The organism is Azotobacter chroococcum (assembly GCF_002220155.1).
Lineage (GTDB): Bacteria > Pseudomonadota > Gammaproteobacteria > Pseudomonadales > Pseudomonadaceae > Azotobacter > Azotobacter chroococcum.
In genome coordinates, this window is record NZ_CP011835.1 from 2,041,571 (window position 1) to 2,099,035 (window position 57,465).

At 64.7% G+C, this 57,465-nt stretch carries 44 protein-coding genes, 2 tRNA genes, 3 rRNA genes, 1 pseudogene and 1 riboswitch (2 of these 51 only partly in view); of the genes and pseudogenes, 31 read left to right on the plus strand and 19 right to left on the minus strand.

The window, feature by feature from the left end:
* The 10 genes from ACG10_RS09495 to ACG10_RS09540 all read left to right on the plus strand — a co-directional run.
* Positions 1-785, plus strand: partial view of a methyl-accepting chemotaxis protein gene (locus ACG10_RS09495; protein ID WP_089168029.1) — the end only. It extends 943 nt beyond the left edge of the window; 785 of the gene's 1,728 nt are visible here — the last part of the coding sequence; the start codon falls outside the window, past its left edge; its stop codon occupies positions 783-785.
* 126 nt (positions 786-911) lie between these two features.
* The gene (cheY, locus tag ACG10_RS09500) at positions 912-1,286 is read left to right on the plus strand and encodes a chemotaxis response regulator CheY (RefSeq protein ID WP_269768822.1); all 375 of its coding nucleotides are present in this window, start codon (positions 912-914) and stop codon (positions 1,284-1,286) included.
* Positions 1,287-1,308: 22 nt separating this feature from the next.
* Positions 1,309-1,992 (plus strand): protein phosphatase CheZ, encoded by a 684-nt coding sequence (cheZ, locus tag ACG10_RS09505; RefSeq protein WP_089168031.1) that lies wholly within the window; start codon positions 1,309-1,311, stop codon positions 1,990-1,992.
* 461 nt (positions 1,993-2,453) lie between these two features.
* Positions 2,454-3,626 carry a flagellar biosynthesis protein FlhB gene (gene flhB / locus ACG10_RS09510; RefSeq protein WP_198319041.1) on the plus strand — a complete coding sequence of 391 codons (1,173 nt, stop codon included), beginning with the start codon at positions 2,454-2,456 and terminating at the stop codon, positions 3,624-3,626.
* A complete protein-coding gene (gene flhA / locus ACG10_RS09515) occupies positions 3,623-5,704 on the plus strand; it encodes a flagellar biosynthesis protein FlhA (protein WP_089168033.1) in 2,082 nt (693 codons plus the stop codon). Before flhB ends, flhA begins: the two co-directional genes overlap by 4 nt.
* 3 nt (positions 5,705-5,707) lie before the next feature.
* On the plus strand, positions 5,708-7,987 hold the full coding sequence (gene flhF / locus ACG10_RS09520) for a flagellar biosynthesis protein FlhF (protein WP_089168034.1): 2,280 nt from the start codon (positions 5,708-5,710) through the stop codon (positions 7,985-7,987).
* Positions 7,987-8,532, plus strand: a complete 546-nt coding sequence (locus ACG10_RS09525; protein WP_089168035.1) for a hypothetical protein — start codon at positions 7,987-7,989, stop codon at positions 8,530-8,532. Before flhF ends, ACG10_RS09525 begins: the two co-directional genes overlap by 1 nt.
* The gene (locus ACG10_RS09530) at positions 8,529-8,963 is read left to right on the plus strand and encodes a flagellar protein FlhE (RefSeq protein ID WP_089168036.1); all 435 of its coding nucleotides are present in this window, start codon (positions 8,529-8,531) and stop codon (positions 8,961-8,963) included. The genes ACG10_RS09525 and ACG10_RS09530 overlap by 4 nt, the downstream gene beginning before the upstream one ends.
* Before the next feature lie 183 nt (positions 8,964-9,146).
* Positions 9,147-9,842 (plus strand): RNA polymerase sigma factor FliA, encoded by a 696-nt coding sequence (locus ACG10_RS09535; RefSeq protein WP_089168037.1) that lies wholly within the window; start codon positions 9,147-9,149, stop codon positions 9,840-9,842.
* 76 nt (positions 9,843-9,918) lie between these two features.
* Entirely contained in the window at positions 9,919-11,616 is a 1,698-nt protein-coding gene (locus tag ACG10_RS09540) for a PilZ domain-containing protein (protein WP_232487225.1), read from the plus strand.
* A gap of 34 nt (positions 11,617-11,650) precedes the next feature.
* On the opposite strand, the gene ACG10_RS09545 is transcribed toward ACG10_RS09540, so the two are convergent.
* From ACG10_RS09545 to ACG10_RS24735, 3 genes are all read right to left on the minus strand, one after another.
* Complete coding sequence (locus ACG10_RS09545) at positions 11,651-12,022, minus strand: flagellar protein FlaG (RefSeq protein WP_089169839.1); 372 nt, start codon at positions 12,020-12,022, stop codon at positions 11,651-11,653.
* 94 nt (positions 12,023-12,116) lie between these two features.
* On the minus strand, positions 12,117-12,362 hold the full coding sequence (locus ACG10_RS09550; protein WP_089168038.1) for a hypothetical protein: 246 nt from the start codon (positions 12,360-12,362) through the stop codon (positions 12,117-12,119).
* A gap of 82 nt (positions 12,363-12,444) precedes the next feature.
* On the minus strand, positions 12,445-13,956 hold the full coding sequence (locus ACG10_RS24735; protein WP_089168039.1) for a FliC/FljB family flagellin: 1,512 nt from the start codon (positions 13,954-13,956) through the stop codon (positions 12,445-12,447).
* 378 nt (positions 13,957-14,334) lie between these two features.
* Here ACG10_RS24735 and ACG10_RS09560 point away from each other — a divergent pair, with 378 nt between their 5' ends.
* The 9 genes from ACG10_RS09560 to nudC all read left to right on the plus strand — a co-directional run bounded on the left by ACG10_RS09560 (position 14,335) and on the right by nudC (position 24,578).
* On the plus strand, positions 14,335-15,156 hold the full coding sequence (locus ACG10_RS09560; protein ID WP_089168040.1) for a motility protein A: 822 nt from the start codon (positions 14,335-14,337) through the stop codon (positions 15,154-15,156).
* Positions 15,153-15,980 (plus strand): OmpA/MotB family protein, encoded by an 828-nt coding sequence (locus tag ACG10_RS09565; protein ID WP_089168041.1) that lies wholly within the window; start codon positions 15,153-15,155, stop codon positions 15,978-15,980. Before ACG10_RS09560 ends, ACG10_RS09565 begins: the two co-directional genes overlap by 4 nt.
* 403 nt (positions 15,981-16,383) lie before the next feature.
* Positions 16,384-17,919 (plus strand): 16S ribosomal RNA (locus ACG10_RS09570).
* Between the two features lie 92 nt (positions 17,920-18,011).
* Positions 18,012-18,088 (plus strand) — tRNA-Ile (locus ACG10_RS09575).
* 44 nt (positions 18,089-18,132) lie between these two features.
* Positions 18,133-18,208, plus strand: a tRNA-Ala gene (locus tag ACG10_RS09580).
* Between the two features lie 257 nt (positions 18,209-18,465).
* Positions 18,466-21,357, plus strand: a 23S ribosomal RNA gene (locus ACG10_RS09585).
* A gap of 159 nt (positions 21,358-21,516) precedes the next feature.
* A 5S ribosomal RNA gene (gene rrf, locus ACG10_RS09590) occupies positions 21,517-21,632 on the plus strand.
* Together the 16S, 23S and 5S rRNA genes with 2 tRNA genes alongside form the textbook arrangement of a ribosomal RNA operon.
* Before the next feature lie 318 nt (positions 21,633-21,950).
* Positions 21,951-23,597 carry a ferrous iron transporter B gene (locus ACG10_RS09600; RefSeq protein WP_089168042.1) on the plus strand — a complete coding sequence of 549 codons (1,647 nt, stop codon included), beginning with the start codon at positions 21,951-21,953 and terminating at the stop codon, positions 23,595-23,597.
* 150 nt (positions 23,598-23,747) lie between these two features.
* Complete coding sequence (gene nudC, locus ACG10_RS09605; RefSeq protein WP_232487265.1) at positions 23,748-24,578, plus strand: NAD(+) diphosphatase; 831 nt, start codon at positions 23,748-23,750, stop codon at positions 24,576-24,578.
* 108 nt (positions 24,579-24,686) lie between these two features.
* Here nudC and ACG10_RS09610 read toward each other — a convergent pair whose 3' ends face one another.
* Positions 24,687-25,001 (minus strand): SCP2 sterol-binding domain-containing protein, encoded by a 315-nt coding sequence (locus ACG10_RS09610; RefSeq protein WP_039804396.1) that lies wholly within the window; start codon positions 24,999-25,001, stop codon positions 24,687-24,689.
* Between the two features lie 53 nt (positions 25,002-25,054).
* Positions 25,055-25,765, minus strand: coding sequence for a histidine phosphatase family protein (locus ACG10_RS09615; RefSeq protein WP_089168044.1), 711 nt, complete (start codon positions 25,763-25,765; stop codon positions 25,055-25,057).
* Between the two features lie 204 nt (positions 25,766-25,969).
* Here ACG10_RS09615 and sohB point away from each other — a divergent pair, with 204 nt between their 5' ends.
* Entirely contained in the window at positions 25,970-26,992 is a 1,023-nt protein-coding gene (gene sohB, locus ACG10_RS09620; protein ID WP_198319042.1) for a protease SohB, read from the plus strand.
* Positions 26,993-27,044: 52 nt separating this feature from the next.
* Here the strand turns inward: sohB and ACG10_RS09625 are convergent, their stop codons facing one another.
* From ACG10_RS09625 to cfa, 4 genes are all read right to left on the minus strand, one after another.
* The gene (locus ACG10_RS09625; RefSeq protein WP_089168046.1) at positions 27,045-27,542 is read right to left on the minus strand and encodes a DUF934 domain-containing protein; all 498 of its coding nucleotides are present in this window, start codon (positions 27,540-27,542) and stop codon (positions 27,045-27,047) included.
* The gene (locus ACG10_RS09630; RefSeq protein ID WP_089168047.1) at positions 27,526-29,184 is read right to left on the minus strand and encodes a nitrite/sulfite reductase; all 1,659 of its coding nucleotides are present in this window, start codon (positions 29,182-29,184) and stop codon (positions 27,526-27,528) included. The genes ACG10_RS09625 and ACG10_RS09630 overlap by 17 nt, the downstream gene beginning before the upstream one ends.
* 220 nt (positions 29,185-29,404) lie before the next feature.
* Positions 29,405-29,626: a DUF2970 domain-containing protein gene (locus ACG10_RS09635; protein WP_089168048.1), complete on the minus strand. Its 222-nt coding sequence runs from the start codon at positions 29,624-29,626 to the stop codon at positions 29,405-29,407.
* A gap of 12 nt (positions 29,627-29,638) precedes the next feature.
* Positions 29,639-30,802, minus strand: a complete 1,164-nt coding sequence (cfa, locus tag ACG10_RS09640) for a cyclopropane fatty acyl phospholipid synthase (RefSeq protein WP_089168049.1) — start codon at positions 30,800-30,802, stop codon at positions 29,639-29,641.
* 241 nt (positions 30,803-31,043) lie between these two features.
* Positions 31,044-31,176: riboswitch (cobalamin riboswitch) on the plus strand.
* 106 nt (positions 31,177-31,282) lie between these two features.
* Between cfa and ACG10_RS09645 the strand changes: the two genes are divergently transcribed.
* Genes ACG10_RS09645 through ACG10_RS09655 form a run of 3 tightly spaced genes read left to right on the plus strand, consistent with a single transcriptional unit; the run spans position 31,283 to position 36,329 of the window.
* Positions 31,283-35,581, plus strand: a complete 4,299-nt coding sequence (locus ACG10_RS09645) for a cobaltochelatase subunit CobN (RefSeq protein ID WP_232487226.1) — start codon at positions 31,283-31,285, stop codon at positions 35,579-35,581.
* Positions 35,582-35,583: 2 nt separating this feature from the next.
* Positions 35,584-36,036 (plus strand): MotA/TolQ/ExbB proton channel family protein, encoded by a 453-nt coding sequence (locus tag ACG10_RS09650; RefSeq protein WP_089168050.1) that lies wholly within the window; start codon positions 35,584-35,586, stop codon positions 36,034-36,036.
* The gene (locus ACG10_RS09655) at positions 36,033-36,329 is read left to right on the plus strand and encodes a DUF2149 domain-containing protein (RefSeq protein ID WP_089168051.1); all 297 of its coding nucleotides are present in this window, start codon (positions 36,033-36,035) and stop codon (positions 36,327-36,329) included. The genes ACG10_RS09650 and ACG10_RS09655 overlap by 4 nt, the downstream gene beginning before the upstream one ends.
* Before the next feature lies 1 nt (position 36,330).
* Here the strand turns inward: ACG10_RS09655 and ACG10_RS09660 are convergent, their stop codons facing one another.
* The 9 genes and pseudogenes from ACG10_RS09660 to ACG10_RS09695 form a co-directional block, all read right to left on the minus strand.
* Positions 36,331-37,188: an aldose 1-epimerase gene (locus ACG10_RS09660; protein ID WP_232487227.1), complete on the minus strand. Its 858-nt coding sequence runs from the start codon at positions 37,186-37,188 to the stop codon at positions 36,331-36,333.
* A gap of 318 nt (positions 37,189-37,506) precedes the next feature.
* Entirely contained in the window at positions 37,507-38,541 is a 1,035-nt protein-coding gene (locus ACG10_RS09665) for an IS630 family transposase (protein WP_089168053.1), read from the minus strand.
* A 77-nt stretch (positions 38,542-38,618) separates the two neighbouring features.
* Entirely contained in the window at positions 38,619-39,452 is an 834-nt protein-coding gene (locus tag ACG10_RS24370) for an MFS transporter (protein WP_232487266.1), read from the minus strand.
* Positions 39,337-40,017 carry an MFS transporter gene (locus tag ACG10_RS24375; RefSeq protein ID WP_232487228.1) on the minus strand — a complete coding sequence of 227 codons (681 nt, stop codon included), beginning with the start codon at positions 40,015-40,017 and terminating at the stop codon, positions 39,337-39,339. Before ACG10_RS24375 ends, ACG10_RS24370 begins: the two co-directional genes overlap by 116 nt.
* 209 nt (positions 40,018-40,226) lie before the next feature.
* Positions 40,227-41,115, minus strand: a pseudogene (locus tag ACG10_RS09675) (SMP-30/gluconolactonase/LRE family protein).
* A gap of 44 nt (positions 41,116-41,159) precedes the next feature.
* A complete protein-coding gene (locus ACG10_RS09680; RefSeq protein ID WP_089168054.1) occupies positions 41,160-41,981 on the minus strand; it encodes an NAD-dependent epimerase/dehydratase family protein in 822 nt (273 codons plus the stop codon).
* A 384-nt stretch (positions 41,982-42,365) separates the two neighbouring features.
* Entirely contained in the window at positions 42,366-43,508 is a 1,143-nt protein-coding gene (locus tag ACG10_RS09685) for a lactonase family protein (protein ID WP_232487229.1), read from the minus strand.
* Between the two features lie 226 nt (positions 43,509-43,734).
* Positions 43,735-45,267 carry a 2,3-bisphosphoglycerate-independent phosphoglycerate mutase gene (gene gpmI / locus ACG10_RS09690; RefSeq protein WP_089168055.1) on the minus strand — a complete coding sequence of 511 codons (1,533 nt, stop codon included), beginning with the start codon at positions 45,265-45,267 and terminating at the stop codon, positions 43,735-43,737.
* A 528-nt stretch (positions 45,268-45,795) separates the two neighbouring features.
* Complete coding sequence (locus tag ACG10_RS09695; RefSeq protein WP_089168056.1) at positions 45,796-46,320, minus strand: gluconokinase; 525 nt, start codon at positions 46,318-46,320, stop codon at positions 45,796-45,798.
* 337 nt (positions 46,321-46,657) lie between these two features.
* Between ACG10_RS09695 and gntR the strand changes: the two genes are divergently transcribed.
* Positions 46,658-47,689, plus strand: coding sequence for an HTH-type transcriptional regulator GntR (gene gntR, locus ACG10_RS09700; RefSeq protein ID WP_089168057.1), 1,032 nt, complete (start codon positions 46,658-46,660; stop codon positions 47,687-47,689).
* Between the two features lie 213 nt (positions 47,690-47,902).
* Positions 47,903-49,729 (plus strand): phosphogluconate dehydratase, encoded by a 1,827-nt coding sequence (gene edd / locus ACG10_RS09705; protein WP_089168058.1) that lies wholly within the window; start codon positions 47,903-47,905, stop codon positions 49,727-49,729.
* A 4-nt stretch (positions 49,730-49,733) separates the two neighbouring features.
* On the opposite strand, the gene ACG10_RS09710 is transcribed toward edd, so the two are convergent.
* A complete protein-coding gene (locus ACG10_RS09710; RefSeq protein ID WP_089168059.1) occupies positions 49,734-50,603 on the minus strand; it encodes a MurR/RpiR family transcriptional regulator in 870 nt (289 codons plus the stop codon).
* Between the two features lie 174 nt (positions 50,604-50,777).
* On the opposite strand from ACG10_RS09710, the gene zwf reads away from it, so the two are divergent.
* The 6 genes from zwf to ACG10_RS09735 form a co-directional block, all read left to right on the plus strand.
* Complete coding sequence (gene zwf, locus ACG10_RS09715) at positions 50,778-52,247, plus strand: glucose-6-phosphate dehydrogenase (protein ID WP_089168060.1); 1,470 nt, start codon at positions 50,778-50,780, stop codon at positions 52,245-52,247.
* A 143-nt stretch (positions 52,248-52,390) separates the two neighbouring features.
* Positions 52,391-53,080 (plus strand): bifunctional 4-hydroxy-2-oxoglutarate aldolase/2-dehydro-3-deoxy-phosphogluconate aldolase, encoded by a 690-nt coding sequence (locus ACG10_RS09720; protein ID WP_169531353.1) that lies wholly within the window; start codon positions 52,391-52,393, stop codon positions 53,078-53,080.
* Positions 53,081-53,153: 73 nt separating this feature from the next.
* The gene (gene pyk / locus ACG10_RS09725; protein WP_089168061.1) at positions 53,154-54,599 is read left to right on the plus strand and encodes a pyruvate kinase; all 1,446 of its coding nucleotides are present in this window, start codon (positions 53,154-53,156) and stop codon (positions 54,597-54,599) included.
* 14 nt (positions 54,600-54,613) lie between these two features.
* Positions 54,614-54,763 (plus strand): hypothetical protein, encoded by a 150-nt coding sequence (locus tag ACG10_RS24110; protein ID WP_165493858.1) that lies wholly within the window; start codon positions 54,614-54,616, stop codon positions 54,761-54,763.
* The gene (gene eno, locus ACG10_RS09730) at positions 54,756-56,069 is read left to right on the plus strand and encodes a phosphopyruvate hydratase (RefSeq protein ID WP_089168062.1); all 1,314 of its coding nucleotides are present in this window, start codon (positions 54,756-54,758) and stop codon (positions 56,067-56,069) included. The genes ACG10_RS24110 and eno overlap by 8 nt, the downstream gene beginning before the upstream one ends.
* Before the next feature lie 73 nt (positions 56,070-56,142).
* A protein-coding gene (locus tag ACG10_RS09735; protein WP_089168063.1) for an NADP-dependent glyceraldehyde-3-phosphate dehydrogenase crosses the window boundary here: on the plus strand, positions 56,143-57,465 show its 5' portion. The gene runs 303 nt beyond the window's last position; only the first 1,323 of its 1,626 coding nucleotides appear in the window; its start codon is at positions 56,143-56,145; its stop codon lies beyond the right edge, outside the window.

Genomic DNA, 57,465 nt, shown 5'->3' on the forward strand with positions numbered 1-57,465 from the left:
AGCTGACCGCGACGGTGAAGCAGAATGCCGACAACGCCCGCCAGGCCAGCGCGCTGGCCAACGACGCATCGGGCACCGCCGGGCAGGGCCGCGAAGTGGTCGGCCGGGTGGTGGAGACGATGCGCGAGATCAGCGACAGCTCGCAGCAGATCGCGCGGATCGTCGGGGTGATCGATTCGATCGCCTTCCAGACCAACATCCTGGCGCTGAACGCCTCGGTGGAGGCGGCGCGTGCCGGCGAGCAGGGCCGCGGCTTCGCGGTGGTGGCCGGCGAGGTGCGCAACCTGGCGGGGCGCTCGGCGGAGGCGGCGCGGGAGATCAAGGCGCTGATCGAGGCCTCGACCAAGCGGGTCGGCGACGGCTCGCAACTGGTGGAGCAGGCGGGCAAGACCATGGAGGAAGTGGTCAGGTCGGTGCACCGGGTGACCGACATCATCGACGAGATCTCGGCGGCCTCGCACGAGCAGAGCGAGGGCATCGGCCAGGTGAACACGGCGATCGCGCAGATGGACGAGGTGACGCAGCAGAACGCGGCGCTGGTGCAGGAGGCGTCGGCGGCGTCGGCCTCGCTGGCCGAGCAGGCGCGGCATCTGGAGGAGGCGGTGGCAGTGTTCCGGCTGAGTGCGGAACAGCAGCGTGAGCAGCCGCAGGAGGTTCGCGGGGAACGGCGCGCCGCTCCGCAGCCGGCGCAGGCCCGCAGGGCAGAGAAGCACCCGCTTTCGCCGGCGAAGGAGCGCGCCAGGCCGGCTGCGACCGTCGCCGAGGAGCAGTGGGAAGAGTTTTGAGTGGGGCGACCGCCCGACAGGTCGATGACGCAGGGGCGCTTTCCGCGCCCCGTTTTGCATGCCACGGCGGGTTTCGACGAACTGCCCGCCCTTGATCGCGAGAGGACCATAATGGCCGACAAGAACATGAGCATCCTGGTGGTGGACGACTTTCCGACCATGCGCCGGATCGTCCGCAGCCTGCTCAAGGAGCTGGGCTTCAACAACGTGGAGGAGGCCGAGGACGGCCAGGACGCGCTGAACAAGCTGCGCGGCGGCGGTTTCGAATTCGTGGTGTCGGACTGGAACATGCCCAACCTGGACGGCCTGGAGATGCTCAAGCAGATCCGCTCCGACGACGGGCTCAAGCACCTGCCGGTGCTGATGGTGACCGCCGAGGCGAAGAAGGAGAACATCATCGCCGCGGCGCAGGCGGGCGCCAATGGCTATGTGGTCAAGCCTTTCACCGCCGCGACCCTGGAGGAAAAACTGAACAAGATCTTCGAAAAACTGGGCAAATGAACGCGGGGGAGGAGGCAGGTCCATGAGCGCCAACGAGCTGAACGGGGCGGGTTGCACCGCCAACCCCGAGGATTTGATCCAGCGTATCGGCCAGCTGACCCGGATGTTGCGCGACAGCATGCGCGAACTGGGGCTGGACAAGGAGATCGAGAAGGCGGCCCAGGCGATCCCGGATGCGCGCGACCGTCTCGGCTACATCGCCGCGATGACCGAGCAGGCTGCCGACCGGGCGCTCAACGCCGTCGATCGTGCCCAGCCGATCCAGGACGAACTGGCCGAGGGCGCGAAGGCGCTGGACGAGCGCTGGCAGGCCTGGTTCGCCGATCCGCTGGAACTGGATCAGGCCAAGGCGCTGGTCAGCGACACCCGTGCCTATCTGGGCGCCGTGCCGCAACTGACCCAGGCGACCCAGAGCCAGTTGCTGGAAATCCTGATGGCCCAGGACTTCCAGGACCTGACCGGCCAGGTCATCAAGAAGATGATGGAAGTGATCCAGGAGATCGAGCACCAGCTGGTCCAGGTGCTGATCGACAGCGTGCCCGACGGCGACGAGCAGGCGGTCCTGAGGCGCCTGGCCGAGGCCGAGTGGGAGCCGGTCGACGATCACAAGAAGCTGCTCAACGGGCCGCAGATCAAGCCCACGCCGGGCGATGCGGTGGCCAACCAGGATCAGGTCGACGACCTGCTCGCGCAGCTCGGCTTCTGAGGCTCAGTCCTTTCAAGGTCGTTGCGTGAACTCCCCCGATAATCGATCGGGAGAAAGGCGCCGAAGCGTCCCCTGCAACGTGCCCACGCAGGAGCGTGGGCACGATCATCCCCGTCGTTTGATGGCTCCCACGCTTTTGCGTGGGAGCCCAGGGCCGGGCGCTCCGGCGCCGCAGGGGCCCCAGTGCCCCTGTGGCGCGCCCACGCGGAAGCGCGGGCAGATCAAAGTCTCGAAAAGCAAAAGACCTTGAAAGGATTGCTTCTGAGGTCCGCTGTCCCTGCCGCCGGGCGGTCTGCGCCTTTCGGCGCGGGCCGCACGCTTTCGCGGTACGCCGCTTGCCCGTGCCAATCGCCACATAAGCACGGCATTCGTCGTGCTGTTCGGGTGATGGCTATTCGGCATGGCCATGCAGAATGGCCGCCGTTCATCTGCACGAGTCGCCAGCGGCGCACCGGTGGGCCATGGCTGACGAGAGCAGCGATCAGGAAAAGACCGAAGCGGCGAGCCCGCGACGCCTGGAAAAAGCCCGGGAAGAGGGGCAGATCGCCCGTTCGCGCGAACTGACCACCTTCCTGCTGCTGCTGAGCGGCGTGGCGGCGCTCTGGGGGATGGGGGAGCTGCTCCATGAGCGGCTTTCACAGGTCATGGAGCAGGCCCTGCTGTTCGAGCGCGCCCAGGCCTTCGATGCGGCCCGCATGCTGGCGCGTTTCTGGGAACTCGGCGAGAGCACACTGTTCACGCTGCTGCCGCTGTTCCTGCTGATGGCGGTGATGGCCCTGGTCGCGCCCTCGCTGCTCGGCGGTCTGCTGGTTTCGGCCAAGGCGCTGCAGCCGCAGCTGGCCCGGCTCAATCCGCTCAAGGGCCTCAAGCGGATCTTCTCGACCCAGGCGCTGGCCGAACTCGGCAAGGCAATCGCCAAGACCGTCCTGGTTGGCTGGGTGGCGGTGTTCCTTCTGAGGAAATACATCGACGAGCTGATGGCGCTGTCCGGCATGCCGATCCAGCAGGCGCTGGCCGATGCCATGCGCCTGATCGCCCTGTCCTGTGGGTTGATCGTGCTGGCGCTGATCCTGGTGATCGTCCTGGACGTGCCCTACCAGCTGTGGAGCCATGCCAGGAAGCTGCGGATGAGCAAGGAGGAGCTGCGCCAGGAGCACAAGGAGTCGGAGGGCGATCCCCACGTCAAGGGGCGCATCCGCTCGCAACAGCAGGCCATGGCCCGCTCACGGATGATGAGCAAGGTGCCGACGGCCGACGTGATCGTCACCAACCCCACCCGTTTCGCCGTCGCGCTGAGCTACCAGGACGGGCAGATGAGCGCGCCGCGGGTGGTCGCCAAGGGCACCGACGCGGTGGCCGCGCGCATCCGCGAACTGGGCGGCGAGCACGGCGTGCCGCTGCTGGAGGCTGCGCCCCTGGCGCGGGCGCTCTACTACCACGTCGATCTCGACCGGGAAATCCCGGTCGAGCTGTACACCGCCGTGGCCGAGGTGCTGGCCTGGGCCTACCGCCTGCGGCGGATGCGCGAGGAGGGCGGCGAGATGCCGGAAACCCCGCGCGACCTGCCGGTGCCGGAAGGCATGGACGAGCGCACCCGGCGCGGCAAAGAATCCGAGGAATCGCAGACCCGATGAAAGCACTGACCGATCTACTGGGCCAAGGCTCCTGGCAGGGGCGGGCGGACCTCAAGCTGCTGGCCGGGCCGGTGCTGATCATCCTCATCCTGTCGATGATGATCCTGCCGCTGCCGCCCTTCGTCCTCGACCTGTTCTTCACCTTCAACATCGCCCTGGCGATCATGGTCCTGCTGGTGAGCATGCTCACCGAGAAGCCGCTGGACTTCGCCGCCTTCCCGGCAATTCTGCTGTTCACCACCCTGCTGCGCCTGTCGCTGAACGTCGCCTCCACCCGCGTGGTGCTGATGGAGGGCCACCAGGGCACCGGCGCCGCCGGCAAGGTGATCGAGGCCTTCGGCGAGTTCCTGGTCGGCGGCAATTTCGCCGTGGGCCTGGCGGTGTTCCTGATCCTGGTGATCATCAACTTCATGGTCATCACCAAGGGCGCCGGGCGCATCGCCGAGGTGGGTGCGCGCTTCACTCTCGACTCCATGCCCGGCAAGCAGATGGCCATCGACGCCGACCTGAATGCCGGCCTGATCGGCGAGACCGAGGCTCGCCAGCGGCGCCGCGAGGTGGCCCAGGAGGCGGAGTTCTACGGTTCGATGGACGGCGCCAGCAAGTTCGTCCGCGGCGACGCCATGGCCGGCATGGTGATCATGGCGGTGAACATCGTCGGCGGCCTGCTGATCGGCATGCTGCAGCACGACATGGCCTTCGCCGACGCCGCCCATACCTACGTCATGCTGACCATCGGCGACGGTCTGGTGGCGCAGATCCCGGCGCTGGTCATCTCCATCGCCGCCGGCGTCACCGTCTCGCGGGTGAATACCGAGCAGGACGTCGGCCAGCAGATGCTCGGCCAGCTGTTCAGCCGGCCGCAGGTGCTGATGCTGACCGCCGCGGTGATCGGCCTGCTCGGCCTGGTGCCGGGGATGCCCAACGTCGTCTTCCTGCTGTTCACCGCGCTGCTCGCCGGCCTCGGCTGGTGGCTGGGCAGGCGCGAGCAGGAGCGGCTGGTCGAGCAGGTGGTCAACGAGGTGCCGGTGGCCAGGATGGAGGCCCCGGAGGCCAGCTGGGACGACGTGCAGCTGGTCGATACCCTGGGGCTGGAAGTCGGCCACCGGCTGATTCCGCTGGTGGACAACCGCCAGCAGGGCGAGCTGCTGGCGCGGATCAAGAGCGTGCGCAAGAAGTTCGCCCAGGACATCGGCTTCCTGCCGCCGGTGGTGCACATCCGCGACAACCTGGAGCTGGGTCCGAACGCCTACCTGATCACCCTCAAGGGCGTGGAGATCGGCCGCGGCGAGATCCATCCGGGCAAGTGGCTGGCGATCGATCCCGGCCAGGTCAGCGGGCGCCTCGAGGGCGTCGCCACCACCGACCCGGCCTTCAACCTGCCGGCGACCTGGATCGATGCGAACCTGCGCGAGCACGGGCAGATCTACGGCTACACCGTGGTCGACGCCGGCACGGTCACCGCCACCCACCTCAACCACCTGCTGCACCGGCATGCCGGCGACCTGCTCGGACGCAGCGAGGTGCAACGCCTGCTGGACAAGCTCGGCGAGGAGAACAAGGCCCTGGTCGAGGAGGTGGTGCCCAAGCTGGTCCCGCTCAGCACCCTGCAGCGCATCCTGCAGGCCCTGCTGGAGGAGGACGTGTCGATCCGCGACATGCGGACCATCCTCGATGCCCTGGCCGAGCACGCCGCCGCCCATCCGGGCGATGTCCAGGAGCTGACCGCCCTGGTGCGCGTGGCGCTGGGCCGGGCCATCACCCAGCAGTGCTTCGGCAGCCGCAACGAACTGCACGTCATCGGTCTCGACCTGCAGCTGGAGCAGGTGCTCCTGCAGGCGGTGAACAACGGCGCCCTGGAGCCGGGGCTGGCCGACAACCTGATGCAGCAGACGGAAACCGCCCTGGCCCGTCAGGAGGCCAACGGCGAACCGCCGGTGCTGGTGGTGCCGCACCGGCTGCGCGCGCTGCTCTCGCGCTTCCTGCGCCGGCGCCTGCGCCACCTGGTGGTGATGTCCCTGGTGGAGCTGCCCGACGACCGCTCCCTGCGCGTGACCAGCCTGATCGGAGGGAAATGATCCATGAGCGTCAGACGTTTCGTCGCGGCCAGCAGCCGCGAGGCCATGCGCCAGGTGCGCGAGATTCTCGGCGAGGACGCCCTGATCCTGTCCAGCCGTCCCGTCGCCGAAGGCGTGGAAATCCTCGCCCTGGCCGAGGAGGAGCAGCAGGCCGTCCAGGCGGCCGCCGCCGTTCCCGCCGCGCCGGCAAGGCCGGCCGCCCCCGCGGACTATCGTCAGGTAGCCACTGCCGCCCAGACCGGGCGACCCGCCGCGCCTCTGCCTACAGCGGTGGACCTCGACTTCGCCGCCCTCGGTCAGCGTCTGCTCGGCGAGATGCAGGACATGCGCGCCTTGCTCGACCGGCGGATGCAGGCCCCGGCGGCGAGCGGCGGCTGTCGCGGGCCGCTGCGCCAGCGCCTGCTCGGCGCCGGTTTCGGGCCCTGCCTGAGCGACGAGATCCTCGCCGGCCTGCCGGGCGAGCTGGCCACCGGCTCCGCTGCGGCGCCCGCCCTGCAGGCCTGGCTGGAACGCCAGCTGGAGGCGCGCCTGCCGGTGCTCGAGGACGAGGCCGGCCTGCTCGACGAAGGCGGGGTGATCGCCCTGGTCGGTCCCACCGGGGTGGGCAAGACCACCACCGCCGCCAAGCTCGCGGCGCGCTACGTGATGCGCCATGGCCCCGGCCAGGTGGCGCTGATCAGCACCGACAGCTTCCGCATCGGCGCCCACGAACAACTGCGCATCTACGCCCGCCTGCTCGACGTCGAGGTGCACACGCTGGCCGCCGTCGCGCCGCTCGAGCCGCTGCTCGCCGGCCTGGCCGGCAAGCGCCTGATCATCATCGACACGGTCGGCATGAGCCAGCGCGACCGGCGGCTGCTGACCCAGATCAACCAGCTCGGCGCCGCCGGGCGCCCGGTGCGGCTGATGCTGCTGCTCAATGCCGCCTGCCACGGCGATACCCTGGAGGAGGTGGTCGGCACCTACCAGCGCGCCGCCCTGGCCGCCGGCACCCGGCTGCGCGACTGCATCGTCAGCAAGTGCGACGAGGCCGCGCGGCTCGGCCCGGTGCTGGACATCCTGATGCGCCACGGTCTGCGCCTGAACTACCTGTCCAGCGGCCAGCAGGTGCCGGAGGACCTGCAGGTGGCTGAGGCCAGGCCGCTGCTGCAGCAGGCACTGGCGGTCAGCCAGCCGTCGCCGTTCGTTTCCGACGGCGAGGCCGAGGGCACCGGACGGCGACTCGACAGCTGGGCCCGCGGCCTGTTCGGCCGTGGCCGCAGCCTGGCCGCCGCGTTCGAGACGCTGCGCCGCGAGCTGGACGGCTTCGCCCTGCTGGAGCGCGCCTGGCGCCTGGCCGCCCTGCCGGCCGGCGTGCAGGGAGAGCGGCTGGCCCGGCTGCTGGAGGCGTGCGACGGCGAATCCGTCGACGCCGGCGCACCACGACAACTGCTCTGGGGCGGCGGCAAGCCGGTGCCCGGCGCCACCTGGAACATGCCGCTGCTGAGCCTGGACCCGGAGGGCCGCCTGCAGCTGCGTCCCTGGCTGGCCCATCGGCTGCCGAGCGGGCACGAGCAGCGTCTGGACTGGGCCTTCGAGCGCCTCCGGGCGCGCCGGCATTTGCTGCCGGCGGCGCCGGAGAGCGGACTCCTGCAGGCTCTGGCGCGGCTGCGCAGCCCCTGGATCGGCGCCGCCAGGCCCGGCAACCGGGTCGAGTTCCAAGGCGAGCGTCACAGCCTGGCCCGGCTGGCCGCCGTCGCCGAAGCCCACGACAGCCTGCAGTTGCGGCACCGCGGCCGGCCGCTGTGGCTGGAGCTGCGCCATCTGCCGGTCCGCCTGCGTGCCGCCGGCGAACGCGCCGGAGAAGCGATGCCCTGGCCGGTCGAGGCCTGGTTCGGCACCCTGCGCGATGGCGACAGCGGCCAGCCGCTCGGCCAGCGCCACTGGCTGGCCTGGTCGCCGGAGCCGGGCCGCCGGGCGCTCGCCGAACAGGCCGACGGGGTGCGCCTGCTGCTGGCCTGCGACGATCTGCCGGCGCTGACCCTGCGTGCCTGGCAGGCCCTCGGCGAGGTCCAGGGAGCCTTGCAGACGGAGCTGCGGCTATTCCTCGCCGCCGCGCTGGCCGCCGGCGCCAGCCGCCTGGACCGCTCCGCCGAAGACTGGGCGATGGACCTGCGTGCCCGGCTGGCCGGCCTGGGCGGCGGGCGGCGTCTGCGCGGCCCGGCCCAGCAGCTCGATGCCCTGCTGCATCTGCTGGCGGCCGGCGATGCCTTCCGCCAGCTCGGCGGCGAGTTCGAGCCCTGATGGCTGCTGCAGAGGATGGCGACGGCTTCGGCCCGCTCGACCAGGCCGCCGGGCTGCGCCGCTGGGCGGAGCAGCAGGGGGCGGGCGGCGGGGAGCCGTCCGTCGCCGCGCTGTCCTCAGGGATTCCCGAGGCGCCGCGCCCGACCCTGATGGTGGTCGGCCTGCCGAGCGGTGCGCAGCGCCAGCGTCTGGAGCGGGTGCGCCAAACCCTGCAACGCTGGCAGGCCAACGGCCATGCCTGGGTCGGCGATCCGGCCCGCTGGCAGCTGGTCGCCCTGGACGAGGACAGTCCGCACCTGCACACCCTGGCCTGCCAGCAGCCGCGCTGGGCCCTCTGGGTCGAAGGCGATCCGGACGGCTTCCGCCGCGCCTATCGGTGCCTGCGCCGCCTGCGCGAGGGCGGCGGGCCGACCCGGCTGCTGGTGCTGCATCCGGGCTTCGCCTCGCACGCGGGGCTGCTCGACAACCTGCGTCAGGCTGCGGGCGCCTTCCTCGAGATCGAGTTGCTGCTGCTGGCCGAGCGGCCGGAAGGCCATCCGGTATGACACCGGGCAGCCGCGCAAGGGCATTCGGTTCATGCCTTCCGGGCGGGCTGCTGGTCATCCTGTCGCTGCTCCTGCCGCTCTCTTTGCCCGCTGCGGAGGCCGCACCGGGCAGCTGGCAGGCGCGGATTCCCGGCCTGCGCCTCGCGGTGCCCGGCCGGGAGCGCGCGTCCGTCCCCCTGCAGCCGCCGGACCTTGCCCGGCAGCGGCGCCTTGCCGGGGTGCGCTGGCGTTTCGAGCTTCCGGCCGGCGCGGCGGTCCGCGCCTGGCTCTGCCATCCGGAACGCTGCATCGAGCTGCCCCGCAGCCGGGGGCGCAGTTCCGCGCTGGCCGGGCTGGATGCCGGGCAGCCGCTGCAGTTCCGCTTTCGCCTGGCGCCGCGTGGCGAAGCGCAGCAGGTCGGGGCAATCGAGCTGCTCGTCGAATACCGCTGAGAGGAGCATCCGCCGGCCATTTCGCAAAGCCCGGAATAGCCCGTTTCCCCGGCGACTGTTCGGAGCTTTCAGGGCTCTTCCGCGAGGCGAAAATGCCAAGCGGAGAGCCTCCGTTCGGCCAGGACCGGCCCCGGCAGCGCCGGATGGGGACAGGCCGTCTTTCGTCAGCTCCAGGTCAGTGGAATGTATACGGCACAGGGCAAAATCAGACAGCGCGACCTGCTCGAGCAGCACCTGCCGCTGGTGCGCCGGCAGGCCCTGAACCTGCAGACCAGGCTTCCGCCCAGCGTCGAGCTGGACGACCTGATCCAGGCCGGCACCATCGGTCTGCTCGACGCCATGTCGCGCTACGATGCCGGGCAGGGCGCGAGTTTCGCCACTTTCGCCAGCCAGCGCATCCGCGGCGCGATGCTCGACGAGCTGCGCAGCCGCGACTGGGTGCCGCGCAGCGTGCGGCGCAATGCCCGGGCCCTGGAAGACGCCCTGCGTCAGCTCGAGCAGCGCCTCGGCCGGCCCGCCGAGGAGCGCGAGATCGCCGCGGCCATGGGGCTGGAGCTGGCCGAGTACCGGCAACTGCTGCTGGACAGCAACGGCAGCCAGCTGCTGGCCATCGACGAGCTGGGTGAGGACGAGGTGGACGCGATGAGCGTCGGTCACTACGCCTCGCCCTTCGCCGAGCTGGCCGAGGGGCGCGACATGGAGCGGCTGGTCAAGGCCATCGAGGCGCTTCCGGAGCGGGAGAAGCTGGTGCTCGGCCTGTATTACCAGGAAGACCTCAACCTCAAGGAAATCGGCGCCGTGCTGGGCGTCAGCGAATCGCGCGTCTGCCAGCTGCACAGCCAGGCGGTGGCCCGCCTGCGCAAGGGGCTGGCCGGATAGCCGCCGTATGCCGGCTCGTGGTGGCCGGCGCAAGGGCACAAGAACAGGGCGCCGAAGGGAGGACGCCGGGCAGATCATGAAAATGGCACAGACCGACGATGCCTATGCACGCATCGACAATCCAGACGAATGTCGCGCGTTGCTCGAGCAGTTGTGCGAGCGGGGTGGCGCCCAGCTGGAGGGGCTCGCGCCGGACAATTCGTCCGTGCCCGTCCTGCTGATGGAGGTCGTCGCCGGGAGGCGGCTGATCCTGGACCTGACCACGGTGCCCGCCGTGGCTGCCCATCTGGAGGCGGGACAGGCGTGGCGGCTCGCCGGCTGGGTGGCCGGAACCCAGTTGCGCAGCGCACCGCTGGGCATGTGGCAGCGGCTGGCCGTGGCGGGCCGCGTTCAACTGGCCTGTGCCTGGCCGGAATGGCTGGAGACCCGGCATCGGCGGAGTACTTTCCGCGCCAGGCTCAACACCCACATGGTGGTGGATGTGGAGGTGCAGATGGGCGCCGGCGACCGTCCCTTCCACGGGCGCCTGCGGGACCTGTCGCTGGGCGGCTGCCAGGTCGAGCTGCCGGCCAGCGCCGCCCCCGACCTGCAGGTCGGACAGGATCTGCAGCGGCTCGGTTTGCGCTTTCCCAATGGCCAGCAACTGGAGCTGCGGGGCCAGATCCGCCATCGGCGGCTCAATGCCGGCTGGCAGACGCTCCGCTTCGGCTGTGCCTTCGCCGCTCTGGGGGCCGCGGATGAGCGGCGGCTCTGGTTCTATGTGCGGGAGATCGAGCGGGAAAGCGCCCGCAGCGGCATGGATGGCGATCCTTCGCGCATGCCCTCGCCGCTGTTCGTGCCCGCGGGCGAGGCGGCGCCCGGCGTCCAGCGTCCGCACGGGCTGGATTACGCGACGCCGATGGCCCGGCGTCTGGCGCGCCTGGCGGTGTACCTCAACGGTCTGCTGGTGCAGTTGCAGCAGGGGAGCGAGATCGACCCGGCGCAGCTGTCCTGGCATTGCGACTTTCTGCTCGGTCTGCTGCACGAGGAGCGCGAGGCCGTGCTGTTCGCGGTGAATTGCCTGGTGGACGACCCGCCGCTGATCCAGCACTGCATCGCCGTGGCCACGCGCCTGAGCGACCTGGCCCGCAGTCGCGGCCTGCCGCCCGATCTGGTCAAGAGCATCTGCGCCTGCGCCCTGGTCCACGACCTGGGCAAGGGACTGCTGCCGCCGTCGCTGGTGCGCAGCGACTCCTTCGACGACGGGCAGCGTACGGCCTTCGCGCAGCATGTGCCGTTGCTGCGCGAGCGGCTGGTGCGCTGCAAGTGGCTGGCCGAGGCGGTGATCAGGGGCGTCGTCGAAGAGATCAACGAGCGTCTCGACGGCAGCGGATACCCGCGGGGCCTGGGCGCCGGGCAACTCGGCGAGCTGGCGCGGATCGCCGCCGTCGTCGATGTGATCGACGCCATGGGACGGGTCCGCCCGGATCGCGCGGAGCAGACCATTAGCAGCGTCTACCGCCAGTTGATCGGCCGCGAGGGGCAACTCGACAAGCACTGGTGCCAGTATTACGCACGGCATTTCGGGCTGGTCCCGATCGGCTCGCTGGTGCGCTTCAGCGCGGGTGGCCTGGGCTGGGTCGAGCGCCTCGACCGCAAGGGCGCCATCCTCCAGGTCCGCTTGACCGATCAGCCCTCCCTGCGCGGCGCGACCCTCAGCGCGCCGATTTCGGGAAGCGAACTGGCCGCCCTGGGCCCCATCGAGGGCATCGTCCTGCCGGAGGCGAGCGACTGAGAAAGCCTGAGCGCAGTCCCAGGCAGGACTGCGCTCAGGCTTGTTCCCGCAGCAGAACCCCGCGCAGCTGTTCGAGGCTTTCGGCGATCCGCAGCACCTCCTCGCTGGGAATCTGCCGGATCAGCTCGCCGCTCTCGCGGTCGACGATCGCGGTGACCACCCGCGGCCCGGGCTCCTTCAGGTGGAACTCCACCCCGTAGTTGCCCAGCACCTCGTTGATGCGCTGCACCGGCTCGACCAGCTCCTCGCGGGCGACCAGCCCCGGCTGCGCGCCCTCGGCCTGCGCCGCGGCGCTGCCGGCGGCCGGCGGCAGCTCGTCCAAGGCGTTTTCCAGACGCTGGCGCGGCGTCAGATTGGTCAGGGGCGAATGGGGAAGGGTAGCGGCATCGTTCATGGGGGAACTCATGATCATATCCTCCGTAGCAAGCAGATAGGGCTATATGACCTCTCTATCGGATGCGGAAATGAAGTCTTGAGGCTCTGTCTGCACTCAATCTGGATCAATTCGTGTTTTTCCATGCAATCCCGTTCAACGGGTCGGAAAGGGTGGGCACGGTTCCAGGCGCTTCGTCGATATGGCGTTGCCGCTCCATAAGGGTGCGGCCCTGCAGTGCATGCAGGGCGATGTAATCCTCTTTCAGCGTCACAGTGCAGCCGGAAGCCTCGAACTGGTTCAGCAAATTCTGGATATCGGCGAGCAGGGCATCCAGTTCGCCGATGATGTGTAAACAGTCTTCCTCGCGCATGGGCATCGTTCCGCCTGTAAGGTTGCAAACAACAAAAAGGGCCGGCTTTCGCCGACCCTCTTTGGTACTGCTATGCCGGATATTAACCCAGCAGCGACAGCACGCTCTGCGGGATCTGGTTGGCCTGGGCCAGGACCGAGGTGCCAGCCTGTTGCAGGATCTGAGCCTTGGTCATGTTGGCCACTTCCACTGCGTAGTCGGCGTCTTCGATGCGCGAGCGAGCGGCGGAGAGGTTGGTTTCGTTGGTCTTCAGGTTGGTGATGGCCGAATCGAAACGGTTCTGGATGGCACCGAGGTCGGAGCGCAGGGTGTCAACTTCTTTCAGTGCGTTGTCCAGTGCTGCCAGGGGGTCCGCGGTCAACTGGTCGCCGAGGGTCACTGCACCGGTAGCGGTGTCGACTTCGGCCTCGTAGTAGACGTCGTTGCCGTCGGCGTCGGTACCCTTGACCACATAGCCGCTGCCGTCTTCCATGGCGAAGACTTGGGCGCTGTCGCCGACCAGGCTGGTGTCCAGGCCGGAGGTATCGATGGTGACTGCCGGGTCGGGGTTGCTGATCTGGTCAAGCGCAGTGCCTACCTCGGCATCGAGTGTGCCATCTGCAGCAGCGGAAGAGTCATAGCTTACAGTGCCGGCAGCGAAATCAACGGTTGCAGCGACATAGGTGTCAGCGCCGAGCTTGATGTGATAGTTGCCGTCGGACGTCAGATGCAGGGTCGGCTGGGCTGCAACATTGTCATCGCTGCGACCAGTGATATCGTCGGCCTGCATGACCACGCCGCCACCGACATGGACTTCCTGGCCAGCAGCGGCGGTTACGGTGCCGCCGGGGGCTGCTGCGGTGCTGGAGTCGAACTCCAGGGCATTGGTTGTCGTATTATAGGTGGCTGCAGCAACGGTGGCGCCGCCATCGGAGGAAACATACAGTTGATCTGGGTTCGCGTCGTCAACATAGACGGCCCAGGTAGCAGCGCCGGCATTGTCGGTGAAGCTGAAGTCTTCCAGATTGCGCGAAGCCGGAGCCAGTTCGGTCGTCGCAGTAGCTGCCAGATCCTCCGTGTTGAGGGTGTTGGTAACATCGAAGGAGGCCAGACCCAGAGTGGTCTTGTTGATTTCCTTCAGGTTGATGCTGATGCTTTCGCCATCATTGGCGCCGACCTGGATATTCAGGGTCTGCTCGGCATTCAGCACTTTGGTGCCGTTGAAATTGGTTTCCTGGGAGATGCGGTCGATCTCTTCCAGGCGCTGGTTGATTTCAGCCTGGATGGAGGCACGGTCTTCGGGGGAGTTGGTGTCGTTGGCTGCCTGTACGCTCAGCTCGCGGATGCGTTGCAGGTTGTCGTTGACCTGGTTCAGCGCGCCTTCGGCTGTCTGGGCGACGGAGATGCCGTCGTTGGCGTTGCGCTGGGCTTGGGACAGACCGGTGATCTGCGAGCTCATGCGGTTGGCGATGGCCTGACCGGCAGCATCGTCCTTCGCGCTGTTGATGCGCATGCCGGAAGACAGGCGCTCCATGGCGGTGGTCAGAGCGCTTTGCGATGCGCCCAGGTTCTTCTGGGCGATCATCGAGGTGATGTTGGTATTGATGACGGACATGTTGCGTTCCTTCTCTAAAGATTGAGCGCCAGAGGCGAGCTGCGCTGCGCGGTGGCTTCGCGGCTGGCGACAACGGCGCCGTTGGCCGTTATCCCGACTATCGGCGGGCGGGGCGGGAGCTTTAGGGGCGGGCGAGATTTTTTTGACGCGGTGCTTTGTCCTGTTTCTGTCGGCAGGCGTCGCTTTGTCCGGACACTGCTCAAAGAGTCTGTGGCGTACGTGCCTGCTGCGCCATGATCGGTGACGACTTCGCCAGGGAGATGCGCAGCCTGGCGGGCTTCGAAGCGCAGAGCATCGCCGCGTAGCGGGGCGTATTCAGAAAACCGCTCCACGGCCGATAGGTATCCAATCGAGCCTGTCGCATTTTCGGAGTCCCGCATGAATCCCTCAACGCTCATCGGCATGCTCGCCAGCATCGCGCTGCTGGCGGTGGTCCTGGTCTTTTCCGCCGAAGATCCGGCGCTGTTCATCGATCTGCCGAGTCTGGGTATCGTGCTGGTGGGCACCCTGGCGGCGACCTTCATCAGCTATCCGCTGGGCGAGGTGCTGCGGGTGTTCAGCCTGATCGGCACGGTGATGCGCAACGAGCGGCTATATAGCGAGGATGACATCGAGGAGCTGGTGAAGATCTCCCGGCTGTGGATGGGGGGCGATTTGCGCGCGGTGGAGAAGGAGTTGGGGCAGGTCAACAATCCCTTCCTGCGTACCGGGGTGCAGTTGGTGATCGACATGACGCCCGAGGAGGACATCCTCGAGCTGCTGCAATGGCGAATCTCCCGTCTGCGTGCCAAGGAGCATGCCGAGGCGCAGTTGTTCCGGGTGATGGCCGGCTATGCGCCGGCATTCGGCATGCTCGGCACGTTGGTGGGGCTGGTGAATCTGATGTTCCTGCTCGGCGACGGCGACATGACGGCTATCGGCCGGCAGATGGCGGTGGCGCTGATGACTACCCTCTACGGGGTGCTGCTCGCCAACCTTGTATTCAAGCCGGTGGCGGTGAAGCTGGAGCGGCGTACCGAGCAGCGGGTGGTGCTGATGAACATGGTGCTGCAGGGTATCTCCATGATGTGCAACAAGCGCAACCCGGGCCTGATGCGCGAGACGCTGAACTCGTTCGTCGCTCAATACCAGGATGAGATTCGCGATGGGGGGAGCGAGTCGCGCGACTCGGGGCCGGATGAGGGGAGCGCCCGGCAATGACCGAGCCATTGGAGAGTCCGGCCATCGGTTCCGTTGGCGCAGCGCGCAAGGCATTGCTGGAGCGTCAGCGTCAGTTGGAGCAGGAACTGGCTCAGGCTCGCCAGGCAACGCACATGGCCAGGCGCCAGACCGCCAATGCGGTCCGCGAGCCGGACTCCGAGGGGGGGACGGAAGGCTGGCTGATAACCTACCTGGACATGATGACTCTGCTACTGGTGCTGCTGGTGGTGATGCTGGCCTTCGCTGGCAAGGGCAAGGGGGCTGGAGAGCTGCCGCAGTCGCTCAAGCCGCTGTCCGAAGGCGTTTTGCCGGCTGGCAGCGGCCTGCTCGAGCAGGCCGGCCGATCTCTGCGCAACGGGGAGTCGGACTCTACCAGTAATCCCCTTCAAGGGCTGCCAGTGGATCAGCTGGGCAAGGATATCGAAGTGATCGTGAAAGAAGGCTCGGTGAGCTTTCGCATCAGCAGCGAGATCCTCTTCAGTTCCGCGCAGGTCGACCTGAGCCTGGAGGGGCTGCGCGTACTGCAACAGTTGGTTCCGGTGCTCAACAGCAGTCGGCATGGCATCGTGGTGGTGGGGCATACCGACTCGTTGCCGATCCGTAGCACGCGCTTTCCCTCCAACTGGGAGCTTTCCGGGGCGAGGGCCGGCAGTGTGGTGCGCTATCTGGAGTCCAACGGAGTTGCCCGCCAGCGCATGCGTGCAGTGGGCCTTGCCGATACCCGGCCGCTGGCCGACAACTCGACCCTGGAGGGGCGTGCCAACAATCGGCGGGTGGAGCTGATCCTGGAGACGCCGCAGGCTGCGGAAATGTCGGATGATTGAGAGGGAGAACGACTGGATAGTGAAAGAGTTCAATTAAAGGTTGACGCCCCGATTCGAGGCCCTATAATGCGCCCCACTTCCTCCGCAGGAGCTGCGTAAGCCCTTGAAAATCAAGGGGTTGGCTGCAGGTTCTGGAGGGTTGGGAAGGCAGGCGGTGGCGGTGAAGGAAAGTTCATCGAGGCGCTTGACAGGTTCGAAGGCTGCTGTAGAATGCGCGGCCTCGGTTGAGACGAAAGGCTCAAACGAAACGCTCTTTAACAAGTTGAATCAAGCAATTCGTGTGGGTGCTTGTGGATAAGACTGGTGATCGAAAGATTGTCAGCAACACAGGTAACACTCGTGAATTCATGAGTTTATTTGCGATTGCTGAGCCGAAATATGGATCCTTGGATCCTGTGGATTTGAACTGAAGAGTTTGATCATGGCTCAGATTGAACGCTGGCGGCAGGCCTAACACATGCAAGTCGAGCGGATGAGGGGTGCTTGCATCCCGATTCAGCGGCGGACGGGTGAGTAATGCCTAGGAATCTGCCCGATAGTGGGGGACAACGTTTCGAAAGGAACGCTAATACCGCATACGTCCTACGGGAGAAAGTGGGGGCTCTTCGGACCTCACGCTATCGGATGAGCCTAGGTCGGATTAGCTAGTTGGTGGGGTAAAGGCTCACCAAGGCGACGATCCGTAACTGGTCTGAGAGGATGATCAGTCACACTGGAACTGAGACACGGTCCAGACTCCTACGGGAGGCAGCAGTGGGGAATATTGGACAATGGGCGAAAGCCTGATCCAGCCATGCCGCGTGTGTGAAGAAGGTCTTCGGATTGTAAAGCACTTTAAGTTGGGAGGAAGGGCTGTAAGCGAATACCTTGCAGTTTTGACGTTACCGACAGAATAAGCACCGGCTAACTTCGTGCCAGCAGCCGCGGTAATACGAAGGGTGCAAGCGTTAATCGGAATTACTGGGCGTAAAGCGCGCGTAGGTGGTTTGGTAAGTTGGATGTGAAAGCCCCGGGCTCAACCTGGGAACTGCATCCAAAACTGCCTGACTAGAGTACGGTAGAGGGTGGTGGAATTTCCTGTGTAGCGGTGAAATGCGTAGATATAGGAAGGAACACCAGTGGCGAAGGCGACCACCTGGACTGATACTGACACTGAGGTGCGAAAGCGTGGGGAGCAAACAGGATTAGATACCCTGGTAGTCCACGCCGTAAACGATGTCGACTAGCCGTTGGGCTCCTTGAGAGCTTAGTGGCGCAGCTAACGCATTAAGTCGACCGCCTGGGGAGTACGGCCGCAAGGTTAAAACTCAAATGAATTGACGGGGGCCCGCACAAGCGGTGGAGCATGTGGTTTAATTCGAAGCAACGCGAAGAACCTTACCTGGCCTTGACATGCTGAGAACTTTCCAGAGATGGATTGGTGCCTTCGGGAACTCAGACACAGGTGCTGCATGGCTGTCGTCAGCTCGTGTCGTGAGATGTTGGGTTAAGTCCCGTAACGAGCGCAACCCTTGTCCTTAGTTACCAGCACCTCGGGTGGGCACTCTAAGGAGACTGCCGGTGACAAACCGGAGGAAGGTGGGGATGACGTCAAGTCATCATGGCCCTTACGGCCAGGGCTACACACGTGCTACAATGGTCGGTACAGAGGGTTGCCAAGTCGCGAGGCGGAGCTAATCCCAGAAAACCGATCGTAGTCCGGATCGCAGTCTGCAACTCGACTGCGTGAAGTCGGAATCGCTAGTAATCGCGAATCAGAATGTCGCGGTGAATACGTTCCCGGGCCTTGTACACACCGCCCGTCACACCATGGGAGTGGGTTGCTCCAGAAGTAGCTAGTCTAACCTTCGGGAGGACGGTTACCACGGAGTGATTCATGACTGGGGTGAAGTCGTAACAAGGTAGCCGTAGGGGAACCTGCGGCTGGATCACCTCCTTAATCGAAGATCCCGGCTTTTCATAAGCTCCCACACGAATTGCTTGATTCACTAGCGAAAAGCGATTGGGTCTAGACCCGAGAGTGAGACGATTGGGTCTGTAGCTCAGTTGGTTAGAGCGCACCCCTGATAAGGGTGAGGTCGGCAGTTCGAATCTGCCCAGACCCACCAATTGTCAAGGGGCGTGGCCGGTCATGACCTCGAGAGAGGGTAGAGGGGCCATAGCTCAGCTGGGAGAGCGCCTGCTTTGCACGCAGGAGGTCAGGAGTTCGATCCTCCTTGGCTCCACCAACCACTCATCAATCGCTGAAAGCTCAGAAACGAGCATTTCCTGAAGGCAACGGCCCCAGTGAATGCTGATTTCTGGTCTTTGCGCCAGATTCGTTCTTTAAAAATTCGGGTATGTGATAGAAGTAGACTGATCGATTGTTTCACTGCAATCGATGAGGTCAAGGTAAATTTGCGAGTTCAAGCGCGAATTTTCGGCGAATGTCGTCTTCACCCCATCCAGGCAAGGCCGCGAGGCCGCAGATTGCTTGGGGTTATATGGTCAAGTGAAGAAGCGCATACGGTGGATGCCTTGGCAGTCAGAGGCGATGAAAGACGTGGTAGCCTGCGATAAGCTTCGGGGAGTCGGCAAACAGACTGTGATCCGGAGATCTCTGAATGGGGAAACCCACCCAGCACAAGCTGGGTATCTTGTACTGAATCCATAGGTGCAAGAGGCGAACCAGGGGAACTGAAACATCTAAGTACCCTGAGGAAAAGAAATCAACCGAGATTCCCTTAGTAGTGGCGAGCGAACGGGGACTAGCCCTTAAGCTTGCCTGATTCTAGTAGAAGGCTCTGGAAAGTGCCGCCGTAGTGGGTGATAGCCCCGTATACGAAAGGATCTGGCAAGTGAAATCGAGTAGGACGGCGCACGTGAAACGTTGTCTGAACATGGGGGGACCATCCTCCAAGGCTAAATACTCCTGACTGACCGATAGTGAACCAGTACCGTGAGGGAAAGGCGAAAAGAACCCCGGAGAGGGGAGTGAAATAGAACCTGAAACCGTATGCGTACAAGCAGTGGGAGCCCACTTTGTTGGGTGACTGCGTACCTTTTGTATAATGGGTCAGCGACTTATATTCAGTGGCAAGCTTAACCGAATAGGGGAGGCGTAGCGAAAGCGAGTCTTAATAGGGCGTTTAGTCGCTGGGTATAGACCCGAAACCGGGCGATCTATCCATGAGCAGGTTGAAGGTTAGGTAACACTGACTGGAGGACCGAACCGACTCCCGTTGAAAAGGTAGCGGATGACTTGTGGATCGGAGTGAAAGGCTAATCAAGCTCGGAGATAGCTGGTTCTCCTCGAAAGCTATTTAGGTAGCGCCTCGTGTATCACTGCTGGGGGTAGAGCACTGTTTCGGCTAGGGGGTCATCCCGACTTACCAAACCGATGCAAACTCCGAATACCGGCAAGTGTCAGCACGGGAGACACACGGCGGGTGCTAACGTCCGTCGTGAAAAGGGAAACAACCCAGACCGTCAGCTAAGGTCCCAAAGTCCTGGTTAAGTGGGAAACGATGTGGGAAGGCTTAGACAGCTAGGAGGTTGGCTTAGAAGCAGCCACCCTTTAAAGAAAGCGTAATAGCTCACTAGTCGAGTCGGCCTGCGCGGAAGATGTAACGGGGCTCAAACCAGGCACCGAAGCTACGGGTTCATCTTCGGATGAGCGGTAGAGGAGCGTTCTGTAAGCCTGTGAAGGTGAGTCGAGAGGCTTGCTGGAGGTATCAGAAGTGCGAATGCTGACATGAGTAACGACAATGGGTGTGAAAAACACCCACGCCGAAAGACCAAGGGTTCCTGCGCAACGTTAATCGACGCAGGGTGAGTCGGTCCCTAAGGCGAGGCTGAAGAGCGTAGTCGATGGGAAACGGGTTAATATTCCCGTACTTCTGGTTACTGCGATGGGGGGACGGAGAAGGCTAGGCCAGCTTGGCGTTGGTTGTCCAAGTTTAAGGTGGTAGGCCGAACACTTAGGCAAATCCGGGTGTTCAAGGCCGAGAGCTGATGACGAGCCTTCTTTTACGAAGGCGAAGTGGTTGATGCCCTGCTTCCAGGAAAAGCCTCTAAGCTTCAGGTAATCAGGAACCGTACCCCAAACCGACACAGGTGGTTGGGTAGAGAATACCAAGGCGCTTGAGAGAACTCGGGTGAAGGAACTAGGCAAAATGGCACCGTAACTTCGGGAGAAGGTGCGCCGGTGAGGGTGAAGGATTTACTCCATAAGCCCATGCCGGTCGAAGATACCAGGCCGCTGCGACTGTTTATTAAAAACACAGCACTCTGCAAACACGAAAGTGGACGTATAGGGTGTGACGCCTGCCCGGTGCCGGAAGGTTAATTGATGGGGTTAGCGCAAGCGAAGCTCTTGATCGAAGCCCCGGTAAACGGCGGCCGTAACTATAACGGTCCTAAGGTAGCGAAATTCCTTGTCGGGTAAGTTCCGACCTGCACGAATGGCGTAACGATGGCGGCGCTGTCTCCACCCGAGACTCAGTGAAATTGAAATCGCTGTGAAGATGCAGTGTATCCGCGGCTAGACGGAAAGACCCCGTGAACCTTTACTGTAGCTTTGCACTGGACTTTGAGCCTGCTTGTGTAGGATAGGTGGGAGGCTTTGAAGTGGGGACGCCAGTTCCCATGGAGCCATCCTTGAAATACCACCCTGGCATGCTTGAGGTTCTAACTCTGGTCCGTCATCCGGATCGAGGACAGTGTATGGTGGGCAGTTTGACTGGGGCGGTCTCCTCCCAAAGAGTAACGGAGGAGTACGAAGGTGCGCTCAGACCGGTCGGAAATCGGTCGCAGAGTATAAAGGCAAAAGCGCGCTTGACTGCGAGACAGACACGTCGAGCAGGTACGAAAGTAGGTCTTAGTGATCCGGTGGTTCTGTATGGAAGGGCCATCGCTCAACGGATAAAAGGTACTCCGGGGATAACAGGCTGATACCGCCCAAGAGTTCATATCGACGGCGGTGTTTGGCACCTCGATGTCGGCTCATCACATCCTGGGGCTGAAGCCGGTCCCAAGGGTATGGCTGTTCGCCATTTAAAGTGGTACGCGAGCTGGGTTTAGAACGTCGTGAGACAGTTCGGTCCCTATCTGCCGTGGACGTTTGAGATTTGAGAGGGGCTGACCTTAGTACGAGAGGACCGGGTTGGACGAACCTCTGGTGTTCCGGTTGTCACGCCAGTGGCACTGCCGGGTAGCTATGTTCGGAAAAGATAACCGCTGAAAGCATCTAAGCGGGAAACTTGCCTCAAGATGAGATCTCACTGGAGCCTCGAGCTCCCTGAAGGGCCGTCGAAGACTACGACGTTGATAGGTGGGGTGTGTAAGCGTTGTGAGGCGTTGAGCTAACCCATACTAATTGCCCGTGAGGCTTGACCATATAACACCCAAACAATCTGGCCGACCGGAAGGATCGGCACAGCGGGTGAGGTCGAAGCCGACTAAACCGAAAATCCGGCTGAACCGCAAAGCCACCGAGACACAGACATCACATGCCCGATTCGGGATGGCGCCGCAACGCGACATCCCAACCGAATTGCTTGACGACCATAGAGCGTTGGAACCACCTGATCCCATCCCGAACTCAGCAGTGAAACGACGCATCGCCGATGGTAGTGTGGGGTTTCCCCATGCGAGAGTAGGTCATCGTCAAGCGCCTATTGCAAACCCCCGAGCCAGCCATGGCTCGGGGGTTTTCTGTTTCAGCCCACCTGGAACAGTCTTCATGGGCTATTCGGCAGATGCTCATTCGGGTGACAGCCATGCATTTATATGGTTGTACCTTGAAGCCGCGTACTAGATCGCATTGTGAGCAGCATGCTAATTGTTATAGTTGCGTAGCTTTAGTGAGGTCTTATTTTGCGTAAAAACAAGGCTCTTTGATGGACTGTGGAGCTATGCTATCTGCAAGCAAAGTGCGGCTTCGATGGCTAATAATTAAGAGAAATTGAATGCGGGAGGCGTAATAAATTCATGGTCAATGCTATGTCTCTCACTTTGGTGCGTGATGAACTGTTCGCCACCATTGAGGAGGCTGAGCAGAGGCTCGAGCAATTTATAGTCGAGCGCCACAACGGCAGTCTTTTGCAGCTGGTCGTCGACAACCTACAGCAGGTGCGCGGTATTCTCAGTCTGATAGAGCTGGCGGGGGCCGAATTGCTTGCTCTCGAAGTACTACAGCAAACAATGGATATACCTGTAGGTGTTGGGCAGAATCAAGATGGTCAACTAGCAGCTTTGAGCAATGCGCTGCATATACTGCGCCGATATCTCGAGAGCGTTGATGTATGCCACCAAGGCCTGCCGGAGTTATTGTTGCCGGCGGTCAATGAGTTGCGTCAGGCTGCTGGTTCCGCCCCATTGCCCGAAAGCCAATTCTTCAGCATCCACCTTGATGTGGGTCGCCCGGTCTGCAACTCTATAAAGGGTCAAGAGATTCAAGCTGATGAAGTGGCACGTTTGAGGCATATGTATCAAATCGGCTTGCTTGGTTTTATTCGTGAGCAAGGCGTACCTGCCAGCATAGGTCTTATGGTTCGTGCAATGTCACGATTGGATAGGATCTTCGCCGGTCAACCCCAAGGGCGTCTTTTTTGGGTCTGTGCTGCGGCACTTGAGGCCCAGTTGGATGGCCGGCTGTCAGCACGTAAGTCGCGAAAGTACTTGTTTGCTCGCGTCGAGCGTGAGCTTAAACAGTCCTTGGCTTGCTCCAATTATGAGGCTCCTCAGAGCATGCTGAGAGAGCTGCTTTATCTGGTGGCTTTAACGGAGAGCTGCGGTCCACGCGTCAAGGAGTTAAGAGAGGTTTTTGGGCTTCAGGCATTGCCATTTACTGATCGCTTCTTGGAGAAAGAATATCTGCGTCTGGCAGGTCCTGGCAGAGCAGTTATGCGCTCCTTATCTTCTGCTATTCGCGAGGAGTTGGCTGGCATTAAAGATGCCATAGATTTCATTGCACGTGGTTGCGGGCAGGAGGAGCATCTGAGCGGTTTGCAGATTTCGTTGGGGAGGTTGGCGAAAACGCTCACAATGGTTGGTTTGATCTCGGCAGGTAACCTTTTACAGGGATTGTTGCCGACCTTGGTAGGCCAGACTCTGAAACAACCTCTCGATTCACTATTTCTCGCCCGCTTGGCAGAGGCCTTATTGCATGTGGAGGGTGTGGTTGCTGGCCTTGAGAGTGGTGAGCGCTCCCTGCAACCCGAACAAGAGGCTGACTGCTTTGCTAGACATCAATTAACCGAGGCACGAATTGTTGTTTTGGATGAGGCCAAGGCCAGTCTTGCGCTTGCTAAGCGGGCTATTGTGGCCTATCTGGAGTCCCAAGGAGAAAGAATACACTTGGCCAACGTGCCAATCAGTCTGGATGCGGTGCGCGGAGGTCTCTGGTTTCTTGGCCTGGAGCGCGCGGCCTCGCTGATTGGTGCCTGTGCGGAATATATTCAGTCCCGAATGCTAGACTCTCAGCAAATACCTGCCGAACCCATGCTCGAGACCCTGGCCGATGCCTTGACCAGCCTAGAGTATTATTTGGAGGGTGGTGCGCCTGATGCCCAGCTTCATATCCTTGATCTTGCCAGTGACACGCTATGCGCCCTAACCAAGTCTGCACTGGCCTGATTTGTGTTGTTGTGTTTTTTTCATGATAATTTAAGCCAAGGCCATATAGTAAAGCCGATACAGATTAGCAGTCTGGCCCCTGTAATGCTGGATGGTTTGGTGCCAGTAAGCTAGCTTTCGAAGGAACGGGCATGAGGATCTCTTTAAATGATGAGCCCACGCTGGAATCCTGGAGTAAGTGCTGATCTCTCATCGGACGGAGTGGCATTGGCGCATTGTCGACAGCATTTCCTGCTTGGCTCGCAGGGAGTACTCTTTCCCTACCGGTGGTTGAAGGGGCAAGACTTGTCGGTGCTAGCCGAGCATGTGCTCGGGAGTCTTGATGGCGAGCCGGTTCGTCTGCTCGCCTTGGATAGTCCAGCCGAGATTGCTGATTGCTCTTGGCAGACCCTACGTCAATTGATGCTTGAAAGTGACATTAAAATTTTTAAGTTGCTTGGCTATGCAGCACAGATTGGCACTTGGGCTCGGCAGCATCGTTTCTGTGGCAGTTGCGGAGAGAGGACGGTGCTGCTGTCAAAAGAGCGGGCGATGCATTGCCCGAGTTGCGAAGCGCATTATTATCCACAGTTGGCACCAAGCATGATCGTATTGGTTACTCGTGATGATCAAATACTTTTAGCTCGTTCGCCGCGTTTTGCCCCTGGCGTCTACAGCACGTTGGCTGGTTTCGTCGAGCCGGGTGAGACTGTTGAACAATGTGTCGTGCGAGAGGTGCGGGAAGAGGTTGGCATCGAGATTCGGAACCCAAGATATATCGCCAGCCAGTCGTGGCCTTTTCCTCATTCGCTGATGCTGGGGTTTCATGCTGAATTCGCAGGAGGCGAGATCGTCCTCCAGCCCGAGGAGATAGAGGATGCTCGCTGGTTCGACTTGGCCGGCTTGCCGCCACTGCCATCGAGCTACTCGATTGCTCGTTATTTGATTGAGCTTTATCGGGCGCAGCGTCTTGGCATTAGTGAGCCACTTTTACCAAGCTGAATAAACAAGGTGACCCCCGGTTAGCCGGGGGCTCTTAGAGTTTTGAGCGTGCGATACGGTCAGCCGTTTCGTTGTCGTGAACAACCTGATCTAGCCAAGGGGCCAGACTCAGAACGGGAACAGCTCGCTCAGCTTCATTGCCAACTTCACATCACCTTCGGCGCGTAGCTTGCCGAACATGAAAGCCTGCATGCCACCTATTTCACCGGTGGTAATGCCTTTGAAGGTCTTGCTGTCCATGAGCAGGGTGACATTGGGCTCGTCAGCATCACCGTGGTGAACCTCGCAGGTACCATCCTTGACCACCAGATAATGATTGTCGGCATCCTTGATTGTGAACTGGAATATCAAGTCCAGGCCAGAGGCGGCACTGGGATCAAACCTGGATTTCATGGTTTCGATGATGTCGGCAACAGAAGTCATTTGTTGATCCTTTTGAGGTAGGGCTGTGTGCAGTTCGCAAAAGCTGCGGAATATTACAGATAAGTGATTAGTTCCGGCGTTTGCATCATTTCCAGATGCGCATGGCTGTTGAAAGACGTCAGTGTCACTACATTACCTTGGAATCTTAGCTGGCTGAACGATGTATTGGCGATCTGCCAAGCGTATTCGAATGCTCTGTGGGCGGATATGCCTGCAATCAGGTGGAGCAGGGTAATGATGGGCCCACCGGACGTGAATACGGCAATCCGTGCCTGTGGCGGGGCATCGACCAGCAGGCGATTGAGGCCGCCTTGAACTCGCTCGCGGAAACTGTTCCAGCTTTCCAGTGTTGCTTTCTCGTGCTTGCCGGAAATCCACTGTTCGATGGCTTGGCCGAACAGCCTTTGGAAACTGCTCGGTTGTGCGGCTGCCTGCTGCAGGGCTCGTTGCAGATCCTGATGGGCGGGAAACAGGTCTGGAAGATGGGCCTGGAGCACTGCGTCGATATTGATCTCATCGAAAGCGGGATCGGTTTCTATTGCCGGGGTTTTCATGCCGGCTAGGTGCAGTTGCTCCAGCGTTGCGCTGGCGGTGTGCTGTTGGCGCTTGAGCGAGCCACTGATGCAGCGATCGAAGCCGACCCCCAAGCGGCTCAGATGAGCGCCAAGTATTTCGGCCTGGCGCTTGCCCAAGGGCGAGAGCACGTCGTAATCCAAGGTGCCGAACGAGGCTTGGCCATGTCGAATCAAATAGATGCTGCCCACGTCCCTATCCTTGTGGTTATTGTTTTTTTTCCCGAGGTTAGAAGGCCTAGTGGAAGACTGTCAATGCTTGGTCCTGCGGCGTCCATGGAAACTTTGCTTCCTTCTATTATGCTGGTCGGGGCATAACCCTCTCGGTATGCTTGAAGGCTTCGACAGCGCTCGAAACCGGGCGTTTTATGTGCGTATTGAATCAAGGGGATGGCTGTGGAGTTTCTTCTCGATTATGCAGGCTTTCTGGCCAGGACCCTGACAGTGCTGGTGGCTATTCTGGTGATATTGGTCGCCATTGCAGCATTGCGCAGCAGGAGTCGCCACAAGGGCGATGGACATCTGGAAGTGCACAAGCTCAATGATTTCTACAAATCCCTGCGTGAAAGTCTGGAACAGGCGGTACTGGATAAAGACCGTCTGAAGGAGCGACGCAAGGCCGAGGCCAAGGCCGAGAAGCGCAGACGCAAGGAGGGCAAGGAAAAGTCCAAGATTTTCGTGCTGGATTTCGATGGGGACATTCGAGCCTCCGCCACCGACAAGCTGCGTCATGAGGTGACTGCCGTGCTGAGCATGGCCAGTCCCCAGGATGAAGTCGTATTGCGTCTGGAGAGCGGTGGAGGCCTGGTGCATAGCTATGGCCTGGCTGCCTCACAGTTGGTCCGTATTCGTCAGGCGGGGGTGCCGCTGACTGTATGCGTCGACAAGGTGGCGGCCAGTGGCGGCTACATGATGGCCTGCATCGGCGAGCGGATTCTCTCCGCGCCCTTCGCCATTCTCGGCTCCATCGGTGTAGTGGCGCAGTTGCCCAACGTGCACCGATTGCTGAAAAAGCATGATATCGATTTCGAGGTGCTCACTGCTGGAGAGTACAAGCGCACCCTGACGGTATTCGGTGAGAACACCGAGAAAGGTCGGGAGAAGTTCCAAGAGGACCTGGAAACTACCCATGAACTGTTCAAGAACTTCGTTGCCCGCTACCGGCCGCAGTTGTCCATCGACGAAATCGCTACCGGCGAGATCTGGCTCGGGCAGAGCGCACTGGAGAAGCGGCTGGTCGACGAGTTGATGACCAGTGACGAGTACCTGGCAGAGAAGGCTGGGAATGCGGAGCTGTTTCAACTGCACTATGCCGAGAAAAAAAGCCTGCCGGAGCGTTTTGGCCTGGGGGCTGCTCTGGCTGTGGACCGCATTCTCCTGAACTGGTGGGAGCGTTTGAATCAGAGTCGTTACCAGTGATCGGAAAAAAGAAGCCCCGCCAAGCGGGGCTTCTTTTTGAGCGGGACGAGCCTCAGGCCTGACGGCGGCGAAACAGGGGCGCCTGATCGGCGGCGGCCTGATAGCACACCGAGAAATCCTGCAGGCCCTGCAGGGCGTCGTGGGGATCGCGATCCGCGCGGATGGCGAAGGCGTCGAAGCCGCAGCGCTGCATGAAGAACAGCTGGTCGCGCAGCACGTCGCCGATGGCGCGGATCTCGCCCTGGTAGCCATAGCGCTCGCGCAGCAGGCGGGCGCTCGAATAATGGCGGCCGTCGGTGAAGCTGGGGAAGTTCAGAGCGATGACCTTGAAGTTGCCAAGCTCTTCGGCGATTTCCTCCACTTCCTCATCGCTATCCAGCCACACGCCCAAGCCGCCATCGCGGACTTTCAGGGCGTGGGCATGTTCGCGCCACAGGGCCAGAGGGACGATCAGATCGTCGGAGTTGGACAGGCCATCAAGCGTGGCGTCCTTGTCCAGCAGGTGCCAGGTTTCGTCGATCACCTGGCCGTTTTTAATGATTCGCTGCATAAACGCGCTCCTTGAACGGTTCGATGCCGATGCGGCGGAAGGTATCGATGAAACGCTCGTCCTCGACGCGCTTTTCCACATAGACGGTGACGATCTTTTCGATCACCTCGGCCATTTCCTCCTGGGCGAAGGACGGGCCGAGAATCTGTCCCAGGCTGGCGTCGCGGCTGGCGCTGCCGCCGAGGGACACTTGGTAGAACTCCGCGCCCTTCTTGTCCACACCGAGGATGCCGATGTGACCGACATGGTGGTGGCCACAGGCGTTCATACAGCCGGAGATGTTCAGGTCGAGCTCGCCGATGTCGAACAGGTAGTCGAGATCGTCGAAGCGGCGCTGGATGGCTTCGGCGATCGGAATCGACTTGGCGTTGGCCAAGGAACAGTAGTCGCCGCCCGGGCAGCAGATGATGTCGGTCAGGAGGCCGACGTTCGGGGTGGCAAAACCCAGCTCGCGCAGCTCGCCCCACAGCTCGAACAGGCGGGCCTGCTCGACGTCGGCAAGAATGATGTTCTGCTCGTGGGAGTTGCGCACCTCGCCGAAGCTGTAGCGGTCGGCCAGCTCGGCGAGGGCGTCCAGCTGCTTGTCGGTGATGTCGCCAGGGGCGGTGCCGGTGGGTTTCAGCGACAGGGTCACGGCAGCATAGCCCGGCTTCTTGTGGGCGACCACGTTGCGCGCGCGCCAGCGGGCGAAGCCCGGGTGTTCGGCGTCGAGACGGGCGAGGGCGGCGTCCTGAGCTTCGAGGGGCTGGTAGGCCGGATCGACGAAGCAGCGGCTGATGCGCTCGACTTCCGCCTCGGTGAGGGTGCTCGGGCCGTCCTTGAGATGGGCCCATTCGGCATTGACCCGCTCGGCGAACACCTCGGGCGTCAGCGCCTTGACCAGGATCTTGATACGCGCCTTGAACTTGTTGTCGCGGCGGCCATAGCGGTTGTAGACACGCAGCACGGCGTCCAGGTAGGTGAGCAGGTGCTGCCAGGGCAGGAACTCGTTGATGAAGCTGCCGACGATCGGCGTCCGGCCCAGGCCGCCGCCCACCGAGACGCGGAAGCCCAGCTCGCCGGTGCCGTTGCGCACGGCCTCCAGGCCGATGTCGTGCACTTCGATGGCGGCGCGATCGCTCACGGCACCGTTGACGGCAATCTTGAACTTGCGCGGCAGGAAGGCGAATTCCGGATGGAAGGTGGACCACTGGCGGATGATCTCGCACCAGGGGCGCGGATCCACCAGCTCGTCGTGGGCCACCCCGGCGAACTGGTCGGTGGTGGTGTTGCGGATGCAGTTGCCGCTGGTCTGGATCGCATGCATCTGCACCGTCGCCAGCTCGGCGAGGATCTCCGGGACATCCTCCAGCTCCGGCCAGTTGAACTGCACGTTCTGCCGGGTACTGATGTGGGCATAGCCCTTGTCGTAGTCGCGGGCGATCTGGGCCAGCTTGCGCAGTTGGCGGGAGGACAGCAGTCCGTAGGGTACGGCCACGCGCAGCATGGGAGCATAGCGCTGGACGTACAGGCCGTTCTGCAGGCGCAGCGGACGGAATTCCTCTTCGCTCAGCTCGCCGGCTAGGTAGCGGCGGGTCTGGTCGCGGAACTGGCGGACCCGGTCCTCGATGATGTGTTGATCGTACTGGTCATATACGTACATGAAGTGTCCTGTCGGTCAGGCTGCTTACTGCTTTTTCTGCGCGCACGGCCGCGCACCGCATTTCGGAGAGCGGGTCACGATAGCAGTTCAGGGTTATACGTAAAAGTAATGTTTTTCTATAACGCTAGAGTTTTTTGTTATTGAACAGTGTACGGAAGTACTCCGAAGTGCAAGTCCGCTCCGAACTGGCTTCTGCGATGAGGGGAGGAAGGGGCTCGGTTCAGGCCTGGGCCAGATGCAGGATCAGCTTGACCACGCCGACCAGGACCAGCACGAACAGGACGGTGAAGCCCACCCCCAGCAGGATGAAATGGCTGGGCTTGCCCTGGGAGAAGTCCCGCGTCCGGTTCTTGCCGCTCTGCACGCCTAGGGCGGCGGCCAGCACGCTGTGCAGCATCTGCCGGAACGTCAGGGGCTTGTCGTCGTCGCGGTCGTCGTCCATGGGGGCTTCGCCTCAGAGTTGCGGGCGCTGGTAGCCGCCCGGTACGCCGTTCTTCGACAGCACGTACTGCCAGAGCTGGAGATTGCGGGCGCGGAAGGCTCCGGCGCAGGAGAGTAGATAGTAGCGCCACATGCGCCGGAACCTTTCTCCCAGCGTGCTGGCGAAGCGCGGCCAGGCCGCCTCGAAGTTGGCGTGCCAGGCCATCAGGGTCCTATCGTAGTCCGCGCCGAAACTGTGCAGGTCCTCGAGGATGAACAGGCCATCCAGTCCATCGCCGATCTGTCCCAGGGAGGGCAGGTCGCCGTTGGGAAAGATGTAGCGGTCGATCCAGGGGTCCGACGTCGAGTGGCGCTGGTTCTTGCCGATGGTGTGCAGGAGGAACAGGCCGTCGTCGGCCAGGCAGCGCGCGGCGACCTCGAAGAAGTGGCGGTGGTTCTTGCGACCGACATGCTCGAACATGCCGATGCTGACGATGCGGTCGAAGCGGCCCTGGATCTCGCGGTAGTCCTGCAGGCGGAACTCCACGGGCAGGCCGGCGTAGCGCTCCCGGGCCCAGGCCTGCTGTTCCCGGGAAACCGTCACCCCGACGCAATGCACGCCATGCCGCTCCGCCGCGTAGCCCATGAAGCTGCCCCAGCCGCAGCCGATGTCCAGCACCCGCATGCCGCGCTCCAGGCCGAGCTTGCGGCAAATCAGCTCCAGTTTGGCCTCCTGGGCTTCGGCCAGGCTGCTGGCGCTTCGCCAATAACCGCAGGTGTAGGTCATGCGCGGGTCGAGCATGGCCTCGTAGAAGTCGTTGCCGAGATCGTAATGGGCCTCGCCGACCTGCCAGGCGCGTCGGCGGCTCTGCAGGTTGAGCAGGCGCGCTCGCAACGCATAAAACATCAGTCGTGCCGGTTTCACTTGCTGGTCGATGCCGGCGCACAGCAGGCGAAAGAAGAATTCGTCCAGCCGCTCCGCCTCCCAGGCGCCCTCCATGTAGGCTTCGCCCAGCCCCAGATTGCCTTGGGCGAAGACCCGTTCGGGCACTCCGCCAGCCTTGAGCTGCATGTCCCAGGGACGGTTGCCGCCGATGCGGATGTCTGCCCGTTGCAGAAGTTCGACCATCAGGCGATGCAGGGCGGAGTCCTGCGAAAGATAGCTGGACCCGGCGTTGAACGTGAATTCTCGGCTCATGGTTGTTCCATCCTGACCTGGCTCCACCGGATCGGTCTCCGGGATGACACTTCGGAATCTGCCGGCGGCCTGTCGAGACAACGCGCCCAAGCAAAGTCAGATTAGGCAGGGACGGGCGCGACGGCCAATAATCCGCGGCAGGGCCGTCGGAAAACCGTCGGCGAACCGGCCGTCAGCCCGAGGCATTGCGCTTGCCCGGCCGTCACGCGCCGCGTAAGGTGCGCCCCTGCCGGCCCCTGGCCGGCGACATGGAGAACGCGGTGCCCGGATCAAGGTCCGGGGTAAATGGGAAGTCAGTCCAGGCTGACGCTGCCCCCGCAACGGTAGGGCCGTTTCACGGCCGAGCCCGACACCAGCCCGTTCTCCCGATGCAGGCCGCGGTGGGCGGCCGTGCGGTCGCCAGCCCTGGTCGTTCCGGCGTCTTGCCGCCGGCGCTGCGTCCGTTTCGCGTGCCCGCCGCCTTTCGATCCGGGATAGGGCATGCCATTTCCTCTTCTCTTCCGCCGCTTCGGCCTGGTCCTGCTGCTCGGGCTGCTTGCCCCCAGGGCCTCGGCGGCGCAGCTCAACGCCATCGTTTCCCGCTACAGCGCCGCCGAGTTCGCCGGCGCCGTCGCGCAGTTCCAGCAGCACAATCCGCACTGGCGGATCAGCGCACGCACCCCGGAGCAGCTCGCCGAGCTCGACGAGCCGGCGCTGCGCGCCTGGCTGGGCGAGGGCCGGGTGCTGCTCGGCGTCGGCCTGTTCGGTGCCGAGGTGGAGCGCCTGGGGCCGCTGCTCGGCCAGGTCGCGCCGGCGGACAGCTTTCTGATGCACAGCGAGCATGCCCTGGTGCAGCTCAGCCGCAGCCGTGGGCGCCCGCTGTTCGCCTCGCGCGAGGCGGTCGAGACCCTCGGCCGGCTGCGTCCGCAGGGCGAGCTGGGTGGCTGGATCGCCCGCCAGCAGGCCGAACATCCCGGCCAGGCCGAATGGATCGCCGCGCGCAGCTACTGGCAGGCCGGCGGCATCGACAACATCGCCGGCCTCTTGGCCTGGCTGGCGGCCCGGCATGATCAGGGCGTGGCGGTACCGGCCGTGCAGGCGCGTCCGCCACTGCGCTTTTACCAGGATGGTGCGCTGCGCGGCGAGGGCGAACTGACGTACTCCGGCGACGCGCTGGTCGCTGTGATCGACCACGGCCGCGCCGACCGCGCCGGCGATCGCGAGCTGAACGACGCCTTCTGCCAGCGCCTGGAAAGCCGTGGCCTGGCCTGCGTCAGCCTGTTTGCCGACTGGGGGCCGGGCTCGCTCGCGGCGGTGCGCTGGCTGAAGGAGGGACGCCACCCGCCGCTCGCCGCCATCGTCGTGCTGCAGGACTTCGTGGTCGGCGGCGGCGAAGGCCGCGAGGAGGTCACCGGGCTGTTCGAGCAGCTGAACGTGCCGGTGCTCAAGGGCCTGCGTCTGGAGGATCGCGACGAGACCGGCTGGCAGCTGTCCGGCGACGGTCTGGCGCGCGACAAGGTGCACTACCAGCTGGCCATGCCCGAACTGCAGGGAAGCAGTCAGGCCACGGTGCTGGCGGCCTGGCACGAGCGCCAGGAGGACCCGCTATCGGGCATCCGTTTCGGCGTCGCCGCGCCGCTGCCGGACCAGCTCGATACCTTCGCCGCGCGCATCCAGCGCTGGCGTGCCCTGCAGCAGAAGGCCAACGCCGACAAGCGCCTGGCCATCGTCTACTATAACCATCCGCCGGGCCGGCACAACATCGGCGCGGACAACCTCGACGTGCCGCAATCGCTGTTCGAGATCCTCACCCGGCTCAGAGCCGAGGGCTACGACACCGGCCCGCTGCCGGCCTCGCCCGAGGCGCTGCTCGACCTGCTGCAGGAGCGCGGCGTCAATCTGCCGGAGCAGGGCGACGCCCTGGCGGCCATGGCCGACAAGGTGCAGAGCCTGAGCGGCGAGGATTACCGCCGCTGGTTCGCAACCCTGCCGGCGGCGCTGCAGGCGGAGATGGTCCAGGGACCGCTGGGCTACTGGCACGCCCAGCTGCGCCGCGCCCTGGACAGCGGCCGCAGCGAGATCGCCCGCGGCCTCTACGAGAACGGCTCCGGCGAACTGCACCACGTGCTGGACGGCGTGGTGCACCCGGCGCGCTCGCGCGCTCTGGACCTGCTGGCCCAGCTCGAAACCCTCTACCGCGCCGCCCTGGAGGCGCCGGGGCAGGCCGACTGGGCGCAGGCCGAGTCGCTGGTGCAGGCGCTCGCCGCCACCGGCATCGAGGGTCTGCGCGGCTGGGGAGAGGCGCCGGGACGGGTGATGGTGCAGGGCGAGCGCCTGCTGCTGCCGGGCATCCGCTTCGGCAAGGTATTCGTCGGTCCGCAGCCGCCGCGCGGCTGGGAGATCGACCAGGAACTGCTGCACGCCAACCTGGTGTTCCCGCCGCCGCACCAGTATCTGGCCTTCTACCACTGGTTGCGCGACGGCTTCCGCGCCGATGCGTTGATCCACCTCGGCCGGCATTCCACCTACGAATTCCTGCCGCGCCGGCGCGCCGGGCTGAGCGACGAGGACTACCCGATGCAGGTGGTCGGCGACCTGCCGAGCATCTACCCCTACATCGTCGACGGCGTCGGCGAGGGCATCCAGGCCAAGCGCCGCGGCCTGGCGGTGATGATCGACCACCTGACGCCGCCGCTGGTAGCCACCCCGCTGTACGACGACCTGCTGCGCCTGCGCCAGCTGATCGAGAGCTTCGAGGCCGGCAGCGGACAGGTGGACGGTCCGGCGCGGCGCGCCACCATCGCCGAGATCCGCCGGCTGATCGGCAGCTCCGGGCTGGAGCCGGAGCTGCGCCAGTCGATGGCCAAGCCGCTGGCCGCACGCGGGATCGGCTTCGAGCAGGCCGACGACGACCTGCTGGTGCACGAGCTCGGTCACTACCTGACCGCCATCCAGGAGCGCTTCATGCCCATGGGCCTGCACGTGTTCGGCAAGCCCTGGCGGCAGGAGGCGGTGGACACCCTGATCAGATCGATGGGCGCGGGCGGCGAGGCCTTCCGCCCGGCGCTGGTGGATTCGCCCAAGGCCGAGATGGCGGCGCTGCTGAATGCGCTGGGCGGCCGCTTCGTCGCCCCCGGCAAGGGCAACGACCCGATCCGCACCCCCGAGGCGCTGCCCACCGGACGCAACTTCCACGCCCTCGACAGCAGCCTGCTGCCCAGCCGCATCGGCTGGCGCATCGGCAGCGAAATGGCGGCCAAGGCGCGGGCGCGTCCGCTGCCGGCGGACGGTCGCGAGGCGGTGATCCTCTGGGCCTCGGACACGGTGCGTGACGAGGGCGCGATGATCGCCTTCGGCCTCGACCTGCTCGGCGTCGAGCCGCAATGGAACAGCCGCGGCATCGTCGAAGGCATCCGCCTGCGCGAGCTGGCGCCGGGCGAGCAGCGCCGCGACCTGCTGTTCACCACCTCCGGGCTGTTCCGCGACCTCTACGCCGACCAGCTGGCGCTGCTCGAGCGCGCCGTGCTGCTGGCCCTGAACGCCTCCGCCGAGCGCATCCGCCGCGACTATCCGGCCCTGCGCCCGGCGCTGGCCGAGGCGCTGGCGCCCTTGCAGGGCATGGGCGAGGGCGGCAACGAGAGCCTGGACGGCAACCGCGTGGCGGCGCACTGGGTGGAGGACGCCGCCGGGCGGCTCAAGACCGGCCTGTCCGCCGCCGAGGCCGGACGGCTGGCCGCGCTGCGCCTGTTCGGCGTGGCGCCCGGCGCCTACGGGGCCGGCATCAACCGCCTGGTCGAGCGCTCCGGCAGCTGGCAGGAGCGCGGCGAACTGGCCCGCGCCTACGTCACCCGCATGGGCCACGCCTACGGCCTCGCCCAGCAGGGCGAGGCGGCGCAGGAGGCCTTCGCCGACAACCTCAAACAGGTGCGGCGCACCTACCTGGGCCGATCCAGCAACCTCTACGGGCTGATGGACAACAATGACGCCTTCGACTACCTCGGCGGCCTGAGTCTGGCGGTCGAGCAGCTCTCCGGGCAGGTGCCGGAGAACTTCGTCGCCTGGCACAACGATCCGGCCCAGGTGCGCCTGCAGCCGCTGGCGCAGGCGCTGTTGGCCGAGCTGCGCGGGCGCTTCCTCAACCCGGCCTGGATCGAGGCGCTGATGCGCCACGACTACGCCGGCGCGCGGACCATGGGCAGCGAGTTCCTCGAATACCTCTGGGGCTGGCAGGTGACCAACCCGGAGATCATCGGCGACAGCGCCTGGCAGGAGGTCAAGGCGGTGTACCTCGACGACCGTTACCAGATCGGCCTGGACGACTTCCTCGAACAGGGACAGAACGTGCATGTGAAGAGCAACATGCTGGCGCTGATGCTGGTGGCGATCCACAAGGGCTTCTGGCAGGCCGACGAGGCCACCGTCCAGCAGCTCGGCGAGCAGTTCGCCCGTCTGGTCGGCGCCCACGGCCTGCCGGGCAGCGGCCATACCCGGCCGGATCATCCGATGCTGCAGTGGCTGCTGCCGCAACTGCCGGCCGAACTGCGCGCCGGCCTCGAACGGCGCCTGCAGGCCGCGCAGCTGCCGGCGTCCGAGGCCCCGTCGCCGAGCACGCTCAGCGAGCTACAGCCGGCGGCGCAGGACGAGGCGACCGAACAGGGCGCGCAGGCGGAGGCCGATGCGGGGGAAGGCGCGACCCAGGCGGCGGATGAGCGCCTCTGGCTGGCGCTGGCGGGCCTGGTGCTGCTGCTCGGTCTGGGAATCTGGCGCGGGCGCGGCCCGCGCGTTGCGAAAGGAGTGTGACGATGCTGGACAGTGCGATCTTCGCCTGGATTCACCACCTGGTCGGCTGGCTGCTGGAGCCGGTGACCGTCGCCATGCTGGCGTTGCTGGCGCTGGCGATCTGGGATGTCGGCGTGGCCTGCGGCGAGCGCTTCGGCGGCCTGGCGCGCTGGCGCCGCTTGCCGGCCCCCGAGGTCGAGCGGTGCGCCCGGCGGCGTCTGGAGCGTTCCGACCTGATCGCCCGGCTGGGGCCGATCCTTGGCCTGATGGGCACCCTGATTCCGCTCGGCCCAGGGCTGGCGGCGCTCGGCGACGGCGACCTCAAGGTGCTCGGCGTGGCCATGCGGGTGGCCTTCGACGCCACCGTCATGGGCCTGCTCGGCGGCATGGCCGGCTTCGTCCTCGGTCGCCTGCGCCGGCGCTGGTACGACGAGCTGCTGGATGCCATGGAGTGCGAACGGGAGGGCGCCCGATGAGCCGCTGGCGATCGAGTCGTTTCGACGAGGTGGACACCGACCCGCTCGGCTCGGTGGCCAATCTGGTCGACCTGATGCTGGTGTTCGCCTGCGGCCTGCTGGTGGCCCTGGCCGCGCGCACCGACCTGCTGGCCCAGCTCAGGGCCGAGCGCCAGCCGGTGGCGGTGGAGCAGGGTCGCGAGCTGCCGCGCCTGCCGGACAGTCTCGATGGTGCCGCCGGTCAGGGCCTGGAGAGCGTCGGCCAGGTCTACCGCGACCCGCAGACCGGCAAGCTGATCCTGATCGGCAAGTGAGTCACCAGGGGCGATAGTGCATCGACCAGCCCAGGCGCAGGCGCTGCCCGGGCTCCAGCAGTCGGAGCCCGGGCCGTCCCGGCAGGTGGTGGGCATTGATCGGATGGGTGACCGGCTCGAAGCAGAAGAAGTCCCGCTCCTGCGGGGTGTAGAGCAGGAACAGTCCGGCGCCCTCGGCCCGGCACTCCAGCGCATAGCCGGCATCCGTCTGGAGGATGCGGCAGCGCCCGTCCCAGCCGTCGAAGGCATGGTCGACTGTCACCTGCGGCAGGGTGCGCGGCTCGCTGAAGTCCCATTCCGCCGGCAGGTCGATGCAGCGCTCGGGCAGCCGGCGGCCGTCCTCGTGCCAGATGCCGCTCGCCAGCGCCTGCAGCCGGGTGGCCTGGGTGCGCGGCAGATAGGGGGGCAGGTCGAGGCCGTACCAGGCCGGCGTATCGCCCAGATGGCGAACTTCCAGCTCCAGGTCGAGGCGGCCCTCGTCGAGGCCGATGCGCTGCTCGGCGCAGTAGGGGAAGGGACTGGCGCTGTCCAGCACCAGTCGGACGCGCTGTGCCTCCCGTTCGGCCACCGTCCAGGGCTGTTGCCAGGCGCTGCCGTGGATCGGACAGGGCTCGCCCGGGCTGTTGGGCGCCAGCGCCAGCCAGCCGCCCGGATTGGCGAAACCGCCGCGGTCGATGCGGTTCGACCAGGGCGCCAGCGGATAGCAGGCCAGCCGGCGCGGGCTGCCGCTGGCGAGGTCGTCGGCTGACGCCGGGCGCAGCAGGGGTCGGCCGGAATCCAGCACCTGCCAGCCGGCCAGGCTGCCGCCGATTTCCGGGGCCAGGGTCAGGCGGGTCAGGCGGTCTTGCAGAATCAGCATGGAGGCCTCCGAGAGCGTAAACATGAAAATACCCGGCGGGGGCGGGACAGGTCGCTCTCGGCCATGCTCGCGCCGGCCGACACGAAGAAAGGGATCGCCGGCAGGGAGAACTTGTCCGTGTTGCCGGCGATAGTTCTCCTGCACATCGCCATGCAGGCTACCGAAGTGCGGGGAATGGGCAGTCCAGAGCGGAGCAAATTCAGGAAAACTTCAATTCAGGTACCTGGAACATGACAACGCCTTGCCGAAATGATCGGATACTGCATTTGTATTTATTTGGCGACCGCCAGAAATATACTAATCTTTTAAAAAGTAATGTCATGCTGCTGTATATCGGCAGTCCGGGTGGCGGAAAAACGATTTCACCAGCTCCGGCAACTTCTGGATTCTGCGCAGCGCGCCCAGGGCCAACTTCTTCATTTCCTCCCGGTTCTGCACAAGACGCCTGGAGACACTGCGCTTGACGTGCCCCCAGACCTGCTCGTCCGGGTTCAGCTGTGGCGAGTACGGGGGCAGATAGAAGAGTTTCAGGCGCCCCGCCTGTTCTTCGACGAACGCCCTGACCAGCCGGGCCTTGTGCACCGGATGGCCATCGACGATCACGAAGACCGGCTGCTCGGCACCGATCAGCAGGCGCTTGAGAAACTCGCGGAACACGCTGGCCGTCACCGTCCCGTCGTGCAGCATGAAGCGGAACTCGCCGCGCGTCCCGACCGCCGACAGCATGTTCACCGAGAAGCGTCGGCCGGTCACCTCGACCAGCGGCGTTTCCCCCTGCGGTGCCCAGGTCGTGCCGGCATGGTAGTCGGAGCGCAGGCCCGACTCGTCCGCGAAGTAGATCCTTGCCCCCGCTGCACGGGCCTCGGCCCGAATCGCCGGGTAGGTCTCGTTTTCCCACTGGCGCACCAGCGCTGCATCCTGCTGCCAGGCGCGATACAAGGGTTTTTGCGCGGTGAAGCCGAGCAGCTTCATGACTCGGCTCACGGCGGACAGTGACAGCGTCTTGCCGAACTGGCGGCGGATCAGTTTGGCAATCAGCGAGAGGGTCCACAGGCCGAATTCGAAGCGGTATTGCAGCGGCGAGTGATCCCGAACGGCCTGTGCCAGCCAGCGCACTTCCTCGGCACTGATCCTGGGCGGACGTCCGGGAACCGGCTTGGCGAGCAGGGCGTTCTGTCCGCCATTGGCGAAGTCGGACAGCCAGCGAAAGACGCTGCGGATATTGACGCCGAAGGCGGCCGCCACGCTTTGGACGGTCTGCCCTTCGCGAACGGCCTTGATCGCCTGTTGACGCATGACCTGGAGGGAGTGGTGGTCGATTGCCCGACCATCGGAGTTTCGTTTGCATTTCATCGGGGTATTGTCTCTCAATATGACAATACTTTCGATAGACTTAGTAAGTCCCCCGGCTTTACCGGGGGACACTTGCTCTATTTCGCTTGCATTTTTTCCAACGGCACAGGTTTCAGCTTCGGAGTTAGTGTATGGATGGCAAGAAGCGCTATCAGATAAGTGGTTCCAGCCACTATGAAGATGGGCTGGTAAGACTTGAATGCCTCCAGAATGTAGCCATTGTAAGTCGACATCAGCATTCCGCCGATAGCTCCGGCAGTACCCCCTATGCCGATAATGGAGGCTACGGCCTCTTTTGGAAAAAGGTCCGACGGCAAGGTCATCAAGTTGGCCGACCAGGCTTGGTGTGCCGCTGCGGCGCAGCCGATGATCAGGACGGCAAGCCACACATTCGATACGAACTGAGCGGTGATGATCGGTACAACCATGAAGGCGCAGACGAGCATGGTGGTTTTTCGTGCCGCGTTCGCGGAGCGGCCGGCTTTCATTTGTCTTGAAGAGCCCCAGCCACCAATGATCGAGCCGGCGTCCGCCAAAATGTAGGTGGCAATCAGTGCCGGGCCGAAGGTTTTCAGGTCAAGGCCGTAAGTCTTGCCGAGAAAGTCCGGGAGCCAGAACAGATACAGCCACCAGATCGGATCGGTCATGAATTTCCCCAGAGCGTAGGCCCAGGTCTCCTTGAACGTCAGGAGCTTGAGCCAGGATACCTTCACCGGAGCGGTGGTTTCCGAGGATATGAAAGGTGCATCGTCGGAGCGGATATGCGCGAGTTCCGCAGCACCTACCTTCGAATGCTCATGCGGGCGGCGATAGACCAGTAACCAGGCGACCAGCCACAGGGACGTCACTACTCCGATGGAGATGAATGCCGCACGCCAGCCCCAGGCCAGTGTGATGGCCGGAATGAGCAGTGGCGTGATGATAGGCCCCATCGCGGTACCGGCATTGAAGATGCCAGGTAGCCTGGGCGCGTTCCTTCTGCGGGAACCACTCCGAAACGGCTTTCAGGCTGGCCGGAAAACTGCCGGACTCGCCAAATCCCAGGGTAAAGCGTGCTATGGCAAACTGCACGACTGTGTGGACAAGGCCGTGACCGATGGTGGCAATTGTCCAAATGGTAAAGGCAATCGCATAGCCGACACGCACGCCGAGCCGGTCGATGATTCTCCCGAAAGTCAGAAAGCCAATGGCGTAGGCGCATTGAAACCAGAAAACGATGGAGGCGTAATCGGTTTCAGTCCACTTCAGATCGGCCTGCAAGGTAGGCTTGAGGATGCCTATCATCTGGCGGTCGATATAGTTGATACCAATGCCAATGAACAGAAGTGCGCAAATAACCCATCGGTATTTGCCGATCAAGGTTGTTTGGGGTGGAGCAATCTGAGCTGTCATCGCTTTGTCCCAGTTGTTTTTGTTGTATTGCCGGTATGAGGACTCGCAGAAAAAGAGTTCGCCCTCTTTTCTGCGCATGCTCATCCGGGCCGCCGAAATGCGGGGATTGCAGTTCGGAGCAGCACGAGTTCAGGAAGCTTTCCGATCGGTTACTTAGTCGGGCGGGCTCGCGGGATAGCCGGGCAGGCGGAAGGCGAGCGGGAGAGCGAGCAATGGCTTGTTGCGTTTGCCGATCATGAAGCGAGTCTCCTGATTGTTTTTGTTGGAGCGGTTGCGGAGTTGCCGGGGCTGGCTCAACCCCGGAGCACGGGTTCCTCCAGGCCGCGAACGCCCGGGCGCAGGGCGAACACCCCACCGGCCAGGGGCTGGTCGGCGAGGTCGACGCCCTGCGGGCGGATCGAGGTGACGAACAGGGTGTCGAGGCCGGGGCCGCCGAAGGCGCACATCGCCGGCTTCTTCACCGGCACGGCCAGCGAGCGGTCGAGGCGGCCGTCGGGGGTGAAGCGGTGGACCAGGCCGGCGTCGTTGGCGCAGATCCAGTAGCCGCCGTCTTCGTCCACCGCCGCGCCGTCGGGACGGCCGGGATGGCGGAGCATGTCGACGAACAGCCGGCGGTTGTGCGGGACGCCGTCGTCCGGGTCGTAGTCGAAGGCCCAGATGGCCTGCACCGAGGGGTGCGAGTCGGACAGGTACATCGTCCGCCCGTCGGGGCTGAAACCCAGGCCGTTGGGGGCGACGAGGCCGTCCAGCCAGGGCAGCAGCGGTGCACCGCCGGCTTCGCCGACGAAGCGGTAGAGCATGCCGGCGCGATGCCCGGCGGCCATGTCCAGGTGCATGCTGCCGACCCAGAAGCGGCCCTGGCGGTCGCAGCGGCCGTCGTTGCAGCGCATCCCGGGCATGGCGAATGTCGGCCAGACGGCTGGCGGCAAGGCGGCCATCGGCGCCAGGCTGCAGGTGGAACAGGCCGCTCTCCAGGCCGGCCAGCCAGCCGCCCGCCGGGTGACTGGCGATGCAGGCGAGCATTTCGCCGGTTTCCCAGCTCTGCGCGGCGTTGTCCGCCGGGCGCCAACGGTGCAGCCGGCGGGCGGGGATGTCGACCCAGTAGAGGGCCTGTTCGACCGCATTCCACACCGGGCTTTCGCCGGTGCCGTTGCGGGCGTCGAGCACGAGTTCGGCTTGCATGGCGGCGCTGTCTCTTGTCGTGATGGGCGCGTGCGCGGAGCGGATCAGTCGTCGAAGGGGCCGGCCGCGGTGAAGGCGCCGCCCTGGTAGACCGCTGCCGGATCGTCCGCTGCCGGAGCCGGCTGGGCCTCGACCCTGGCGCGGAAGATCTCCGAGCTGTCCTGCGGTTCGAAGCCCAGGTGCGCGGCCAGGCGGTTGTCCCACCACTGGTCGCGGTTGTTCGAGGCGCCGTAGACGATGGTGTGGCCGACATTCGGGGTGAACAGCGCGCGGCCGATGAGGTCGGTGAGGTCGCGATAGCTCAGCCAGGTGCTGAGCATCCGGCGGTTCTGCGCTTCGTCGAAGGAGGAGCCGATGCGGATGCTCACCGTCTCGATGCCGTAGCGGTCGAAGTAGAAGCTGGCCATGTCCTCGCCGTAGGCCTTGGACAGGCCGTAGTAGCCGTCCGGGCGGTGGACGACGCCGGCGTCGAGCTTCTCGCTCTGCTTGTAGAAGCCGATGACATGGTTGGAGCTGGCGAACACCACGCGGCGGATGCCGTGCCGGCGCGCCGCCTCGTAGATGTGGAAGGTGCCGCGGATGTTGGCCTCGAGAATCTCCTCGAAGCGCCGCTCCACCGAGATGCCGCCGAAGTGGACGATGGCGTTCACGCCCTCGGTCAGGGCATGGACCGCGGCCTTGTCCGCCAGGTCGCAGGTGACCACTTCCTCATGGTCGCCGGCAGCCGGCGCCATCGGGCTGATGTCGGACAGACGGAGGATGCGGGCATAGGGGCGCAGGCTTTCCCGCAGGACCTTCCCGAGGTTGCCGGCCGCGCCGGTGAGCAGGAGACGATCGAGGACGGGGCTGGATGCTGGATGGGGCATGGCTGGAACCGCTCGGATTGTTGTTTTTGAATTTTGTCATACGTCGTCGTATGACATGGATCGATTATCGGCAGGGCAGGGCGCCTTTGTCAACGCCGCGTGGCGGGCGCTGCTATCGAATGTGCTGGCTGATGGGCTGCTTTGGTTGTTGTGCGCAAGCCAGTCCGCTTCGGTTGGGCAGCATTGCGTCAGGGTCGCTGGCAGGCTTTGCGCGATTGTCGTCGTCTGCCCCGGAAAAGGGCGCCTGGGGCAAGGCCTTGTGAATGGCGTCATATGATGACGTGGCTTGCGCCGGTCTGCCGCCCGTCCGTGAATCCGCGGTTTCGCGGATCCTGGGCGGGGGAGGGATGCAGCCAGCCTGTCAGACAAGCCGGCCGCGAGGGTTCAGGGGCTGGTGGTGAACTTCACATCGGAGGGCGAAGGGAAGGGCAGGGTCTGGGTGATCCTGCCCGCCTGGCCGGTGGCCGGGTCGCGCTCCATGACCACGATCGCGTTGCTGTTCTGGTTGGCGACGAGGATGAAGCGGCCGCTCGGATCGAAGGTGAATTCGCGCGGTTCCTCGCCTTCCACCGAGTGACGCGAGACGAGACCGAGGTCCCCGTTGTCCGGATCGATCCTGAAGACCACCAGCTGGTTGGCGGTGCCGCGGTTGGTCGCATACAGGAAGCGGCCGTCCGGCGAGACGTGCAGGGCGGCGGCCTTGTTCTGGCCCTTGAAGTCCTCGGCAGCCAGCGGGACGGTCCGCCTGAGCGTGAGCTTGCCGTCGGCATGGTCGAAGACGGCGATCGTCCCCTGCATCTCCAGGGTCACGTAGGCCTGCTTGCCGCTCGGGCTGAACACCAGGTGGCGCGGTCCCGAACCTTCGGGCAGCTGGACGAAGGGCTGCTCCTTGCTGGCGCTGAGCGGATGCTCCGGGTGGGCCGCCGGATCGTAGCGATAGATGTAGATCTTGTCGGCGCCGAGGTCCTGGGCGAACACATAGCGCCCATCGGGCGATTCGACCGCCGAATGCACATGGGGCGACTGCTGGCGCTCGGGATGGACCTGGCTGGCGCGGTGGGTCTTGACCTGGCTGACCGGCTGCAGCCGGCCTTCGCCGTCCACCGGGATCACCACCAGGGTGCCGCCGGGGTCGGCCTCCACCGAATAGTTGGAGACGAACAGGTGCGTGCCGTCGGCGCTGACGCTGAGGTGCGCCGGTTCGGTGCCGAGCGACTTCACATCGTTGATCTTTTCCAGGGTGCCCTTGGCCTGGTCGACGCGGAACGAAGTGACGCGGCCGATGATGTCGCGCTGGCTCAGACCGTTTTCATTGACTGCGAACAGATATTTGCGATCGGGAGAGAAGGCCAGCCAGCTGGGATTTTCCGTCTTCACCACCTGCAGCGGTTCGCTGGAAATGGTCCCGTGCTGGCTGTCGAAGCTGTGCACGTAGATTCCCTCGCTGGGGCCGGCCGTATAGCTGCCGATCCATAGCGGATAGGTCTGCGCCGCCGCCATGCCGGCGAAGGGGAGGGCTGCAAGCATGCAAAGTGCAGCGGCCCGCTGCGATGTTGTTTTTGTCATCTGGGGGAGTTCGCCTTCAAAGACTTGTTGTTGTGATCGGGGCGTGCGGTGGGCGCCGCCTGGATCGGCAGCGGCACCGCGTGCAAGGACGGGGATGCGCTCAAGGTCGCCCCGTCCTGAATGGCATGGCCCCGGACATGCCATCCGTGTCTCCATGAAGCTGTAGCACTTCCGGCGAGGCGGAGCCTCAGGCCGGCTCGACCAGCGGCTGGCCGGTCATTTCCTTCGGCTGCGGCAGGCCGAGCAACTTCAGCATCGTCGGCGCCACGTCGGCCAGCACGCCGCCGTCGCGGATGCGCAGCGGGCGCTGTCCGACATAGATGAACGGCACCGGCTCGCAGGTGTGCGCGGTGTGCGCCTGGCCGGTGCTCTCGTCCTCCATCTGCTCGACGTTGCCGTGGTCGGCGGTGATCAGCGCCTCGCCGCCGACCTTCTCCAGCGCCGCGACGACGCGCCCGAGGCAGGCGTCCAGGCATTCGACTGCCTTGACCGCCGCCGCGAACACCCCGGTATGGCCGACCATGTCGCCGTTGGCGTAGTTGGCGATGATCACATCGAAGCGCTGCTGCTCGATGGCCTCGACGAGCCGGTCGGTGACCTCCGGCGCGCTCATCTCGGGTTTCAGATCGTAGGTGGCGACCGGCGGCGAGGGAATCAGGATGCGTTCCTCGCCCGCGAAGGGCTCCTCGCGGCCGCCGGAGAAGAAGAAGGTGACGTGGGCGTACTTCTCGGTCTCGGCGATGCGCAGCTGGGTCTTGCCGTGGTTGGCCAGGTACTCGCCGAGCACGTTGGTCAGTGCTTCCGGGGCGAAGGCGCAAGGGGCCGGGATGCTGGCGGAGTACTGGGTGAGGGTGACGAAGCCGGCCTGCGGCACGCGCTTACGGGCGAAGCCGTCGAAGTCCTTCTCGACGAAGGCGCGGGTCAGCTCGCGGGCGCGGTCGGCGCGGAAGTTCATGAACACCACGGCATCGCCGTCTTCCACCTTGACCGGCGCGCCGATGCTGGTGGCCTTGACGAACTCGTCGCTCTCACCGCGGGCGTAGGCGGCCTCCAGGCCGGCCGCGGCGGTTTCGGCGGCGAATTCGGCGCTGCCGTCGACGATCAGCTCGTAGGCTGCCCGAACGCGGTCCCAGCGGTTGTCGCGGTCCAGGGCGAAGTAGCGGCCGATCAGGCTGGCGGTACGGCCCTTGCCAAGCCGGGCGAAGCAGGCGTCGAGGGTCAGCAGGGGACTCAGGGCGCTCTTCGGCGGGGTGTCGCGGCCGTCGAGGAAGGCGTGCAGGTAGATCCTCTCGGCGCCGCGGCGCACGGCCAGCTCGGCCATGGCGGCGATGTGGTCCTGGTGGCTGTGCACGCCGCCCTCGGAGAGCAGGCCGAGGATGTGCACCGCCTTGCCGGCGTCGACCGCCTGGTCGACGGCGGCGCAGATGGCCGGGTTGTCGAAGAACTCGCCGTCCTGGATGGCCTTGGTGACGCGGGTGAGGTCCTGGTAGAGCACGCGGCCGGCGCCGAGGTTCATGTGGCCGACCTCGGAGTTGCCCATCTGGCCGTCGGGCAGGCCGACGTCCATGCCGGAGCCGGAGATCAGGCCGTGGGGGCAGGTGGCGTTCAGGCGGTCGAGCACCGGGGTACGGGCGGCGTGGATGGCGTTGTGGGCGGGGCTGTCACTGTGACCGAAGCCGTCGAGGATGATGAGTACCAGCGGTTTGGGCGTAGCAGTCATGTTGCGACCCTCCTGGGGAGGCTGAGGCTGGGGAAGAAGGCCCGGCAGGCCGGGCGCCTTGGGATTCGATAGAAGGTCTTGCCGGTGGGCTGTGCCCCGGCTTTCGGCATGCGGGCGTGCCGGGAGAGGGCGTGGGGCGCCAGAGGCGTTCGGGCTGACAGTGGCATGCGCTTACTCATGGGCGCGCGGAGTCGGCTTGGCTGCTGGCATTTCGTACGGGCTCTGCGAACGATGACAAGGCGTCATGCGTACGTACCTTGAGGTGTATTGTTGTAAATTTACTTAAATTTAAGGTTTTCAACCCTTTAAGGTCAAGATTATGTAGGGTTTATTACGTAATTTAACGGTGCTTAATTGTTTCTTCGGCAAATCTGGCCCGGGCGCGTCCCGGACCTCGCCGGAGCGGGATCGTGAGCAGCAAGGCGTTGTGGGCAGGCCCGGCATGGTAAGCCTCCTATTATTGTTGTTCTTGAGCTGAGTAGTTTTAGATAGCGCTATCTTAAATAGCTAAAAAATATATCGCCCAGGTCAGTCAGGCTCATGCTGGCGCCACCATTGGTGGGCGGCGGCGGCCAGTTGCGGAATATCCTGGCGCGAGGCGTCCAGGACCAGGGTCAGGGGCTCGTCCACAGGCGGTTCGAGGGTGGCGAACTGGCTGTCGATCATGCTCGCCGGCATGAAATGGCCGGGGCGTTCGGCGACCCGGCGGGCGGCGACGGCGGGCGTCAGTTCGAGGTAGACGAAGCCGACTCCGGGCACGGCGCTGCGCAGGTGCTCGCGGTAGCTGCGCTTGAGAGCCGAGCAGGAAAGCACCGGGCGCTGCCCGGCAGCGATGGCGCGGCGCAGTTCCTTGCAGAGGACGTCCAGCCAGCCGTCGCGGTCCTCGTCGTTCAGCGGAATGCCGGCGCTCATCTTGCGAATGTTTTCCGCGGGGTGGAAGGCGTCGCCCTCAATGCAGGTGGCGCCGCTGAGCTGGCAGAGCGCCTGGCCGACGCTGGACTTGCCGCAGCCGGCGACGCCCATGATCACCAGGGCAGGAATGGGTGTGTGCATATGTCACCTCGTTGGGTGGATAGCGCCACCTTCGCGGAGGCCGAAGCAATTCGCAAGACGGGGTTGTCGCGTGACCCGGGGTCGTTGTCGTGACTCATGCCCGGAGGCTTGCCGGGGCGACGGCAGCCACGGGCGGATCGAGCGTTTTCCAGAGATTGCCGTGGCCTGTAGGACAGCGCTATCCTATGAGTCGTCCTCTGGTTTGACAAGCCGGTCGGAGGGGATGGGGGGAGACGGCGACGGCGCAGCGGGGCGAGAATGGCCGCTCCGCAGGTGCTGCAGTCTTCCACGGTGCCTGCCGTTCCATTCCGATACTGCTCATGGTGCGACTGTCTAGATGACCACCCCCAAGAACGATAAGAATACCCGTACCACCGGACGTCCGACGCTCAACGAAGTGGCACGTAGCGCCGGCGTCAGTCCGATCACCGCCTCCCGTGCCCTGCGCGGCATTCCCAGCGTCGCCGAGGAGCTGGCGCAGCGGGTTCGCGACGCCGCCCGCGAGCTGGGCTACGTGGCCAATCCGGCGGCCCGGGCGCTGGCTTCTGCGCGCAGCCAGACCGTGGCGGTGGTGGTGCCCTCCCTGGGCAACCAGCTGTTCGTCGAAACTCTCGAGGCCATCCATGCGGTGATGCGGCCGAAGGGGCTGGAGGTGCTGATCGGCAACTCCCACTACTCGCGCGACGAGGAGGAGGACCTGATCCGCAACTACCTCGCCTACCAGCCGCGCGGCCTGCTGCTCACCGGCTTCGAGCGCACCGAGAGTGCGCGGCGCATGCTCGACTCCAGCGGCATTCCCTGCGTCTACATGATGGATCTGGATTCCGGCGCCGGCCTGCATTGCGTCGGCTTCTCGCAGCTGCGCGCCGGCGCGGCGGCAGCCGAGCATTTGATCGCGCGCGGCCGGCAGCGGATGGCCTTCGTCGGCGCCCAGCTCGACCAGCGCACCCTGCTGCGCGGCGAGGGTTTCCGTCGGGCCCTGCAGCAGGCCGGCCTCTACGATCCGGCCCTGGAGCTGCTGACCCCACGGGCGTCGTCCGTCGGCCTGGGCTGCGAGCTGTTCAACCAGCTGCTGGCCAGCCATCCGCAGATCGACGCCATCTTCTTCGGCAACGACGACCTAGCCCACGGCGCCCTGCTGGAGGCCATGCGCCGCGGCGTGAAGGTTCCCGAGCAGGTTGCGGTGCTCGGCTTCAACGACCTGCCGGCCTCGTCCTTCATGGTGCCGCGGCTCAGCAGCATCCGCACGCCGCGCGAAGCCATCGGCCGCCGCGCCGCCGAACTGCTGCTCGCGCTGATGGCCGGCCAGTCGATCACCGAGCCGGTGCAGGACATCGGCTTCGAACTGATGGTGCGCGAGAGCACCTGACGTTTTCGCGCTGGACAGGGGGATCTGTATCTTCCCGGCGCATTGCGCAGCTGCTGCCCGGTTGGATTCGGCAGTCGGCCCGGTTTTCGTTTGGTCTCTGATTTTGTTGTTAAAACAATATCAAAATACGCAAATAAAGGGCTGTTTTTTCCGTTAATACAGGGTATGGTTGTTTTTATAAAATAAACATAGCCGCTATCTGGAGTCTATCCCATGCATCCCCGCGTCCTTGAGGTAACCGAACGCCTGGTCGAACGTAGCCGTGCCACGCGCGAGCGCTATCTGGCCATGATCCAGGCTGCCGCCGCTGAGGGGCCGCAGCGCGGCAAGCTGCAGTGCGCCAACTTCGCCCACGGCGTGGCTGCCTGCGACGGCAGCGACAAGCAGCGCCTGCGGCTGATGGACTCCGTCAACGTGGCCATCGTCACGGCCTACAACGACATGCTCTCCGCCCACCAGCCCTATGAGCACTATCCGGAGCGGATCAAGCGCGTCCTGCGCGACATGGGCTCGGTCGGTCAGGTCGCCGGCGGCGTGCCGGCCATGTGCGACGGCGTGACCCAGGGCGAGCCGGGCATGGAGCTGGCTCTGGCCAGCCGTGAAGTGATTGCGCTGTCCACGGCGGTGGCGCTGTCCCACAACATGTTCGATGCCGCCCTGTACCTCGGCATCTGCGACAAGATCGTCCCCGGCCTGCTGATGGGCGCCCTGCGCTTCGGCCACCTGCCGGCGCTGTTCATGCCCAGCGGGCCGATGGTTTCGGGCCTGTCGAACAAAGAAAAGGCGGACGTGAGACAGCGCTATGCCGAAGGCAAGGCCAGCCGCGACGAGCTGCTCGAGTCCGAGATGAAGGCCTATCACGGCGTCGGCACCTGCACCTTCTACGGCACTGCCAACACCAACCAGATGCTGATGGAAGTGATGGGCCTGCACCTGCCAGGTTCCTCCTTCGTCAACCCCGACACCCCGCTGCGCGACCTCCTAACCGAGGAGGCGGCCCGCCAGGTCACCCGCCTGACCAAGCAGGGCGGGCAGTTCATGCCGCTCGGCCAGATCGTCGACGAGCGCGTGGTGGTCAACTCGGTGGTGGCGCTGCATGCCACCGGCGGCTCCACCAACCACACCCTGCACCTGCCGGCTATCGCCCAGGCTGCCGGCATCCAGCTCACCTGGCAGGACATGGCCGACCTCTCCGAGGTGGTGCCGACCCTGACCAAGGTCTATCCGAACGGCAAGGCCGACATCAACCACTTCCAGGCCGCCGGCGGCGTGGCCTTCCTGGTTCGCGAGCTGCTCGACGCGGGGCTGCTCCACGAGGACGTCAATACCGTGGTCGGGCGCGGTCTGCGCCGCTACGCCCAGGAGCCCTTCCTCGACGGGGAGCAGCTGGTCTGGCGCGACGGCCCGGCACAGAGCCTCGACGAAAACATCCTGCGTCCGGCGGCGCGGCCCTTCTCGGCCGAGGGTGGCCTGCGGGTGATGGTCGGCAATCTGGGGCGGGGCGTGATGAAGGTGTCCGCAGTGGCGCCCGAGCATCAGGTGGTGGAGGCGCCGGCGCGTGTGTTCCGCGACCAGCAGGAGCTGGCCGATGCCTTCAAGGCCGGCGAGATGGAGCGCGACCTGGTGGCGGTGATGCTCTTCCAGGGCCCGCGCAGCAACGGCATGCCCGAGCTGCACAAGATGACCCCCTATCTGGGCGTGCTGCAGGACCGCGGTTTCAAGGTGGCGCTGGTGACCGATGGGCGCATGTCCGGCGCCTCCGGCAAGGTCCCGGCGGCCATCCATGTCTGTCCGGAGGCCATCGACGGCGGCCCGCTGGCCAAGCTGCGCGACGGCGACGTGATTCGTGTAGACGGCCAGGCCGGCACCCTGGAAGTGCTGGTCGATGCCGCCGAACTGGCCGCTCGCGAACCGGCGAGTGTCCCGCAGGGCGCTGGCGTCGGCTGCGGCCGCGAGCTGTTCTCCTTCATGCGGACGTCCTTCAGCACGGCGGAGCAGGGCGCGAGCGCCTTCACCGCCGATCTGGAAGGGCTGAAGTAGGGGGCTAGAGGAGCTCGTCGTCGCTCGGATAGCGGGTGCTGTTGAGGCTCTCCTTGATCTTGCGCAGGTGCGGCTGGAAGTCCGTACCACGGCGCAGGGTCATGCCGGTGGCGAGCACGTCGAGCACGGTGAGCTGGATGATCCGCGAAGTCATCGGCATGTAGATGTCGGTGTCCTCCGGCAGCGGGATGTCCAGGCTCAGGGTGCAGGCCCTGGCCAGCGGCGAGTCGGCGGCGGTCAGGCCGAGCACCGAGGCGCCATTCTCGCGGGCTAGGTGCGCCACCTCGACCAGTTCGCGGGTGCGCCCGGTGTAGGAAATGATCACGAAGAGGTCGCCGGTATGAGCCACCGAGGCGAGCATGCGCTGCATCAGCACGTCGCTCTGCGCCGACACGGCGAGGTTGAAGCGGAAGAACTTGTGCTGGGCGTCCTGGGCCACCGAGGCGGAGGCGCCGAGGCCGAAGAAGTGGATCTGCCGGGCCTGGATCAGCAGGTCGACGGCCCGGTCGATCGCCTGGGGATCGAGCGCCTGCCAGGCGCTGTCCAGCGAGGCGATGGTGCTGCCGAAGATCTTCCGGGTGTAGGCCTCGGGGCCGTCGTCGGCTTCCACGGCGCGGCTCACATAGGCGGCGCCGCTGGCCAGGCTCTGCGCCAGTTGCAGTTTCAGTTCCGGGTAGCCGCTGACGCCGAACGAGCGGCAGAAGCGGTTGACGGTCGGTTCGCTGACCTGGGCGGCCTGGGCCAGCGAGGCGATGCTGTAGCGGGTGGCTTGTTTCGGGTCCTGCAAGATGGCTTCGGCGACCTTGCGCTCGGCCTTGTTCAGCTCTTCCAGACGGTTCTGGATCTGTTCCAGCAGGTTTCGCGTGCGATCCATGTTGGTTCCTGGGATGGATGGTGCATTGAGTGCCTTATCGTAACTGGGCGCTTCCGGCAGGAGCCACTGGAAATCCCGGTTATGGAGAAATGTTGTTTTATTACGTAATTTTTGTTGATGAAACGATTCAACAATGCTTTCATAAATCGTGACTTTGATAAAAGAACAAATACCATGACTGTTACTCCTGTCGAGCCTTGCACCTTCGCCCTGTTCGGCGCGCTCGGTGACCTGGCCTTGCGCAAGTTGTTCCCCGCCCTCTACCAACTGGACCGCGCCGGCCTGCTGTGTCCCGACACGCGGCTGCTCGCCCTGGCCCGCGAGTCCGGCGAGGAGAGTCGCCACCTGGCCACCATCGCCGAGCACCTGCGCCGCCACGTGCCGGGCGTGGAGCTGGAGGAGGGCGTCCTGCAGCGCTTCCTTGGCCGCCTGGACTACCTGTCGATGGATTTCCTCAACGCGGGCGACTACGCCGCGCTGGCCGACCGGGTCGGCGAGGCGCAGCGGCTGATCGCCTACTTCGCCACCCCGGCGGCGCTCTACGAGCCGATCTGCGCCGGGCTGGCCGAGGCCGGCCTGGCCGAGCGCACCCGGGTGGTGCTGGAGAAGCCGATCGGCCATGACCTGGCATCCTCGCGCAAGGTCAACGACGCGGTGGCGCGGCACTTCCCGGAAGACCGCACCTACCGGATCGACCACTACCTGGGCAAGGAGACGGTGCAGAACCTGATCGCCCTGCGCTTCGCCAACAGCCTGTTCGAGACCCAGTGGAACCAGAACCACATCTCCCACGTGGAAATCACCGTGGCCGAGCAGGTGGGCATCGAGGGTCGCTGGGGCTACTTCGACAAGGCCGGCCAGCTGCGCGACATGATCCAGAACCACCTGCTGCAGCTGCTCTGCCTGATCGCCATGGACCCGCCGAGCGACCTGTCGGCCGACAGCATCCGCGACGAGAAGGTCAAGGTGCTCAAGGCGCTGGCGCCGATCGACGCCGCCCAGCTGAGCCAGCAGGTGGTGCGCGGCCAGTACGTGGCTGGCAGCATCCTCGGCAAGCCGGTACCCGGCTACCTGGAAGAGGACAACGCCAACCCCAGCAGCGACACCGAGACCTTCGTCGCCCTGCGCGCGGAGATCCGCAACTGGCGCTGGGCGGGGGTGCCGTTCTACCTGCGCACCGGCAAGCGGATGCCGGAGAAGCTGTCGCAGATCGTCATCCACTTCAAGGCGCCGCCGCACTACATCTTCGCCGCGGAGCAGCGCCCGCTGATCGGCAACAAGCTGATCATCCGCCTGCAGCCGAACGAGAGCATCGCCCTGCAGGTGATGACCAAGGAGCAGGGGCTGGACAAGGGCATGCAGCTGCGCAGCGGTCCGCTGCAGCTGAATTTCTCCGACACCTACCGCAGCGCGCGGATCCCCGACGCCTACGAGCGGCTGCTGCTGGAAGTGATGAAGGGCAACCAGAACCTGTTCGTGCGCAAGGACGAGATCGAGCACGCCTGGCTGTGGTGCGACCGGCTGATCGCCGGCTGGCGCCTGCAGGGCGAGGCGCCCAAGCCCTACGCGGCGGGCAGCTGGGGGCCGCTGTCTTCGATTGCACTGATCACCCGTGACGGGAAGAGCTGGTATGGCGACTTCTGAGGCCGTCCGGCTCGCCCCGGTCGAGTCCGGCGGTTGTCCGGCTTGCCAGGGACAGCGCTACCTGATCCATTGTGCCGATTCATGCCCTTTTCCGAATTTTTCCGACCTCTACCGGTGCCTGTGAGCCCGAAGGACCAACCGATATGAGCAGCATTCAGAACAATAAGCCGGCAACCTCCCAGACCGTGCCGAGCATGGCCGACAAGGTCGCCCTGATCGATCGGCTGTGCGAAGAGGCCCGCATCCTTCCAGTCATCACCATCGAGCGTGAGGCGGACATCCTGCCGATGGCCGACGCCCTGGCCGCCGGCGGCCTGCGCACCCTGGAGGTCACCCTGCGCTCCGAGCACGGCCTGACCGCCATCCGCGTGCTGCGCGAGGCGCGCCCTGACCTCTGCGTCGGCGCCGGCACCGTGCTCGACGAAACGATGCTGGCCGATGCCGTGGCGGCAGGGGCGCAGTTCATCGTCACCCCCGGCAGCACCCCCGAACTGCTGAAGGCCGGAGTGAGCTGCCCGGTACCGCTGCTGCCCGGTATCGGCAGTGCCTCGGAACTCATGCTCGGCTACGCCCTGGGCTACCGCCGCTTCAAGCTGTTCCCGGCCGAGATCTCCGGTGGCATCCCGGCGCTGAAGGCGCTCGGCGGGCCGTTCGGCAACGTCCGTTTCTGCCCCACCGGCGGCGTCAACCCGGGCAACGTCAAGAACTACATGGCGCAACCCAACGTGATGTGCGTGGGCGGCACCTGGATGCTGGAGAGCGCCTGGACGCGTGCCGGCGACTGGCAGCGCGTTCAGCAGGCCAGTGCCGAAGCCCTGCAACTGCTGGGCTGACCGCCTGACCCGAAGGCTTTTCCGCTTGCCCGCTTTTGCCTTGCATAGAAAGTTTCCTGGAGGAATCAACAAGATGCTGCGAAGAACGAAGATTGTCGCCACCCTCGGCCCAGCCACCGAAACCCCCGAAGTCCTCGAAGGCCTGATCAAGGCCGGCGTCGACGTGGTGCGCCTGAACTTCTCCCACGGCAAGGCCGAGGAGCACATGGCTCGCGCCGCGCTGGTGCGCGAGATGGCCGCCAAACACGGGCGCTTCGTCGCCATCCTGGCCGACCTGCAGGGGCCGAAGATCCGCATCTCGCGCTTTGCCGAAGGCAAGGTGATGCTGCAGAAGGGCCAGCAGTTCATCCTCGACGCCGCCCTGGACAAGAACGCCGGCGACGCCACCCGTGTCGGCATTGACTACGAGGCGCTGATCACCGACAGCAAGCCCGGCGACATCCTGCTGCTCGACGACGGCCGCGTGGTGCTCAAGACCCTCGAGGTCAAGGCCACCCAGCTGGTCTGCGAGGTACAGGTCGCCGGCCCGCTGTCCAACAACAAGGGCATCAACCGCCAGGGCGGCGGCCTGTCCGCCTCGGCGCTGACCGAGAAGGACTGCGAGGACATCAAGACCGCCGCGAGCATGCAGGTCGACTACCTGGCGGTGTCCTTCCCGCGCGATGCCGCCGACATGCAGCACGCCCGCCGCCTGATGCAGGAAGCCGGCGGCAACGCCGGGCTGGTGGCGAAGATCGAGCGCGCCGAGGCGGTGGCCGATGCGCAGGTGCTCGACGGCATCATCCTCGCCTCCGAGGCGGTGATGGTCGCCCGCGGCGACCTGGGCGTGGAGATCGGCGACGCCGAGCTGGTCGGCGTGCAGAAGCGCATCATCGAGCGGGCGCGGGTGCTGAATCGCGCGGTGATCACCGCCACGCAGATGATGGAGACCATGATCACCCAGTCGCTGCCGACCCGCGCCGAGGTGTTCGACGTGGCCAACGCGGTGCTCGACGGCACCGACGCGGTGATGCTCTCGGCCGAGACTGCCGCCGGTTCCTACCCGGTGGAGACCGTGGAAGCCATGAGCCGGGTGATCCTCGGTGCCGAGAAGCACCCGCTGGCGCATCGTTCCAAGCACCGCATGGACCAGGTGTTCCACAAGATCGACGAGACCATCGCCCTGTCGGCCATGTACGCGGCCAACCACCTGGAAGGGGTCAAGGCGATCATCTGCCTGACCGAGAGCGGCGACACCCCGCGGCTGATGTCGCGGATCCGCTCGCACCTGCCGATCTACGCCTTCTCCCGCCATCCGCGCACGCAGAGCCGCGTGGCGCTGTTCCGCGGCGTGAACCCGGTGCCCTTCGAGACCGACCGGATCGCCGAGGCCGAGCTGAACGCCCGGGCGGTGAAGGAGCTGATGCAGCGCAACCTGGTGTTCGAGGGCGACCTGGTGCTGATCACCAAGGGTGATGCCGGTGCCCAGGGCGGCACCAACACCCTGCGCATCGTGCGCGTCGGCGACATCGTCCAGTGAGGGAGGGACATTCGATGCAACGCAACACGCCCAGCCAGGAGGCGGAGCGGGACTGGCCCCGCGACTTCGACGTCCGCGCCGAATACGCCGAACAACAGGAACTGCTCGCCGCCGAGCGCGAGCCCCTGCCGACCCCAGCACAGGACACCCGGAACCATGGCTAACCAGAGCACCCTGATCCAGCAGGTCGCGGCCCGCGAAATCCTCGACTCGCGCGGCAACCCCACCGTCGAGGCGGTGGTCACCCTCGCCGGCGGCGCCGTCGGCATCGCCAGCGTGCCCTCGGGCGCCTCGACCGGCACCCGCGAGGCCCTGGAGCTGCGCGACGGCTCGCTGCGCTACAAGGGCAAGGGCGTGATGAAGGCGGTGGAGAACGTCAACCAGCCGATCCGCGAGCGGGTGCTCGGCCTCGACGCCTGCGACCAGCGCGCGGTCGACGACGCGATGCTCGAGCTGGACGGCACCGAGAACAAGAACATCCTCGGCGCCAACGCGATCCTCGCGGTGTCCCTGGCCACCGCCAAGGCGGCCGCCGCGGCCCGCGGCCTGCCGCTCTACGCCCACCTGGCCGAGCTGTACGGCGCGCCGGGCGAGTACAGCATGCCGGTGCCGATGATGAACATCCTCAACGGCGGCGAGCATGCCGACAACAATGTCGACATCCAGGAGTTCATGATCCAGCCGGTCGGCGCGGCCAGCTTCCGGGAAGCCCTGCGCATCGGCGCCGAGGTGTTCCATACTCTGAAGACCGTGCTCTCCGAGCGCGGCCTGAGCACCGCGGTGGGCGACGAGGGCGGCTTCGCGCCGTCGCTGGCTTCCAACGAGGAAGCCCTGGTGGTCATCCAGGCGGCGGTCGAGCGGGCCGGCTATGTGCTGGGCAAGGACATCACCCTGGCCCTGGACTGCGCCTCCTCGGAGTTCTACCACGACGGCGAGTACCGGCTGGCCGGCGAGGGCAAGACCTTCGACTCCAAGGGCTTCGCCGACTACCTGGCGAGCCTCTGCGAGCGCTACCCGATCGTCTCGATCGAGGACGGCATGGACGAGAGCGACTGGGCGGGCTGGGCCTACCTGACCGAGAAGCTGGGCGACAAGGTGCAGCTGGTCGGCGACGACCTGTTCGTCACCAACACGAAGATCCTCAAGGAAGGCATCGAGAAGGGCATCGGCAACTCGATCCTGATCAAGTTCAACCAGATCGGCAGCCTGAGCGAAACCCTCGACGCCATCCGCATGGCCCAGCTGGCCGGCTACACGGCGGTGATCTCGCACCGTTCGGGCGAGACCGAGGACACCACCATCGCGGATCTGGCGGTGGCCACCCGCGCCGGGCAGATCAAGACCGGCTCGCTGTGCCGCTCGGACCGGGTCGGCAAGTACAACCAGCTGCTGCGCATCGAGGAAGCGCTGCAGGGCAAGGCGCCCTATAGCGCGGAGTCGCTGCTGCGCCGCCGCTGCTGCAGCCACTGAATCCAGTCGGACGGTCGATGCGCCCGGTAAGGCCGGGCGCGTTTCCACATCACAACGAGGACGACGTAGAGTCATGAGCACCGAGAGCCGTCTGCAAAACCTGTTCCCCACTGCCGCCGAGATTCCCGAGCAGTACCGCCTGGGCGCGCCGATCGAGCAGCGCGAATACCTGATCGACGGCAAGCTGTGCCGCTGGGAAGGCCCGCTGGCCACCGTGCGCAGCCCCATCCACCTGAAAACCGACAAGGGTGACGAGCAGGTCATCCTCGGCAGCACCCCGCTGCTCGATGCCGGCGCCGCGCTGACCGCGCTGGACGCCGCGGTCAAGGCCTACGACAACGGCCAGGGCCTGTGGCCGAGCATGCCGGTGGCCGAACGCATCCAGCACGTCGAGACCTTCCTCGCCCGCATGCGCGAGCAGCGCGAGGCGGTGGTCAAGCTCCTCATGTGGGAGATCGGCAAGAACCTCAAGGACTCCGAGAAGGAGTTCGACCGCACCTGCGACTACATCGTCGACACCATCCAGGAACTCAAGGAGCTGGACCGCCGCTCCAGCCGCTTCGAGCTGGAGCAGGGCACCCTCGGCCAGATCCGTCGCGTGCCGCTGGGCGTGGCGCTGTGCATGGGTCCCTACAACTACCCGCTGAACGAGACCTTCACCACCCTGATCCCGGCGCTGATCATGGGCAACACCGTGGTGTTCAAGCCGGCCAAGTTCGGCGTGCTGCTGATCCGCCCGCTGCTCGAAGCCTTCCGCGACAGCTTCCCGGCCGGGGTGATCAACATCATCTACGGCCGCGGCCGCGAGACCGTCAGCGCGCTGATGGAAACCGGCAAGATCGACGTGTTCGCCTTCATCGGCACCAACAAGGGCGCCAGCGACCTTAAAAAACTCCACCCGCGCCCGCACCGCCTGCGCGCCGCCCTCGGCCTGGATGCCAAGAACCCCGGCATCGTCCTGCCGCAGGTGGACCTGGACAACGCGGTCAGCGAGGCGATCACCGGCGCCTTGTCGTTCAACGGCCAGCGCTGCACGGCGCTGAAGATCCTCTTCGTCCACGAACAGGTGGTCGACAGCTTCCTCGAGAAGTTCAACGCCAAGCTGGCCGCGCTGAAGCCGGGCATGCCCTGGGAGCCGGGCGTGGCGCTGACCCCGCTGCCCGAGCCGGGCAAGAGCGACTTCCTCAAGACCCTGGTGGCCGATGCCCAGGCCAAGGGCGCGCGGATCGCCAACCCGGGCGGCGGCGAGGCGCGCGAGACGTTCTTCTACCCGGCGGTGCTCTACCCGGTGACCGCCGAGATGCGCGTCTACCAGGAAGAGCAGTTCGGTCCGCTGGTGCCGGTGGTGCCCTACCGCGACCTGCAGACGGTAATCGACTACGTGCGCGAGTCGGAC

Excerpts from the sequence above, each read along its gene's own strand:
- nudC (WP_232487265.1), top strand. The coding sequence starts at position 23,748 with ATGAGCCCACGCTGGAATCCTGGAGTAAGTGCTGATCTCTCATCGGAC.
- flhB (WP_198319041.1), top strand. The coding sequence starts at position 2,454 with ATGGCTGACGAGAGCAGCGATCAGGAAAAGACCGAAGCGGCGAGCCCG.
- ACG10_RS09695 (WP_089168056.1), bottom strand. The coding sequence starts at position 46,320 with ATGCACACACCCATTCCTGCCCTGGTGATCATGGGCGTCGCCGGCTGC.
- ACG10_RS24110 (WP_165493858.1), top strand. The coding sequence starts at position 54,614 with ATGCAACGCAACACGCCCAGCCAGGAGGCGGAGCGGGACTGGCCCCGC.
- ACG10_RS09680 (WP_089168054.1), bottom strand. The coding sequence starts at position 41,981 with ATGCCCCATCCAGCATCCAGCCCCGTCCTCGATCGTCTCCTGCTCACC.
- ACG10_RS09665 (WP_089168053.1), bottom strand. The coding sequence starts at position 38,541 with ATGAAATGCAAACGAAACTCCGATGGTCGGGCAATCGACCACCACTCC.
- flhF (WP_089168034.1), top strand. The coding sequence starts at position 5,708 with ATGAGCGTCAGACGTTTCGTCGCGGCCAGCAGCCGCGAGGCCATGCGC.
- ACG10_RS09525 (WP_089168035.1), top strand. The coding sequence starts at position 7,987 with ATGGCTGCTGCAGAGGATGGCGACGGCTTCGGCCCGCTCGACCAGGCC.
- ACG10_RS09530 (WP_089168036.1), top strand. The coding sequence starts at position 8,529 with ATGACACCGGGCAGCCGCGCAAGGGCATTCGGTTCATGCCTTCCGGGC.
- ACG10_RS09560 (WP_089168040.1), top strand. The coding sequence starts at position 14,335 with ATGAATCCCTCAACGCTCATCGGCATGCTCGCCAGCATCGCGCTGCTG.
- ACG10_RS09650 (WP_089168050.1), top strand. The coding sequence starts at position 35,584 with ATGCTGGACAGTGCGATCTTCGCCTGGATTCACCACCTGGTCGGCTGG.
- ACG10_RS09625 (WP_089168046.1), bottom strand. The coding sequence starts at position 27,542 with ATGCAGCGAATCATTAAAAACGGCCAGGTGATCGACGAAACCTGGCAC.
- edd (WP_089168058.1), top strand. The coding sequence starts at position 47,903 with ATGCATCCCCGCGTCCTTGAGGTAACCGAACGCCTGGTCGAACGTAGC.
- ACG10_RS09600 (WP_089168042.1), top strand. The coding sequence starts at position 21,951 with ATGGTCAATGCTATGTCTCTCACTTTGGTGCGTGATGAACTGTTCGCC.
- gntR (WP_089168057.1), top strand. The coding sequence starts at position 46,658 with ATGACCACCCCCAAGAACGATAAGAATACCCGTACCACCGGACGTCCG.
- zwf (WP_089168060.1), top strand. The coding sequence starts at position 50,778 with ATGACTGTTACTCCTGTCGAGCCTTGCACCTTCGCCCTGTTCGGCGCG.
- ACG10_RS09535 (WP_089168037.1), top strand. The coding sequence starts at position 9,147 with ATGTATACGGCACAGGGCAAAATCAGACAGCGCGACCTGCTCGAGCAG.
- ACG10_RS09545 (WP_089169839.1), bottom strand. The coding sequence starts at position 12,022 with ATGAGTTCCCCCATGAACGATGCCGCTACCCTTCCCCATTCGCCCCTG.
- ACG10_RS24375 (WP_232487228.1), bottom strand. The coding sequence starts at position 40,017 with ATGAGCATGCGCAGAAAAGAGGGCGAACTCTTTTTCTGCGAGTCCTCA.
- ACG10_RS09540 (WP_232487225.1), top strand. The coding sequence starts at position 9,919 with ATGAAAATGGCACAGACCGACGATGCCTATGCACGCATCGACAATCCA.
- pyk (WP_089168061.1), top strand. The coding sequence starts at position 53,154 with ATGCTGCGAAGAACGAAGATTGTCGCCACCCTCGGCCCAGCCACCGAA.
- ACG10_RS09710 (WP_089168059.1), bottom strand. The coding sequence starts at position 50,603 with ATGGATCGCACGCGAAACCTGCTGGAACAGATCCAGAACCGTCTGGAA.
- ACG10_RS09635 (WP_089168048.1), bottom strand. The coding sequence starts at position 29,626 with ATGGACGACGACCGCGACGACGACAAGCCCCTGACGTTCCGGCAGATG.
- ACG10_RS09685 (WP_232487229.1), bottom strand. The coding sequence starts at position 43,508 with ATGCTTGCAGCCCTCCCCTTCGCCGGCATGGCGGCGGCGCAGACCTAT.
- ACG10_RS09655 (WP_089168051.1), top strand. The coding sequence starts at position 36,033 with ATGAGCCGCTGGCGATCGAGTCGTTTCGACGAGGTGGACACCGACCCG.
- ACG10_RS09610 (WP_039804396.1), bottom strand. The coding sequence starts at position 25,001 with ATGACTTCTGTTGCCGACATCATCGAAACCATGAAATCCAGGTTTGAT.
- ACG10_RS09660 (WP_232487227.1), bottom strand. The coding sequence starts at position 37,188 with ATGCTGATTCTGCAAGACCGCCTGACCCGCCTGACCCTGGCCCCGGAA.
- ACG10_RS09720 (WP_169531353.1), top strand. The coding sequence starts at position 52,391 with ATGAGCAGCATTCAGAACAATAAGCCGGCAACCTCCCAGACCGTGCCG.
- cfa (WP_089168049.1), bottom strand. The coding sequence starts at position 30,802 with ATGAGCCGAGAATTCACGTTCAACGCCGGGTCCAGCTATCTTTCGCAG.
- ACG10_RS09565 (WP_089168041.1), top strand. The coding sequence starts at position 15,153 with ATGACCGAGCCATTGGAGAGTCCGGCCATCGGTTCCGTTGGCGCAGCG.
- ACG10_RS09645 (WP_232487226.1), top strand. The coding sequence starts at position 31,283 with ATGCCATTTCCTCTTCTCTTCCGCCGCTTCGGCCTGGTCCTGCTGCTC.
- ACG10_RS24735 (WP_089168039.1), bottom strand. The coding sequence starts at position 13,956 with ATGTCCGTCATCAATACCAACATCACCTCGATGATCGCCCAGAAGAAC.
- cheY (WP_269768822.1), top strand. The coding sequence starts at position 912 with ATGAGCATCCTGGTGGTGGACGACTTTCCGACCATGCGCCGGATCGTC.
- ACG10_RS09550 (WP_089168038.1), bottom strand. The coding sequence starts at position 12,362 with ATGCGCGAGGAAGACTGTTTACACATCATCGGCGAACTGGATGCCCTG.
- cheZ (WP_089168031.1), top strand. The coding sequence starts at position 1,309 with ATGAGCGCCAACGAGCTGAACGGGGCGGGTTGCACCGCCAACCCCGAG.
- gpmI (WP_089168055.1), bottom strand. The coding sequence starts at position 45,267 with ATGACTGCTACGCCCAAACCGCTGGTACTCATCATCCTCGACGGCTTC.
- ACG10_RS09630 (WP_089168047.1), bottom strand. The coding sequence starts at position 29,184 with ATGTACGTATATGACCAGTACGATCAACACATCATCGAGGACCGGGTC.
- eno (WP_089168062.1), top strand. The coding sequence starts at position 54,756 with ATGGCTAACCAGAGCACCCTGATCCAGCAGGTCGCGGCCCGCGAAATC.
- flhA (WP_089168033.1), top strand. The coding sequence starts at position 3,623 with ATGAAAGCACTGACCGATCTACTGGGCCAAGGCTCCTGGCAGGGGCGG.